Genomic DNA, 56,630 nt, shown 5'->3' on the forward strand with positions numbered 1-56,630 from the left:
GTCATCGATCGCTTTCCTTCGCGAAGAAGACCGCGGCTTTTCGCAGGACCTCGATCGTCCGGGCCTGCTCGGCGTTCTGCTTCCGCAGCCGCTTAAGCTCCTCACGTTCCACCGAGGTCAGCTCGCCGGGCCGGCCCCCGCCACGATCGGCTTTCGCCCGCTTGTGCCAGCCCCGCAGTGACTCCGGGCTGACCCCGAGCTCCCGGGCCACCTCGGTCACCGTCCGGCCCGTGGAGTCCACCAACGCGACCGCGTCCCGCTTGAACTCCGCCGTATATCGCTTCGTGTAGTTACTTCCCACCTGGCACTGCTTCCCCTGGGCTCATACGTCCCAGTGTCCAGGTGTCCACATCAACGGGGGAACTTCACATGGAGCGTTCACGAGCCCTCGGAACCGTGCACGAACAGGCCGCATAAGATCCCTGGATGGCAATCACCAGTTACCTCCTGCAAGGGCCGCGGGTAGTCATACGCCACGTCCGCTGCCAGGACTACGACGAGCTCACAGCGCTGGCCCAGGAGAGCGCCGAGATGCTTCGCCGCTGGCTGGGCGCCCGCGAGAACACAGTGGAAGCGTTCGAGAGCTACCTTGAGCGGTTCGAGCAGCCCACCCATGAGGGCTTCGTGATCTGCCTGCGCGACACCGGCACGATCGTCGGCGGCATCAACATCAACAACATCGTCAGGGGCACCCTCCAGAGCGGAACCCTGGGCTATACCTCCTACGCCTCTACGACCGGCCGTGGCTACATGACCGAAGGACTGAGGCTCGTGGTCCAGCTCGCCTTCGGCCCGCTGGAACTGCACCGGCTGGAGGCGAACATCCAACCGGACAACACCTCCTCGCTGAACCTCGTCAAACGCCTGGGCTTCCAGCGCGAGGGCTACTCGACTGCCTTCCAGTACATCAACGGCGAGTGGAGGGACCACGAGCGATGGGCCATCACTGCCGAGATGGCACGAACAGCAGCACAGCTCACGAAATGACCTTCGCGGGCACGATGAACTGAGACACAGCCTCAAGTCCGAACCCGGCGGGCACGATGAACTGAGACACCGGCCCCGATCCGTCTCACCGCACAATGCGTCATGCCTGCTCAGAGCACTGACCGAGAGCTAGACCCGTACTTCGCAGGTCACCCGATCGTGAAGATCGACAGGTCGGGTTCGATCACCCGGCGGGCGGGATCGATCCTGAGCCGCCGACGAAAGGCTGACCCGGTCGCTTCCCGACGCCGAGAGGCCGCTGCGGCGAACCTTTTCAGCGACCTGCGAAGTACGGGGCTAGTACTCCAGCAGGACTTTGCTGTCTGACCTGCGGGTTTCGCTGGGCGGCTGGAGTGTAGCGGGCTGCGGGGTGGTCAGGGGTGGCCTTCGGTACGCCGCCCCCCGATCGTGCGACAGCGCCGCAGGTAGTGGCAGCGGCGGGGCAGCTTCCCTACGTGATCACCGCACGTGTTGCCGAGCAGTGGAACCTGGAACTGGACGACCTCTTCGTGAACATCGGCCATCGCTTCGGCCGGGTGGAACTACGCCGCCGCATGCGCGACTACGTACGCGGCCTGCTCGCACCAGTGGCCCGTAAGAACAGCTGGCAGCTGGCCGAGCAGGCAGGCCACGCAACCCCCGATGGCCTGCAGCACCTGCTCGCCGGAGCGAAGTGGAACCCTGACGACATCCGCGACGACCTGCAGGAATACGTCGCTGACAAGCTCGGCGAGAACGATGGCGTCCTCATCATCGACGACACCGGGTTCATCAAAAAGGGCACCACCTCCGCCGGGGTCCAACGCCAATACTCCGGAACTGCCGGCCGCACCGAGAACTGCCAGATCGGCGTCTTCGCCGCCTATGCGACGGCCCGGGGCCGGGCCCTGGTCGACCGCGAGCTCTACCTGCCCAAGACCTGGACCGAGGACCGCGAACGCTGCCGTGCGGCCAAAGTCCCCGACGAGCGGGAGTTCGCTACCAAGGGCCAACTGGCCCGGCGCATCGTGCTGCGATCCCTCGCCTCGCCGCTGCCCATAGCCTGGGTCACCGCTGACGCCGCCTACGGACAGGAGAGCCGCTTCCGTCGGATGCTGGAACAGTCCGGCGTCGGCTACGTGCTGGCCGTGCCCAAGTCCCAGTTCACCGTGGGCTGCCCCCGCATCGACGGGCTGTTCGCCCAGGCCCCGGCCGAAGCATGGGAGAAGGTCTCGTGCGGAGACGGTGCGAAGGGACCGCGCGTCTATCACTGGGCGGCGGTCCGGCTGCCGGCCGTCGCCGAGTTCGACTACCAGGGCGAGATCCCCCACCGGATGCGGTGGGCGCTGGCCCGCCGCAGCATCCGCAAGCCCGACGAAATCGCCTACTACCTTGCTTACACCCCCTTGGCGACCACCGTTCAGGAGCTCGTGCGGATCGCCGGGACGCGCTGGGCGATCGAGGAGTGTTTCCAGGCCGCGAAGAACGAATGCGGCCTGGACCAGTACGAAGTCCGTCGCTATGTGGGCTGGTACCGGCACATCACCCTCGCCATGCTCGCGCACGCCTTCCTGGCTGCCTCGGCGCACCGGGTCCGGGAAAAGGGGGTGGCACCGGTGAGGCTGCCGGGGCAATCGAGTTCACAGTGGCGGAGGTTCGGCGACTCCTGGCAGCTTGTCGTCCCAGGCCCCCGCACCTTCGTGGCCGCCGAGGACGACACCACGCGCTGAGCTGGTCGAACTGGCGCCGACGACGCCAAGAAATCGCCCGCCGCTGCCACTACCTGCGGCGCTGTCGCACGATCGAGGAGCGGCTTACCGAAGGCCACCCCTGACCACCCCGCAGCCCGCTACACTCCAGCCGCCCAGCGAAACCCGCAGGTCAGACAGCAAAGTCCTGCTGGAGTACTAGGGCGCGTATCGAGTCGTGATCAATCTGCGGTTTTTGCCTTCGTGGCGGGGCCTGGACCGGTAGACCTTCTTGGGTGACGCAAGCGCAACTGACGGATGCGGAGTGGGAGTTCATCGGGCCGTACCTGCCGATCGGCGAGTACGGCCCGTACCCCGAGCGGCTGCGGCAGCAGTTCGAGGGCGTGATCTGGCGGTTTCGGACGGGCGGGCAGTGGCGGGAGATGCCGACGGAGTTCGGCGCCTGGTCGACCGTCCACAACCGCTTCCGGCAGTGGCGTGATGCCGGGGTCTTCGAGGCCCTGCTGGAGGGCCTGATCGCGGAAGCCGCGAAGCGCGGTGAGGTGGACCTGTCCCTGGTCAGCATCGACTCCACCACCGCCCGGGCCCACCACGACGCGGCCGGTATGCACCTCGACGAGGACGTCATCACCGGCCTGGAGAAGGCCGCCGCCGAGGAGGAGAAGGCCAGGTCAAAGGGGGCGGCCTCGAAGAACAAAACGGGCAGGAGGCCGAAAGCGATCCCGCGCGGGAAGAACGACGACGCATCCGGCGCCGGCACAAACTCCGGCTGAAGGCCGCCCTCCCGACGCTCCAGGGGCGGGCAGACCAGCAAGGTCCACCTCGCCGCCGACCGCAAGTGCCGCCCGCTGGCGTTCATCCTGACCGCGGGCCAGGCAGCGGACAGCCCGCAGTTCATCCCAGTCCTGAAGAAGGTGCGGGTGCGCGGGCCCGTCGGCCGCCCCCGCACCCGGCCGGACGCGGTCGCCGGGGACAAGACATCCCACGCGGATAAGCGTCAAGCCGCTGCGGTCGTTGGCCCGCTTGCGGGGTGTGGGAAGGCGATGGCTTCGTCGTAGGTGTGGCCGTTCTGGAGGCAGTGGAACAGCATGCCCATGAAGCGGTTGAAGAGGTTCCGCTGTGCGGCGACGTGACGGTCGCCAGCTGCTCGTCGGCGGTCGTAGTGGGCTCTGGCGCCTGGTGACCGGGTGAGAGAGACGAAGGCCCAAACGTAGCCGACGGCAGCCAGTCGCTGGTTCTTGACCTTCCGGCTCATGACCTTGCAGCTCTTGCCGCTGGCCCTGGTGACCGGGGCGCTTCCTGCGTAGGCCTTTAGGGATCCGGCGTTGGAGAACCGTGTCCGGTCGTCGCCGATCTCCGCCAGGACCCGGGCGCCGGTCAGTGAGGCGAGACCCGGAAAGCTCCGGATGACCGGTGCATCCGGATGCTCCTCGAAGGCCTGGGTGACGGCTTCCTCGAGTTGGTCGGCGTTGTCGCAGGCGGTGTTCAGCTGCCTGAGCAGAGCGGAAGTCTGGTGCCCGAGAGCCGCCTCGACCTGCGGGAGCTGGTGGAGGTAGTCGCGTTTGAAGACATCGTGGAGCCTTTCGGCTTCGGCCTGGATGCCGCGGACCCGGCCGGCGTGCTTGAGCAGTGACTGCAGGCGCCGCCGTGTCAGCTTCGCGGCCGTACTCGGCGTCGGAACCGCCGCCAGGATGGTGCGTGCTTCCCTCGAGCACAGGCCGTGTTTGTTCGGGGCGAAGGCGTCGAGGATCGCCGGGTAGAACTCTCTGAGCTGGGAGCGAAGCTTGTTGTGGGCCTGGCCACGGGCCCAGACGGCGTCTTGTTGGGCCCTGGCGAGTACGGCGATGGCCTGGACGAGCTCGGAGTCCGCAGGCAGCGGCCGGTGGGCGGCCATGTCGGTCCGCAGGATGTTGGCCAGGGCCGCGGCGTCAACGGCGTCTGACTTCTTGCGTGCCACGGAGTGGCGGTCCCGGTAGCGGGCAACGGCCAGCGGATTGATTGCGAAGACCGGCCGGCCGGTGGCCCGCAAGCAGGCGACAAGTAGTCCGCGTGATGTCTCGATCGCCACCGGGATCGGGGTGTCCTCGCTATCGCCGTGCTCAGCCAACAGGGCCATGAGCTGGGCAAACCCTGCGGCATTGTCACTGATCCGCACCTTGGCGAGTTGCTTTCCGCCCGCATCGACCAGTGCGATGTCATGGTGGTCTTCGGCCCAGTCCACGCCACAGAACACTGGCGTCGGTAATCCTGTGATCTCCATCTGCTTCCCCTTCGGCGTGACTTCTTTTCCCAGGCCAGAGCCTGTGCAGGGTGCGCGTGCTCCCTAATGGAAGTGCTCAAGGCACGTCATCCCACCAGCCGTTCGCAACCCCAGCGAGTCATACGGCCCTCGGTCCGCGTCAGAGCTGAAAGCTCAAGGCAGAGCTGAGAGGTGATCCGCACAACCGGCTCGGACTACGAATAGCAAACCGCCCGACGGCCGCAGATGGACCGGCCCGCAGCAACAGGACCGCTTCAGTGCCCATGCAGACAGAACTGAACCTGATCCCGAACGCTTCATGCCCACACTGCGGGGCGCGAGCCGGCCTCGTCTTGTCAACAAGGCTCTCAGGCCCGGGCATACTCAAAGGCTCGGCTCGCGCCCCCAGAACGTCAGCTCCCGCCGACCTTCGCTTCCCATTAGGCCTACTCGTCCCGCGGAAACCGCGCCCACCTGCGGAAACGCCGTATCAAGGCAGTCATCCCGGAGAAGAGGGACCAAGCCGCCAATCGGAAGAAGAAGGGCAACAAAGGCGGTAGGCCTGTCAGCCACGACGCCGACCTCTACAAGGAGCAGAACACCGTCGAGCGGCTGATCAACAAGCTGAAGGCCTGGCGAGGCATCGCCACGCGGTACGACAAGACGCCTGCGAGCTACCTCGCCGGCCTCCACCTTCGCGCCTCGATGATCTGGATCAAGGACCTCACCCGGACCACCTGTTGATCACAACCAAATAGCGCCCTAGGGGCAGAGCTGGGTCGGGGTCGGCGTGCACTCGGGGTCGCCAGGGTCACCAGGGTCACCAGGGTCACCAGGGTCGACAGGGCCCGTTCCGGGGTGGAAGTTGGACCACCACAGCGGGGTCGAGCCGTAGTACACCACCATGTTCCCGGAGTTCTGGATGGCCAGGTGGGCACCCCAGTGACGGTGGGTTCCGCTCGCCCACACCGGGCGCATGGCCGCGTTGTAGACCACCAGGTTGCCGTCCGCCTGCATGTAGAGCGTGTTGCCGATGCCGTAGGTGCCCGGGGCCATCCAGATCGCCGCGCCGTCGTGGTAAAGGACGACGTGGCCGTCGCTCTGCATGGCGAGTGTCGTCCGGCCGTCGGGCGAGTACCAGGCCTGGCCTCGAGTCAGCACGGCGGTGCCGCGGATGATCGTCTCGCCGGCGTCGGCGGTGCTCGTGGCAGCGGCGGGCGGGACTCCGCCGGAGGTGGCCGGACCGGCGTGGGCGGGCCCGGCCAGCAGGCCGACTGCCGCGAGCACCGCGCCGACGGCGACACCGGTGCGCGGGACGAACGAGCGCAAAGACTTCATGACGGGTTCTCTTCTCAAGTCGGATTCGTCTCGTGACGCGTGCTCGCCCGTGACCGTCTGGGCCGCAGCGGCGCGGTGACGGTCACGACGAACGGTCAGCCGAGGCCGTAGTGTTCCCCCTGCTACGCCCTTCCCACGACCTCGGCCGGCCCAGTGTCACCATGCGCGACGGCGGCGGACAACGCCCTTCGACGTCTCCCGAATCCGGACAGAGCTCCGCGCCACGCGCCGAGTCCCGGCCAGATCCGCGGCTCGGCACCACTGCCCCGCAAGGAGACGACTAGCGTGCTCCTGAGTCCTGACACCCCGTCCCATCGCCGTACCACCGGCGGGGGCCGGCCGCACAACGGCCCCGCCGAGTCGAACGAAGCCGACCCCTGGAGAAGAGACGGTGCTACGCGTCCACTTCGCCCCCGACGACCTCGCCCGCGTACGCATCGCCCGGTCCCCGGACCCGCTCGCCGAGACGATCCTGAGCCTGCCCGTGCTCCAAGGCGGCGGACCACGCGGTGTCGCGCTCGCGGGATGGCGCGAGCGCACCCGCAGGGGCCTTCGGCCCGCGATGCAGCCGTTGCTCGAACTGGCCCCCGCCGGGGCCGGGGAGTACGTACCAGAGGTGTTCACCCACGCCGCCACCGCCACCCTCGCGGACAGCCTCGACCACACCTGGTCGCTGCCACGCCACCAGTGGACGGCCGACTTCCTCGCCACCGAGCAGTTGCGACCGCATGCCCCACGCTGGATCCACGCACTCCACCACGGTGACCGGGAATGGGGCGATCTCGTCCGCAACGCCCTGCTCAAATACCACGCCATGGCCGTCGCCCCCTACTGGGCGCAGCTCCTGGCGACCGCGCACACCGATCGCACGCGGCGTGCGCTGGTCACGGTCGACTCGGGTGTCGACGGGCTCCTCGCCACCCTGCATCCCGAGGTGCGCTGGGCCTCGCCTGTGCTGTACGTCCCGTGTGAGACCGACGCGGACCTGCGGCTCGCGGGGCGCGGGCTCCTGCTCGTCCCGACGTTCTTCTGGCCGAAGCCCCTGGCCCTGCTCGACAACGCGGACCCCGGCCGGCCACTGGTATTGCGCTACCCCATCGCCCTCGACTTCGCCGACTACGGTTCGGTCTGGGCGCGACCCGCGCCGTCCGGCCCGGACGGCGCCCTCGCCGCCCTGCTGGGCACCACCCGAGCGCGCATCCTGCAGGCCATCGAGACCCCGGCGAGCACGGGCGAGTTGGCCCGTCACACCGGCACGTCCCCCGCGACCGCCAGCCACCACGCCACCGTGCTGCGTACCGCGGGTCTGCTGACGAAGGAGCGGGACGGAAGCAGGGTTCGCCACGCCCTCACGCCGCTGGGACGGGTGCTGTTGAGCGGAGCGGCAACCTAGCGGTGGCGGATGCAGAGGCGTTCCTGAGGTGACAGGTGACCAGGCCGCAGCTCCCCGGACTGCGACCTCGGGGAGCGTGCCGTCCGTGAACTCGCCGCCGAAGAACCGGATTTCGCTCGCCAAAGTCACTTTTCATATGTCAATCTCACTTCGCTCGTAAACCCTTCACGAGATTGGCCGTCACCATGCCCACGAAGCACCCCGCACGTCTGCTCGCCGCCGTGATCATCGCCGGGCTCGGCCTCACCGCCTGCTCGCAGACGAACTCCAACACTTCGGAGGGCAAGGGGGGTTCCCCGTCCGCTGCGGCGAGCAGCTCTGTGGCGGGCAGCAGCGCGAAGCCCACCCCCAGCGCCACGCCGAGCATCGTGGTCAACGGCAAGCAGAAGCCGGCGGATCTCCCCGCAGACCTCCCCCTGCCCCAGGGTGAGCTGACCTCGGTCACCGGCACCACCGGCGCCTACGTCCTCACCTACACCACCTCCGACACGGCCGCCGCGCTCGCCGCCTACGCCACCGCCCTCGAATCCGCTGGATACGAGGTGCAGACCTCCCCGGTGGGTGTCCAGGCCGTCAAGGCGAGCGTCAACGTGACGGCTACCAAGACCTCGGCCGCGCTGCAGGTCGCGCTCGTCGTGGAGTAGTCACCCCCCGGGACTACCAGCCCTCCAGCGGCGGTGAGATGCCGCTCGGTGGGCTGGCCCACGGGCGGGTCAGGGTGGGGCCAGACCGTGAAGGCGACCACCGCCGCGAATACGGCGGGTGCGGAACGAGGGCCCAGGTGCGTCCCGGGATGGCCGGATTTCGCCCCGGTGTGGGCCTGGTGGGCCCGGCAGCGGCCCCGTGATGGCCCTGCCCCACCTCGCCCCCATGCGCTGGTCCGCCGCGCACGCCGTGACGGACAACGACCGAGTCGGGGGAGTATCGGCGGACACCGCCTGCACACCTCACCCGGTCATTTGGAGCTGTGCCCGGATGCAGGCCTACCCTACGTACCCAGGCCACGTACATGAGGTGAACGGCTTCGGCCCGTCGTACACGCGGGGTCCTCCACACACACGGGGGACTCCGCGATGCCTACGACGGGCGCACCACGCCGGTGGGAAGAAGGTCAGCCGCTGCCCGAACCGTCTCGTGCAGATCGTCATGGACGTGCACACCGGGGCGGGCATGAAGCAGCTGCTCGACGACATCCAGCCGCCGCACATAGGCGGGGTCCGCGCCGACCGCGATCGCGGCTCCGCGCGCGACGTGGGCGCCCAGTTCGTACAGGACGATCGGCTGCACACTCGTCGGGGAGTCCGGGAACCAGAAGAGAATCACTCCCGCCCGGTGCAGCATCGTGAACTCCCAGGCGATCTGCGACGGCGCGAGCGCGGCATCTCCCACTGGGAAACGAGCACGGCGTGGACTGACGACCGTGACCGGGCACCCCAGCGCCTCCAGCTGCCGCACCGCTTCGGATTGCCAGTCCGGACAGCCCGTGATACCCCCGGCGAGAAACAGCGACGGGGTTCCATCCGGCTCGTAGTCGGCCGGCGCCTCGATATACCTCACGCCCCCACCGTAAGCCCGACCGGCCGACGGTTGGCCGGAGCCGCCGAGAAATCCCACGGTTCGACAACCAGCTTGCGCTGGTCATCCACCGGCTGTCCGACCTCCTCACCGCCGGAGACGCCGGATCCTGAGGCCGTGCCCTCGCCGAGGGACTCCTCGCCGACTGGTCGAAACCGACGCCCGGATGCCATGAAAAGCCCGTGAGTTCACGAAAGCTGAAGGATCCTCACTACCGGTACCACGCCTGGAGGCGAGGCAACGAGTCTACGTGGGGTCGTGGGTTCAGGAACCCGGGTCATCAGGGCCAAGCTCGGCGTCGAGGCGGATGAGCCAATCTGCATCAGCGAGCCCTGCTGCGACGAGCACGTCGCGCCAGTCCATCTTCGCCAGTTCGATGGCTTGGCGGAACTTATCGATGTCGCCCTCAGCGAGCACAATGATCGCGGCTCGGATGCGCTCGCTGCGCAGTTGCCGGGTGTCATAGCCGACGGCGTCTGGGAATGCGTCGAGGATCCGCAGGACCTCCGGCGCGGCACCCGGTTCGGGGAAGTCACGTCGGATGCGCCGTTCGAGTCGCGTGCTGCCGATCACGACACCGCCCTGCCCATCTCAGACCTTGCCGCTTCCGGCCAGGCGCATTCGCATTCGCATTCGCATCAGGATACGGCCCTGCATGTTCTTGCCCATGCCCGTGGAACCTCGCCCCCGGTAGTGGTCGGCCACCGGAGCCCATCGACAGAGAAGGCATGCGGGGTTGCATCCGCGTCACACAAGACGACTACCGGATCCCGCTCAGTCTCGAGGCCCAAACCCACAAGTTGATCACGACCGAATACGCGCCCTAGATCCAATGAGACAGGACAGGAGGCGGGGCTGCCGGGCCGGATCGTACGATGACCGCATGACCAGCACGATGCAGCCGTCGAACCGTCGCCCTGCCGGGCGCGGCTTCGTGCTGCTGCGGTTCACTCACCGTCCGCAGCGACGCGCGAGGTATTAGCCGTCCCCGGAGCCAGGACCAACTCGCCACAGGCACATCCGGTTCGGCTGGACAGGCTCGGACCGTAGACGGATCCGGTGCATCGTGAGGACGGCGTCGGCGAGAACTTCAAGGGCGGTCGTGAAGGAGGCGGCCGTGGCGTCGTCGCGGGCGGTGAGCGTGAGGGCGCGGCCCTGGGAGCAGTACACGCCGGGGGCGACCCGGATGCCGGGGTCGAATCCGGTCTGCTCCAGTAGCCATCCCGCGCTGGCGCGAAGGGTGCCGTTCGGGCTGCTGTGGACCGGGCCGCCGGCCGCGCGGATCGCTGTCGCCTGTGCGTGGGTGATGGGCGGGTTGAGGAAGACGGAACCGGCCTGGCGGGCGTCCGGCCCGCAGGTGGGCAGGCTGAGACCGCGGTTGTGCCGGTCGGCGAGGACGGCCTGGGCCGCTTCGGCGAGCGGTGGCCGGGCGCCGAGGCGTACGGCCAGCGCGTCGGCGAGGTGCTGGTAGCGGATGGGGGATGCGCACGTGTGCCGTGCCAGACGCAGGCCGACATTGAGGATCGTCAGCCGTCCGGGCTGGGTCTTGAACCTGCTGGTGCGGTAGCCGAAGTCGCAGTCGGCGGGACGCAGTTCGCGGGCGCGGCCGAGGTTCCAGTCGTAGACGGTGAGGCGGGTGAGGGTGTCGGATATCTGCTGTCCGTAGGCGCCGGTGTTCTGGACCGGTGCGGCTCCGGTGGTGCCCGGTATCCCGCCGAGGTACTCGATGCCGGACAGGCCCTCGGCGACGGTGAAGGCGACGAGCGAGCCGAGCGGCTCTCCCGCCTGGACGACGACCTCCACGAGGTCGCTGCCGAGCGGGCGCACGGTGACCCCGCGGGTGGCCATGCGGATCACGGTCCCGGGGTAGCCGGTGTCGTTGGCGAGGGTGTTGCTGCCGCCGCCGAGCACGAACGGCGCCGCGTCGCCGCCGACTGCGGTGTGGGTGAGGTCGGGCCAGGCGGCGGGGTCGGTGTGGGTGAGGAACCGGTCGGCGGGTCCGCCGAGGCGGAGGGTGGTGTGGTCGGCCAGCAGCTCACCCATGGGGTGCCTCTCTTTGTCAGGTGTCGGAGATGGTCTTGAGTGCGAGTTCCCGCAGTGGGGCGATCTTGGTGCGGGCGTTGCCGCCGTAGATGGCGTTGGTGCAGATCGCCAGGTAGCGGCCGGTCTCCGGCGCGAGGTAGAGGCTCGTGCCGGTGAACCCGTGGTGGTACGCGACGCGGCCGCCGGCGGCGAGGATCCAGGACAGTCCGCGGTCCAGGCCGGGCTCGATCGGGGCTTGGGGGACGAGGCTGACGTGCAGCCATTCGCCCAGGCCGTGGGTGTCGCCGTCCGCGTGCGCGGTCAGGAGCCGCTGGGCGTATACGGCGAGGTCGGCGGGGGTGGAGAAGACACCGGCGTGGCCGGCGATGCCGCCGAGCAGGCCGGCGTTGTCGTCGTGCGGGACGCCCCAGATCCGCGGGGCGCCGGGGATGCGCTGTTCGGTCGGGGCGACCTGCGGGGTGCGGCCGACGGGCCCGTACACCGTGGAGTCCATGCCGAGCGTCTTCCACAGGGCCTCGCCGAGCTGGTCGAGGGGGTGGCCGTGGATGTGGGCGAGGGCCAGGCCGAGCAGGATGTAGCCGCGGTTGATGTAGCGGTGCTGGCCGGGGGCGTCTTCCAGCGGTTCGCGGCACAGGAGTTCGTGCAGCGGCAGGTCGGCGCCGCGGTAGTGGTCGAGGCGGGTGGAGGCGCGCAGCCCGGAGGTGTGCGCGATCAGCTGGCGGACGGTGGCCTCGCCGCTGGGGTTCTCGCTGTTCATCGGGGGCAGGAAGTCGCGGATCGGGGCGTCGAGGTCGAGCAGCCCGGCGTCCAGGGCCTGCCCGATCAGGGGCCAGGTAGCGACGACCTTGGTCAGCGAGGCGATGTCGTACAGCGTGCCCGGCCCGGGTTCGCTCTCGCCGCACTCGGGGGCGACCTTGCCGGCAATGAGGAACCGGGGGTTGGCGCCGGTGGTGCCGTAGGCGATGACGCCGCCGGGGGCCGCGCCGTCGGCGACGACCTGGGCGAAGGTGTCCCGGAGGCGGGTGGTGTCATCGGCGGTGAACGGGACGGGCATCAGGGGCCTCCGGGGATGGTGGTGATCTCGGCTCCCAGCGTGGCCAGATTGGGCAGCAGGTGGCCGTAGCCGCGCCGGAGATGGAACATCCCTCGGATCGTAGAGGTGCCGTCGGCGGTGAGTGCGGCGATCAGCAGCGCGGTCACCGCGCGGATGTCCGCGGCCTCTACCTCGGCGCCGTGGAGCCGGGCCGACCCGCGGACGCGGAGGATCGAGCCGGTGGCGGCGATGTCGGCGCCGAAGGCACGCAGCCCCTGGACGTGGGTGTCACGGCGGGGGTAGACGCGCTCGCCGATCAACGAGGTGCCCTCGGCCCGGGTGAGCATCGCGGCCAACTGCGGAGCGGCGTCGGTCGGCAGGCCCGGATGCGGACCGGTCGCTGCCTCAATGGCCCGAAGCGGCCCCTGGAGCTGCGTCCGCACACCACCGCTCGTGTCGTCAGCCAAGATGATGCCGGCTTCGGCGAGGGCGCGGGCGAGACCGTCGGGGAAGTCGGCGGCGGCGATGTTGTCGAGGTGGACGCTGCCGCCGGTCGCGGCAGCGGCCATGACCATGGTGGCCGCCTCGATGCGGTCCCCGGCCACCGCGAACGTACCGCCGGCGATCCAGTCGCTGCCGGACACGTGCAAGCCCTCCTGGTCGAAGTGGACCAGGACGCCCCGTTCGGCCAGGAAGCGGGCGGTCTCGGTAACCTCCGGCTCGATCGACGGCTGGGTGATCAGGCTGCTTCCATGGGCGCGAGCAGCCAGCAGCATCGCCGTCACCGTCGCCCCGAGGCTCGGCCCGTACGGCGTGTTCACGTCCACGGTGAACGCTCTCAGCCCGCGGGTACCGCACCGAGCGCGGATGCCGGTGTCGTTCGCGATGACCTCGGCGCCGGCCGCGCGCATCGCCGCGAGGTGCCGGTCGATCAGGCGGGGGCAGAACGCGTCGCCGCCGGGATAGGGGAAGGCCACCTGCCCGGTGCGGGCCAGCACCGCCGCGGCCAGCACGGCGGTCGTACGGACCCGGCGGCCGAGCTCGGGATGGACGACCGGGCGGATGGTGCTCGGCGGGGCCACGGTGAAGCAGCCGTCTCTGGTGGCGACGTGGGCTGCGGTGTGACGCAGGATCTGCGCGCACACCCCGGTGTCGATGATGTCCGGCGCCCCGGTCAGGACGACCGGGACGTCGGCAAGCAGAGCCGCGGCGTACAGGTGCAGGGCGATGTTCTTGCTGCCCTGGACCGGGATCCGGCCGGACAGCGGGCGCCCGCCGGTGACCTGCACGAGTGCGGTGTCCATGGCGTCGCGTGTGGACGCGGTGGCCACGGCCGTCACCGGACCCGGGAGCCGGCGGGCAGGAAGCCGCCGATGTGGTCGCGCGGGTAGACCACAGTGCCCGGCCCGATCAGGGTGCCCGGTGAGAGAACGGTTCCGGCGGGCAGCGCCACCTCGTCGCCGATGACGGCGCCGAACTTCGTCTGGCCGGTGGGGATGCGCTGCCCGTCGAGGTTGACGGTGATCTCCTCGAGCGCCGGCTCCGCGACAGGGCCGCGGTCGCACCGAAGTCCGGTGGTGGAGCAGAACGAGCCGATGTTGACGCGCCGTCCGATCACCGAGTCGCCGATGAAGCAGGGGTGCTTCATGAAGACGTGCCCGGTCAGGAGGCTACGGGTGATCTCCGCGCCGAACCCGATCCGGCAGCCGGGGCCGATCACGCTGTGGTCGCGGACCAGCGCGCCAGCCGCGACGACGGCCCCCGCGCAGACCAGGACCGGACCGATCACCTGGGCTCCCGCCTCGATCCGGGCACCGGCCTGGACGATCACATCGCCCTGGAGCAGGGCCCCGTCCTCGACAACGCCCTGCCCCGCGCGGAGGCCCTCGCCCCCGTGGTCGAGGTCGGCGGCCATCGCGGCCTTGATGCCGAAGACGCTGGAGCAGCTGTTCAACAGGCCGGTGACGTACGGGCCGAGGCCCTCGGGGCGGAAGTAGTAGGCGGGGGTGAGGCGGGCGTCGGCGGCGCGCTCCGTTGACGGGATGGGATTCGCGGACTGCATCAGGACCTCCCGGAATCGGGGCGGCCCGTGGCTGCGGGCCGCTCGTTCTCGAAGGTCGCCGCTGCCGGCCCAGCGGCGGGAGGGGCGCTGTCCTGGCCTGCAAAGCCGTTTGCATCTCATGCAAACGACCTGTCTGCCGTGCAGTCCTAGGACTACGGTTGAAGCGGCGCAGCCTCGGCTATCGGCGGGAACGAGGTACAGATGCGGTTAACGGATCATGAGCGCCCCTTGGGGCTGATGTGAAGCCCGGGGAACTCGTACGGCAGACCCGGCAAGCGAAGGGCCTCACCCTCGCCGGACTGGGCAAGCTGACCGGATACTCCGGGGCCCAGGTCTCTCGGTACGAGCGGGGCATCTCACCGATGACGGACATCGGCGTACTGCGGTGCTTCGCCGACGCCCTCGAACTCCCACACCAGGCATTCGGACTGGCGCCGCCCGCACCCCGGCCGGAAGTTCGACATGGTCAGCCGATCGGCGCAACCAGCGCCTTCCCCCGGCTCCCTGCCAATAGGGTGGGTAGACCCGGGTGGGAGGACGGTGAAGATCCAGTGCACCGACGGAAGTTGCTCGCGGGCCTGGCGGCCACAGCCGCCGCCCCACTGCTCGGGAGCGGAACCGCGCAGGCCGACGAGGCCCTGCTCGGCGAGCTGCTCGTCGCCCGCCTCCGGGATGCGATGCTCGGACTGGGCACGGCCACGGCCGCGCCGTCGTCCGAGACGATCTCCACCGACTTCACCCGCGCGCTCGCCGACTTCGACGCCTGCCGCTACGCATCCCTCGCCGTCCGCCTGCCCCGCCTCATCCGCGCCGGCCACGCGCTTACCGCCAACGGCGACGACACGGAGCAGTACGCCCTCCTGGCCAAGAGCTACCTGCTGGCCACCCGCATGCTCGTGAAAATGGACGAGCAGCAGCTCGGCTGGATGGCCGCCGACCGCGCGCGGCAGCTCGGCGAGGCAGCGGGAGACATCCTCGCGGTCGCCGAATCCGCCCGCCAGCTGGCCGTGCTCGCCAGGAAGGCGGGATGGCATGACGAGGCGCTGTCGATCGCACTGTCCGCCGCTGATCACCCGGATCTGCGTGGCATCGGACGAGCCGGCGCCGCGGTACGCGGGCTCCTGGTGCAGAGTGCGTCGTACACCCTCGCGCGCCGAGGCGACCGGGACGGGATGCGCGAGCTGACCGACGAATCCGCCGCCATTGCCAAGGAACTCGGCGGAGCCACTCTGCTGCGCGACCACGGCGGCGGCTTCAGTCCCCTCACCGTGCAACTCCACAGAATCAGCGCCGAAAACCATGCGGGCGATCCCCGGGCCGCGCTCGATGCCGCTCGCGCGATCTCGCTGAAGGCGCTGCCCAGCGTCGAGCGCCGCTCCCGAGCCCTGGGCGACATCGCCGTCACCTACGACCGCCTCGGCCGCCGCAGCGACTGCGTCCGCACCCTCCTCGCGGCCGAGCGGTGCGCTCCACAGGAGACGCACGCCCGCCCGGCGACGAAGTCCCTGATCTCCAGCCTGCTGGTCTCCGGACCCACCTCGACGGAACTGCGCGGCCTCGCCGAACGCAGCGGCGTGCTCGCCTGATGTCTTGTGCCACCCAAGGTTGACGGTGTGACAACGAAGGCTGAGCCACCGGCTGGCGTATGGCGGCCATAGTCGTGGCCAGTACCGACAGGTCCGAGTGGCGGGCGCGGGTGGCGGGCGCGACTCTGCGAGGGCGCCACGGTTATGCGGTGCGGAGGCGTTCGAGGAGTTCACCAACGCCGGCCTCGCTGCGGTACGGGGAGAAGTCGGGTGCCATGTCTCGAACGAGGGCCACGCACCGGTCGGCGCCGATGCGCTCCGCGAGGTCGAGGGACTGAGCAGCGACTGCGGCGGCCTGCTCGATCTCGCCGGACTTGAGGAAGGAGCGTCCCTGGCTGAGGAGGAAGACCCCGCGGGTCTTGTCCCGGCTGACGGGGAGCAGGGCCAGCCCTTCGTCGATCCGGGCACGTGCTTCGGGGGCGTTGCCGAGGTCGAGGAGGCACTGCCCCGCGTCGACGGACAGGTCCGCCGGGCTCATCCACGAGCACCACGATGGCGGAGGGGTGCTGGCGTCGGTGGTGATGGCCGTCTCCGCCGCGGTCAGGTCCCGGTAGCACTCGGCGCGCGCGCCAGCGGCTGCGTAGGCTCGGGCCCGGCGAAGGTGCAGGAGGGAACGAGCGGTCGGGTGCGACGTGCGGGCGAGGGCATGGGTGAGGGGGTCCACGGCGGCCTGTGGGCGGCCGACCCAGATCGACTGGTACGCATAGTCGGCCAGGACCCCGGCGCCGGCGTCGCGGTCGTCGGCGGCGTGGGCGTTGGTGAGTGCGGCGTTCCAGTAGACGCCGGCCGCGTGGTGCTTGCCCTGGTCGAAGCGGTACCAGCCGCATGTGCTGGCCAGGCGGGCGGCGAGAGCGTGTAGCCGGAGTCCGAGGTGCTGGGGGTAGCGGCCGCCTTCGAGTAGGTCGGTGACCGTGTCGAGGTGGGCGTCCATCAGCTTGACGGTGTGCTGGCGACGTTCGGTCGGCAGCGAGGTGAGCGCGGCTGCGGTCGTCTCCAGCCAGTCCGCGCGCTCGGCGTCCACGGGGCGTCCGTCGAGGGAGCTCGTAAGCCGGTCCGGCTCGAGGCTTGCCCACTGGGCGGACAGCCCGGACAGCGCGACCGCGCTGAAGACCATGAAGTTGCGGCGTTCCATGGATGCTCTCTGTGCTTCTCGGAGGGCCCGGACGGTGAAAGCCGAGCCCAGGGGTAAGGGGTCCGCCCGGCCGGGAAGCCAGTGCGGCCACGGATAGATGTCGAAATCCACGAGTGGCACGCCGAAAGCCTCGGCGATGAGCAGCTGGGATTCGGCGCTGGGTGTCTTGCGCCAGTTTTCCCACCTGCTCACCGCCGTCTTATCGGCGCCGGTCCGCAGACCTTCCGGCCGGCTCGCGGCCGCCTTGCGCATTCGGGCGACCAGGTCGGTCTGGGACCAGCCACGCAGTTCCCGGGCGTAGGTCAGCGGATGGCCGATCAGTACGTCCACGTTCCCCGCCCTTCGTCGAAGCGTCCCACGGTATCGACAGCCCCGCCGGGACAACACCGGGACAACGCCCAACACCTGTTCGAGTGAGGCCTGTTGGCGCTGTACTCGTCAGCCCGGAACGAACCCGTACCGGGAGGGGCAGCTGTTCGGAGCCCCACATCCGCCTCCGCCTCGGCACGCGGGGCGGAGGCGCTCTCCATCCGACAGACCCGACCGGCTACCGCCGGCTTCGGAAGCACGGGAAAAGGGAGACACGCAATGGCACAGGCACAGGCACAGGACGAGCTGCTCATCGGCGTCGAGAGCCTCATCAAGATCCAGGATCGCTTCACCGCCGCCGCTGCCGAATCCGACTCCACCGGAACGTCTACGGGTGACGACGGCGAGAACCGCGACGGCCTCAACCTCCCGCAGGAGTAACACCTCTCGCAGGCGCACCGTCGCCCAGCGGGGGCCCGTCATCACCGGTGGGCCCCCGCCATCGCACCCGTGACTCAGGACCGGAGAAAGACGTGGACCACCGCTTCGTCACCGCACTGGAGAAGGCCTTGGGCTGGACCGGCGCGGCCCCGCTCGGCACAGGCTTCGCCCGCGGCACCATCGAAGACCTTGACCTGCTCGACCGCCTCCTCAACCCGCAGCGCCTGCTCGACCTCGTCATGCGCCGCAGCGTCAACACCCCCCAGTTCCGCATCTTCCAGAACGGCTCCGAGCTCCACCCCGGCCGGTACATCGAGCCCGCCGTTACCCGCCGGGGCCAGGCGATCCCCATGGCGGACATGCACCGCGTCGGCGCCCTGGTGCGGGAGGGCTGCACGATGGTCCTGGACGAGATCGACTTCTTCGACCCGACTATGGAAGCCACCTGCCGCGCCCTGCAGTGGTGGGCCCGCGAACTCGTCCAGGCCAACGCCTACCTCACCACCAATGACGCCAGCGGCTTCGACCTGCACTGGGACGATCACGACACCCTTATCGTCCAGCTCGCCGGACAGAAGACATGGGACGTACGCGGAGCCTCTCGCCCGGCTCCCATGTACCGGGACTCCGCTCCCAACACCGAGCCCAGCGAGGAGATCATCTGGCGGGGAACCCTGCGGACCGGCGACGTCATGCACATCCCGCGCGGCTTCTGGCACCAGGCCACCCGCGGCGACCAGGGCGAGGGCTACAGCCTCCACGCCACCTTTGGCATCGTGAAGCGCACCGGAGTGAACTGGCTGGCATGGCTCGCAGACCAGGCCCGCGCACAGGAACTCTTCCGCCACGACCTCGACCGCTGGGCCACCCCCGACCGCTGGGAGGAACAGCAGCGCGCCCTGGCCCAGGCCGTGGCCCGGATGGCTGGGGAGCTGAGCCCGCAGGACTTCCTCGACGCCCGAGAACGAGAGCGTCGCGCAGCCCGGCACCTCCCCGCCACCGGCTTGTTCGGCCGGCCCGAAGCCGTCGTGTGCGTGACGGACTTCGAGCCGGTGATCCAGCGAAACGACGCCACCGTGGACGTCCTGGCCGCTGGCAAGAAGATCACTTTCGCGGCGAAGGCGTACCCGGCCCTCGGCCTGCTGCTCAGCGGCCACCCCGTCCGGATCGCCGATGCCGCCGCGGCGACCGGCGTCGACGTCGCACAGCTCGCCGACATCCTGGTGAAGGAGGAGCTGTGCACGGAGCTGACCCCCGCCTTGTCCTCGGGCTACACCGGTCTGGTCACCGCCGCGACATCCTGACCGCGGCGCTCGACCTGGGAGTGGACGCACTCGACACAGCCGCCCCCTACCACGGGCACCGTTCACACCGGACGCTTGCTCAGATTGCCGGTGACCTGCTGCCGAAGTTCGCGATCTCCACCAAGATCGGCTATTTTCCGGGCCTCGGCCACTCCCTCGACCCGGTCCGCCTGCGCAGGGGAGTGGAGCTGGCTGTACGAGATCCTGGGCGGGAGCCGGACCTGGTGTTCCTGCACAACCCCGAACAGAGCCTGGCTGGCGCATCATCGCGCAGCCCGGCCGATCGCCTTGCCGCGGCATGCGCCGTTCTGGAGACGGCGGTGGAACAGGGGCTGTGCCGGACGTGGGGGGTGTCGTCGTGGGACCCCCGCTCCCTGGCCGCCGTCGATCTCAGGGGGCTGCCCCGCCCCGAGACCGTAATGGTGCGGGCCGGCCTACTCGTCGGCGTCGAAGTCCTCGATGCCGTCGAGGCGGTTCACGAAATGTGGAGCCCGGCGACTTCCTGGGGCATGAGCCCCTTCGGCGGAAGCACCACGTCGCCCGTGTGGGAGGTGTTCGACCCGCGCCCGTTCCTGCAAGGCCCTCGCGACGGGCACACCCGAGCGCAGGCAGCGTTCCGTATCGCCTTCCGTGTGCCCGTGGTGGACGGTGTAGCTGTCAGCACGGACAACCCTGTCCATCTGCGAGAACTGACCGAGGCGCTGCGCCTCAACGTAGACGAGCAGGCTGCCGACCGGTACCTCCGGTATCTGAGGCGTCAGCGTCACGGCTGAAGATCGTTCACGAGTCGTGCCGCTTCCCGGCGTGCCGGCATCAGCAGGGGATCGTCCTCGTACGCGTGAGGGCCCACGATCTTCGACAGGAAGAACAACGCCATCAGCTTGCCGTCCCGGCTCTCCATGTCGGCCCGCCGCTCGCGGTAGACCCGGTCGGCTAGGTCCGGGACGGCCAGCGCGTTCCCCCAAAGAGTCGCTGCGTCCAGCCCACGGGGGGCCATGCCCCAGTCCTCCCAGTCGATGAGGCAGAACTCCGGCCCCATCACGTTCGCCCACGTCAGATCCCCGTGGGCAGGAACCCATCGCCCGACGGTGGTGTCCGTGACTGCGGGGAACACCTCGCCCAGCTTCCTGGTGACGAGCTCCTGCGTGACCCGCTCCGAGTCCGGGGTGGCGATCCGGTACGTGTGCTGCGAGGAAAGGGCATTGAGCGAGCCGTTCAGCCCAGCCCACCAGGCCTCGGGCAGCCCCGGATCCTCCCGTACGAGGGCGCCCTTGCCGAGAGGCTGTGCGGCGACGAGCTCCAGTTCGTCGGCACGCCACATCACCGGCTCGTCTGCCTCCCGCCACGTCACGCCTTGGTACCACTGGGGCATCACGACCCCACGCAGCACGGCGGCGGCCTCGGTGCCGTTCCAGCCTTGCTGGCCGATCCGCTCGAAGCCCCGGCGCTCGATCCGTACCCAGGTCCCTTGCTCTGTACGGGCTCCGACAGAGCGGCGCTTACGCACGACGTCGTCCCGGTTCAGGCGGACGTTCAGGCCCCGCTCCACCCGGATCAGCACGCCCTCAACGGGGTGTCGGCGCAAGTCCACAGGGGCTGGCACGGAACCGACCATCAAACCTCCTCGGCAAGTCCACGACCGTAGCAAGGGTTCAGGCTCCCGCGGGGACTGCGGCGCGAGCGGAGGTGCGGTGGATGTGCGGCCAGCGCCGCGATCCTCCGCAGAGCTGGTGCTGGGGCGTCCGGCACGAGTGCTCCCCATCACTTCAAGGGCACTTCGGCGATCGGTTCCCACCTGATCAGCGCTCCGTCGTGCCACTGGGCGACCAAGTGGAGTCGGTCGACGGCCCGATGGCGGGCCGGTCGAAGGTGAGGAGGAACGGCTCCAGGTCCTTCACCGCGTGCTGGACGTCCTTGACGAGGGCGGTGGTGTCCACGGTGTCGCGACTCAGGCCGACGGCGTGTAGGAGCGTGCAGTGCATCCACTGCGCCGGCACGGCCCGTAGGCCCGGCGGGATGATCCGCGTGTACGGGGCGGCCAGTGCTTCCGCCTCCTGGCCTGTCGGCAGGATGTGCCAGTGGAGGTCCTGGCGCCCCGGTGGGAAGAAGGGGGCGACACGGTCGAAGAAGCTCTCCATCCGATCGTTCCTCGCAGTTGGGCCGGATTCCCGTGGACGCCTGCGGCGCACGCCGGGGCCCCGGCAGGATGAGGTCCATGTCTGACAACGCGAGTACCAGCCTTGATCTGGAGATGAGCCTGCTGCTCCCCTCCTCGGCACCGGACCCCTGGAGCGCTGCGGTCCACGAAGCGGCACGCCTTCTGGTCGGAGTCGACTACACGATTCGGCAAGGGAGTTGGGATCTGTGCGCACTGTCCCTCGCCGTGTACGCCCGAACCTACACCGGACGGCCCCCGCGGGAGGTGGACCTCAGCGACCTTCGCGAGGCGTTCTCCGGCCCCGCCGACCGTGAGCCGGGGATCATCAGGGAGATTGACGAGGCGCTCACGGCCACCGGGCAGGGCTACGACGCTCGCGCCCACAAGGGCATGCCGTTGTGGGACATCTTCCGAACGATCTGTGACCAGTACGGCGGTCGCATCGGAGCGAGCGCGCTGGCCGACGATATCGAGCCACCAGCACCCGGCCCCTCCCCGATGCGTGCCGCTGCCCAGCGCCTTGCCGAGGTCTTCGCCGAATACCCGTCGAAGGCCCGCGAGACGGCCACTGTCCCGGAGGTCGTCTCCGCTCCTCTCCTCTTGGAGTCCGAGCGGATCCAGATTGTGACGGGCAGCAGCACCAGGCGGCTCTCCTGCGTGCAGGGCGGCGAGATCATCGCAGTGCGGGTAGATGGCCCCGAGGCGATCCAGGTGTGCAACCAGGGGCACGAGTCGAAGGATTGGGAGCTGGACGCTGTCCGGGCTCGGCTGGCGTTCGCGCGCAACACCGGCGCCCTACCGTCCGCGACGGGCACGCACCAGCTTCAGGAGCTACTGATCGCCTCTACGACGCTGCCCAGGGACAGCGATCCGAGGCAGGTCAACGTGTTCCTCCGTCCTCAGGCAGAGCTCTTTGGGCGCGAAGACGTCCTCGACCAGCTGCGGCGCCTGGTGGACCGCCCCTGACGAGACCTCCGACGGAGACGACCTCCCGTAGGCGGTCGAAGTACGCCATGACTTGTTGATCGTCCTGCGGGAGCCACAGCGCGTGTGGCTTGATCCAGTCCTCGGCTGGGCCGTCTGCGTCACCCCACAGCCACTCTGGCCTCATGAATCGCCGCATCACAGCCCCTTGAACCTTGCGGACTTCTGGGCGAGTACCTCGGCGAGGAACCCGGGCGCCCGGGCCCCGAGCATCCGGTACAGCGTGACCATGCTGGTGATCGCGGTGTCCGCGACTTCCTCCTGGACCTGCAGCCAGGAACCCTGCGCCTTTCGCGGGTTCGTCCCCCAGGTGCCGACCACGGCCTGCGCGGATTCGCCGACCTCTTCGGTGAGCTTGAGGACCTGCAGCGTCCACTGCTGCTCCGGGGTCATCCCGCGCTCGGTGTCCAGGCCGGTGAACAGTTCGCCGAGCATGCCGATCGTGTCCCACACGGCCGGGTACGGCGGTTGCGGTGTGAGTGACTCCTGCACGGGGCCAGCCAGGGGACTGGTGTCCAGGCGGGTGTACCACTCGGTGGCCAGGATCCGGTGCCGGACGTCGTCCGGGACGCCGGACAGAAGAGCGGGCAGGGCACGCTGGCCTTCGACTTGGCTCCGGTGCGCGAGGATGGCCTCCCACTTCGTCGCCGCCACGGGTCCCAGGTCGACGCTCGCGGTGACCTGGTCGTCGGGGATGCTCCGGACCGTCTTGCCGACGCGCGCAAGAAGGGGGCCGAGGTCGCCGACGCCCGACTGCGGGTGCGTCGCCAGGTACAGGGCGCCTGGCGTCCAGGGTTCGCCTGCCTCGGGGTAGAGGTGGGGGAGACCGGCGGCGTGAACGGCGAGCTGGGTGACGCGGTGGGTGTGCAGGTGGTCGGGGTGGCCGGTCAGCTGGCCGTACTGGTCGTGGGTGATCACGATGTCCGGCCGCAGCTCACGCATGTGGCCGACGAGCAGCCCGACCACATCATCGAGGGGTGCGTCGCACAGGCGGGGCCGGCCGGGCGCGGACTCGGGAACGCGGGCGTCGGCGTAGCCGAGCATCCGGGGTTTCCCGGCCCCCAGGATCGCGAGGGCATCGGCGAGTTCGGCGGCCCGGTGCGTGTCGGCGGCCCAGGTGGCGGTGACGACGGCGGTCGCCGCGCCTGCGGCGGCGTGCTGTGCGAGGACGCCGCCAGCGAGGAGCACTTCGTCGTCGGGGTGTGCGAAGACTGCGAGGAGGGAGGGCTTTGGTTGTGTCACGGGTGTCTCCAGACAGAGGAGTCGGTGTGCGGGGACGTGGTGGTTGGCGGTTACGGGCTTGGTACCGAGCCCTTGTCGGTGGCTGCGGCGGGAGGGGCGGCGGACCTGGCGGTGGTGCGCTGCGCGGTCAGCAAGATCGCCGCGAGGGTGCCGGCCTCGGTGATCCGGCCGTCGCCGCACATCTCTACCGCTTCGTCCAAGGTGACCCAGCGCAGCTCCATGTCGGCCTCGCTCGGATCCCGGTGGTGCTCGCCGATGCTCAGGCCCCGGGCGAGGTACAGGTGCTCGCAGGTACGCGCGCCGGCAGGCATCCGCCACATCATCGTCAGCAGCTCGACCTCGGAGGCGCGGATCCCGGCTTCCTCAGCGAGTTCTCGGCGTGCGGCCGACAGGGGATCTTCGCCGGGCTGGCATCCGCCGCCGGGGCACATCAGCAGCCGTTGTCCGCAGACGTAGACGTTCTCCTCCACCAGGGCGATCCGGCCGCGGTCGTCAAGGGCCACGACGCGAACGCCGTCGGCGGAGTCGGTGTACTCGTACGTCCCCACGCTCTGGTCGGCGCGCCGGACCGAGTCCCGGCGCACCACCACCCGGACGCCCGTGTACTGGACAGTCGACGAGACCGTGGTCCAGCCATCGATCACGCCGACTCCTCCTTCCGGGTGTGCTGCCCCGGCTGGAGGCCCAAGGCTGCTCGGCGGGCGATCCCTCTGCCCGGCGGAGCGCAGTGGCCGCTCGGGGAACCGTTGTGGAACGTGTGCGAGGGCATGGCACTCCCAAGGTGGTGAGGGTGTTCTTGCGGTCGGTGTGTAGGTCCTGAAGGCCCCAGGCTCACGCGGGCCCCGGTGCCGCGGTCGGGCTAGGGCTGGCCGGACCGTTCGTAGGGCTGGAATTGGGCGGGCGTGTGGTCGAGGGGGAGGGCGGGGTCCCAGGCCGTCAGGCACTGGGCGCTCGGCACGAACAGCGGCCTGGGCAGTGCGTCGGCGGGCCAGAACCTCCAGGACCCCAGGGCTTCCTCACGCTGGTGGGGGGTGCCGGTCCAGCGGGTGACGAGGACGGGGACCGTGATCCGGACGACGTCGCCCACCCGGTCCAGGAGCGTGCCCAGCACTTGCACGCCATCGGGATTGGCCACGATGCCCGCCTCTTCGTGGAGTTCACGGACGGCGGCCTCGGCAAGGCTTTCGCCTGGCTCCACGGTGCCGCCGGCGAGCTCCCAGGCTCCGCGGCGGTGCAGCCCGAGCAGGATGCCTTGCGGGCCGTGGACGATCACGCCGACGCCCAGCGCGGCGGTCGGTGCAGGCGGAGCGCTGCTGCGCGGGCGGCTCGGTACCCGGTTGGGGCGACGGGCAGAGTACAGCCGGTAGGAGACGGTGCTGTCCGGCTGAGGGGAGTCGATCGCGGTGACCGACTCCATGATGAGGCCGCGCTCGCCGAGGAGGTCCTCCCACAGCTGCGGAGTCAGCGTCCACATGTTCACGGGATGGTCTTCGGTGGTGCCGGGCAGCCGCAGGATCTCGGGCCGCGCGGCCACCTGGGTAGCGGGGCCGACCCCGGCGGAGTTCGTGTGCAGCGCGGAGAAGAGCAGGCGTCCGCCGGGCCGAAGGGCGTTCGTGAGGGCGGGCAGGAGCCGGGCCGGGTCCAGGTACGGGACCGAGCAGACGGAGTAGATCAGGTCGTACGGATCGGCATCCCGCAAGTGGGTCACAGCGTCCGCGCACACCAGACGCAGGCCCGGGGTGTCCGGGTAGCGGGCGAGGGCGCGCTGGTGCTGTGCGGGGGAGGCGTCCACGGCGGTGACGTCGGCGCCCGCGGCGGCCAGGCGGGCGGCATGCCGTCCGAGACCGCTGCCGAGGTCGAGGACCCGAAGTCCCGATACCTCGCCCAGGACCTCGATTCCGGGCCCGGCGCCCTCGATTCCCCAGTTCCACTGCTCCAGTTCGGGCAGCTCGATCCCGCGGGCCATTTGGTGTGTCCCGTAGGTGTTCCAGATCGCGACGGTGTCCTTCTCCACGGTCGACAAGTCCTCCTTCAGGAAGCGGGGCAGGGGTTCAGGGGTGTAGGGCGAAGCAGCGGAGCACGTCGAGGTCGGCGGTCTGGACGCTGGACCAGCCGGAGGTGAGGAGTTCGGTGTCGGCGGGGCTGATCCCGAGGCTGTGGAGGGGGTCGGTGTCCTCACGGCGGCCTGCGATTTCGGTGACCACCCAAAAGATCCCTCCGGGTGCGAGGAGGTGGCGGACGCGGCTGAGGAAGGCCCCCTTGTCGTCCATCCACCGGTAGACCAGACGGCAGGTGATGAGCGCGTACGCGGGATCCGGCAGCGCCGTGAGGTCACCGGTGGCGATATCGGTGCACTGCCAGGCCGGCCCCGAGCCGGGCCGTGCGTCATGGGAGGCGGCGAGGTCGACGGCGCTGAGGGAGATGTCGATGCCGGTGGTGCGGTATCCGAGCTCGTGGTGGAGGTGGCGGGCCAGGGAGCCGTCGCCGCAACCGATGTCGAGGGCCGGGCGCCCGCGGCCAGCGCCGAGGCGCTCGTGCATCAGGCGCGCTTCGGTACCGTCCAGGTGCCGGTAACGCCGGCCCCCGGACCACAGCGCCTCCCAGTAGTCGGCGTTCACGATCGTCGTCACGATGCTCCTTCACGAGCGGGCGGCACGGCGGTCCGCGCGAGTGGGGAAGGCATCTCCCGCAGCGCGCGGACGGGGGAGAGGAGCAGGAGGACGACGGGGACGGTCTGGAGGACCGCGCCGACGGCGAGGGTGCCGCGTACGCCCAGGAGGAGGACCAGGGCGCCGGCGAACGCGGCGGCCACGGGTCGGGCTCCGGCGGTGAGCGTGGTGCTCGCGGCCTGCATGCGGCCCTGGAAGCGTGGCTCGCACAAGGTCTGTCTCAGGGACCGCTGGCTCGTCCCGGAGGCCGTTGCCCAGAACAACTGTGCGGCCAGCGCCGCTGCGAGGGCGATCTGCCAGGTGAGGCCGGGTCCGGCCAGCAGGAGGGGGATTTGCGCCAGCGGGCTGACAGCGAAGCCGATGATGATCGTCGGTCCGATGCCGATACGGGAGGCGATACGCGGGGCGAGGAGCGCCCCGGCCAGGCTGCCGGCCCCACCCACCCGCCCCACCCACCCCCATCATCACGCCGAACGCGCTCGGGGACACGCGCAAGCTGGTCAGCAGGAAGTACGCCCAGTACGTGTTCATAATCGCGAGACCGAAGCTCAGCGTGGACAGGGCAACGATCACCGTACGGATGGTGGGCTGCCCGGCCACGTAGCGCAGGCCCTCACCGATGTCCCGCGCGAGGCTGCCGCGGCCCTCGGCCGGTGCGGCGGCCGGCTCGGGGGTGCGGATGCGCCACACGAGAAACGCGGAGACGAGGTAGGACAGAACGTCGGCGAGGACCGAGCGGGCGGCGCCGACGCCGCCGACCAGAGCGGCGCCCACGTTGCTGCCCGCGCTGTCGGCCACCGACGAGGCTGCGCCCAGCCGCGAGTTCGCGTGCTGGAGCAGGTCGGCCTCGACGAGGACAGGCAGATAGCTGATGGACGCCGAACTGTGCACGATCTTGGCGATGCCGAGGACGACGGCGACCGCATACAGCTGGCCGATGCCGAGCACCCCGGCGAAGGCGGCGGCCGGAATGGTCACGAGGACTGCGGCAGCGGTGAGGTCCGCGGCGATCATCAGTGGGCGCTTGGCGTGCCGGTCCGAGAACGCGCCGGCCGGGAGCGCCACGATGGCGTTCGGGAGCTGACCGAGGAAGGCGAGCAGCGCGATCTGGGTGGTGGAGGCATCGAGATCGAGCACGGCCAGGGTGGGGAGGGCAACGGTGCTGACCGCCGAGCCCGACAGGCTCGCGCACTCGCTGCCGACGAGACGCCGCAGATCCGGGGAGACGCGCTTCCGCGCCATGGCCGGCTGGGTGGAGGTCGTCACCCTGCCTCACCACCCGGCAGCTGTGGGGCGATCACGTTCGCGTAGAGCTGGCCGGTGACGAAACGGGTCAGGACCTCATATGTGAACGGATGGCAGTCGGGCGGCGGCGCAGCAGGATCGACCCACACCAACTCGCTGTGCGTTTGCGGCTCGCGGTTGTACGGGGTGCCCTCCCACTCCCGCACCGTGAAGACGGCGCCGATCACCCGCTCGCCGTCCGCCGCGTGGAAGTGGGGCAGCTGGCAAAACCGCAGCCGGTCCGGGGCGAGGTGGATGCCGACTTCCTCGGCGAGCTCGCGCGCCGCACCCTCGTCGAGGAACTCGCCTTCTTCCAGGCGACCCCCGACCACGGTCAGCATCCCGGGGGAGTGCCACGACGTCTCCCGGTGCCGCACGGTCAGGACCCGGCCGTCGCCGGGGCGCTGGAGCAGGACCATGACGTTGCCGATGCTTCGGTGTACCGCGCTCACGGGCGGTCCTCCCTCATGAGGCGGTCCAGAGTCCGCCGGCCCCGGGCCGTGACGAGCTCGTCTCCGTTGTCCGGCCCCCAGGCCATGCAGTTGACCGCGTCCAGCGCGGTCAGGCAGCGCAGAGCCTGACGCTCGGCGTCGGTGAGCGACCGCCCGTACCCCCGCAAGAACGCCTTCTCGCGGTCCGGATGGTCGGCCCACTGGGTGGCCGTGAGGACGACGAAGTCCTGCACACGGGCCGCCGGCCGGGCCCGCTCGAAGTCGATGAGCGCCAGCACGCCCTCGGACACCATCCAGTTCCTGGGCTGGTTGTCACCATGGATGTAGCCGACGGGAACGGGGCCGACGCGACGAAGCCGGGCAGCGTGGTCCCGGATCAGCTGCCGCTCGTCCTCGGTCAGCCGGTCTCCGGCGCGAGCGAGGTACTTCTCCACTCCGTCTGCAGCGGCGTCCAGGGAGGCTTCGGCCGCGCCCCGATCGGCGCGGTCGAGTTCCCCGGCCTCGTGAAGCCGGGCACACAGCACTCCCGCCTGCTGGTGCACCGCCCGCCACTCGACGGCCTCCAGGCCGAGCTCCTTCGCCGGGGCGCCGGGGACCGCGGTGAGCAGCATGACCAGGCCCCGGGCCTGGCTGTCGACGAGCTGCGGTGCCCGGGTATGCCCCAAGGCAGGAACGACATGACGGTACGCCCGGCTCTCCCGCATGTAGAACTTCTCGCTGGGCGAGACCTTCACGTACCAGGAGACCCCGCCGATGCCCTCCCGCTCCCACACCCGGGAGCGGTCCCAGTCGTGCGAGGCGTCACGTACCGCCGCGACGGCCCCGATCCGTTCCTCCGCCCAGCGAAGCAGCAACGCGGGCAGGGGCTTCGACATCTGCTTCACGCTGCGCTTCCCTCCATGAACAGTGCGAGCACACGCCGGCCGCGCACCTCGGCCGCGTTGTAGAAATCAGGCACAGGCTTCTCCTCGGTGATGTGCGGCCCGCCGCCTCGCGCGCGGGCCGCAGGGGCAGGCGAAGTGGTCAGCGGTCCTGGGAGAGCGCGAGGAGCTCCGCGAAAATCCCACCGCCGTGGACAAGATCGTCAAAGCGGCCCTGCTCGGAGATCCGGCCGTCTTCCATCACGACGATGTGGTCCGCGATCTTCGTGTTCTCCAGGCGGTGGGTGACCATGATGGTGATCCGGTCGGCGGCGATCGCTTTGATCTGCTCGAAGATCAGGTGCTCACCGCGCGGGTCCATCTGGGAAGTCGGCTCGTCCAGGATCAGCAGCCCGGGCTTGCGGTACAGCGCCCGGGCGCACGCCTCGCGCTGCCACTGCCCGCCGGAGAACTCGACGCCACCCCAGATGTCGCGGGCCTGGAGGCTGTCCAGGCCGTCGGGGAGCTCTTCAATGGCTTCGCGCAGACCGACCGCGTCGATGGCCTCCCACACGGGGCCGTCGTCGTGGGTGCGGGGCTGGCCGAGGGTCACGTTCTCACGCACCCGCAGCGGCCACCTGGCGAAGTCCTGCGGGACCAGGCCGGTGCGCCGCCAGACGCTGCCCGGGTCGGTGGCGGCGAGGTCGCTTCCGTTCCAGGTGACCTTGCCCTTGTCGCTCAGGTAGATCCCTGTGAGCAGTCGCAACAGGGTCGACTTCCCCGAGCCGTTCGCTCCGACGATCGCGAGGATCTGCCCGCGTTCCAGGGTGAGGGAGACACCGTCCACCGCGGGGCGGTCCTTGCCCGGGTACTGGTAGACGACCTCGTCGAGCCGGATCTCCTCGACCGGGCCGGTGATCTCGTGCGGTCCGCGATGGGGAGTGCGGGCGGCGGCCTCGTCGAGGAAAGCCTGCATGTCGGTGAGGTAGAGGCTGGTGTGGAAGATCGCGGCGCCGTTGATGACGACCTGGGAGAGGGCGGCGAGCGCGGTCTGGACGGCGATGACGGCCGTGGCGGCGATGGCCGGTTCGATCCGGCCGGTCACCGCGAGCCAGGCGAGCGCTCCCCAGGTCGCCAGGAGGAACACGCCGCCGGCCAGCGCGGAAAGCAGGGAGATCCGCAGGGTTCGGGGCGCGGCGGCGAGGTTCCGCCGGTCGCACCGGTCGGACAGGGCCCGGTACCAGTAGACGAGGTAGTCGGTCATGCTGTTGGCGCGGACCTCGTCCCCGTATTGGGATGCGGTGGCCCACCAGCGCATCATCCCGCGCACGTTCCTGTCGGAGATGTTGGAGTAGTGGATCTCGTAGTCCACGCGGGCGGTCAGGACGGCGCCGATTCCGGCCGGGAGCACGGCGAGGAGCAGCAGGGGCAGCATCATCACGTTGAGCAGCGACAGGACGCTGCCGGCGGTGACCAGGCGGATCAGCGAGGACATGAAGCGCTGGGCGTCGGTGACCATCACGTGGGTGCGGACCACCCCCATCTCGGCCGCCTCCTGCCGGTCGGAGAAGCCGTCTCCGGCGTAGGCGGCGGCCTCGACCCGGCAGACCGCCTCGACCAGGGCGCTGTCCGTCTCCGAGGTCAGCCGGGGAGTGATCCGCCGCTCGGCGTAGGTGGCCACGGCCCCCGCGACACGGTTCATCGTGGCGGCGAGCGCGACCACGAGCAGCGCGGGCAACGCGCCTTGGAGACGGTCACCGGGACTTCCGGAGCCGAGTACGGGCCCCATGGCGCGGGCGGTGGCGGCCAGTAGCACCGCGGCGGATACGCCCGTGATGATCTGGCACCCGATCAGGAGCCGCACAGCCTGCCGGTCGGTCCGCCACGACAGGCGGCCGATCCGGGCCAGGACGGAAGGGAGCGTGGCGCACATCTTCCGGAAGGAGACCTCGGCGAGCGGATTGACGGAGTACTGCCCGCTGTAGGTGATCTCCGCCGGCGGAGGTGGAGGCGGTGTACCGGCTGGTTTGCTGTGGGCTTGGGATGTGGTCATCGGGTCCCCCTGGATCGCCGTTCGGATGCTGTCGGAAGCTCAACGACAGCCGCTGATTTTTCGAACACACGTTTTTCGGTCGGCCCCGAATTCCCGGGATACGGCGTGCGGCAGACGGTGGGGACTACACCGACCCGCCTCCCACAACCGCTGTGCCACGAAAGAAGGTTGGCCGAATCGCCGAGGGTCCCAAGCGCGGCACGGCAGCAGGCGCGTTGATGCGCGTTGGGCCGGGCGAGCTTGTAGAGTTCGAGGCTTCTCGTACGCCACGCACCCTTGTGGAGCTACCTGTGCACGTGCTCGGTGGCCGCCTTCGAGCGGCCGGTCTCGAGGGCATCTCCCATCGCGCCGAAGGGAGGGTGGGGACCCATGGCGATCACTGATTCCGACATCTCGAACGTGCTCACCGGCTACCTCGAACGCTACCCGCAGGACGCCGAACGGCTGGCCGAGCCGCTGCGAATCCTCGCCGAAGGCCAGGGGTTCGCCTCGCGGCGGACCTTCCCGCTGCACGTCACCGCCGGCGCGCTGTTGGTCCGCAATGGCACCGAGATCCTGCTGATCGAACACCTTGCGTACAAGATCATTTTGCAGCCGGGCGGGCATCTCGAACCGACCGATACCACGCTGCTCGGCGCCGCCCTCCGGGAGCTCTCCGAGGAGACCGGAATCGACCCCGAGCAGGTCGTCCCCGTCTCGGCGCACCCCGCCTATGTCGAGTTCGGCCGGGTCCCGGCCAGGCCTGCAAAGGATGAGCCGGACCACTACCACCTGGACATCGGCTACGCCTTCACGACGGCCGACGCCGAGGTCGGACGCATCCAGGAGTCCGAGGTGACCAGCGCCGCCTGGTACCCGCTGGATCTGGCAGGGCGCCTGGTCGGGCCGCGGATCGCGCGGGCGGCCACGGCGTCTACCGGGAGCAGGTAACCCCTTCGCAGGTGTTGGGGCAGAGACGTTCGGCGTCACGCCAGCTCCTCCTGATCCCCAAGGAGCTCGTTCGGTGGTCCGGACGGCGCCGGGCCTCTGCGCGCGGAGGAGCCGTCCTGGTCAGGCCGGATGGTTGGTGATGCGGAGCAACGTCGGGGGGTGGCGGCGGCCGTTGACCTGGAGTGCGAGGTGATAGCTGCCCGGGGCGAGGGCGGCGGTGCCGGTGGACCTCAGAGGGTGGGTCTTGGCCAGGTGCAGTGGGGTGCTCGCCTTGACGGTGGCCCGGATGAGGTGGGCGACCTTCTCCGCGGCCGGGGTGTCGGTGCGCGTCAGGACGTACATGACGTGCACCGGGGTGTCAGTAGGGGCGGTGAGGTCGGCTTCGAAGGCGAGGCCGTCGCCGAGCCGGAACTCGCTGTGCGGCAGACGGAGGGGGCTGACGCTGATCGCCGCTTGAGGGTCGTAGCCGGTCAGGGTGTAGGCGGGTGCCCAGCCGGCCTTGAGCCGGGCTTTGAGTGCCTCTCGGGTGATGAAGGCGAGTTCGGCGTCCGCGGCACGTCCTTCGGTGCGCCACCTGGTCAGGGTGGCGAGGACGAGTTCGGGGCGGGTGCGAGCGATGTCGCGCAGGTGGTTGGCGACCGACGTGGTCACGAAGCGGCTGCTGTCGGCGTACAGCACGTCGAGCAGCGGAAGAGCGGTGTCGACGGCCAGGCCGGTGCCGACGGACCAGGGCAGGTGAGGGCGGAGGGCTTCGCTGGCCAGGCGCCGCACCCGGTGGTCGGAGGCGGCGGCCCACGTGGCGGCGACCGCCAGAGTCGGCTGGGGGTAGGTGTTGAGGAAGGTGCGGACGGCGTCCTCGGCGGAGAAGTACGGGGTGAGGGTGGCGAGCGCGGCGAATGCCTGGTCGAGGTAGTCCGCGTGGAGCTGGTGGGCGGCGATGTAGGCGGAGTGCGGGGCGTAGATGTAGAGGCCGAAGTCGGTGTCCGCCCCAGCGGCCTCCGGGGTGGCCGGCAGGGAGCGCAGCAGGGTGTCGAGGGCGGCCAGCCCGGTGACGGGCAGATGCTGGTGCAGGCCCTCGGCGGTGTGGGCGATGCGTGCCTTGAGTTCCAGTCGGGGGAGGTCGGCGGTGACCTGGGCGGTGAAAGAGGTGGCGTCGAAGCCGGGGCAGGCTGCCTGCATCTCGCGCCCGATCCGGGCGATCCGGTCGGGGTTCAATGCCCGCTCTTTCATGGGCACTTGGGAACTCATTTGACCACCCTAGTGCCGGTTCGATCCGGAGGCGGGCGACTCGGCGGGGATTCCCCCGTCGGGGGTACCCAGGCAGCGTGTCGGCTGGTGGACGGCGGCGCGCACCAGCAGCCGCGGGTGGCGTGAGCTGTCGCAGGGGGAGGCGGTGTGCAGGACGGCGAGGTTGTCCCAGACGACCATGTCGCCCTGCTTCCAGCGGTGGGTGTAGAGGTAGTCGGGACCGGTGGTGTGGGCAAGAAGGTCAGCCAGCAGCATCCGGCCGTCGGCCTCAGACAGCCCCTCTACACGGGGGATGACCATGGAGCCGAGCAGGAGCGCGCGGGCGCCAGTGGCGGGGTGGACGGGGGCGAGCGGGTGGGTGACCTCGGGCAGCCGCGCGAGGGTGCCGACCTGCGTGGAGGAGTGGCCGCTGGCGGCGTCGGCCTGCCGGGTGGCGAGGTGCTGGACGGAGTGGACGGCGCTCAGGCCGTCGGCCCGGGCCCTACGGTCGTCCGGAAGGTCGGCGTAGGCGCGGGTGGCGTCGGCGAAGCGGGTCGCGCCGCCCTCGCCAGGGGTGATGACCGAGTACAGCAAGGTGGCGGCGGTCAGCTGCGGCTTGAAGGAGTTGTCAGCGTGCCACTCCTCCTCCTGGTCGCCGTCGTAGATGCCAATCGGCGTGCCGTCCTGGTGGATGTTGGAGACGACGGTGAGCCCGGGGAAGCCGGGGACGGTGTAGCGGCGCTCGGTGGCGGTGTCGACCTTGCCGAACAGGGAGGCGGCGGCCAGCAGGTCGGCGTGGTTGAGGTGCTGGTCGGGCAGGACCAGCACGCGGTGGCGATGCAAGGCGTCGGTGAGAGCGCGCGATGCGGCGGCGCCGGTCGTGCGGGCGAGGTCGGTCTCGACGCGAGCGCCGAATCCGCCGGGCAGCGGGGTGATCGCAAGGTCCATCGTGCCTCCGGGAACGAGGGGCGGGCGGCTAGAACTGGGGGGACTGGAGGAACGGGGTGATGTCGCGCAGCCCGGCGGATGCGGCGCACAGCCGTTCGATGCCGATGCCGAGGCCGGCGGTGTCCGCGGGCACGGTCCCGGCCTCGACGGCTTCCTGGGCGAGCTGCTGCTCGTCGTCGTAGAGCCCGACGGCCTTGGCGCGTTCGGTGAAAGCGTTCCGGTCCGTCTCGTCGGTGTAGCCGTGAACGAGCTCGATGCCGTCAACGATCAGTTCAAACCGCTCCAGGACGGCGGTGGAGCCAGGGGCCAGCCGGGCGCACGGCTCGTCGCCGCCGGTCGGGTAGTCGGTCAGGAACACAGCGCGGCCCACGGTGCCGGCCTCGAGTTCGAGGGCAATGTAGCGGCCGAGGACGTCGCGGAACGGCTCGCCCGCGTCGGCGCCGATCTGGGCGGCCATGCGCGGGTGCAGGCCGCCGATGGGCTCGGTGCGTAGGTCGATGCCGAACTCGGCGTGGACGTGGTCGGCGATCGAGAGCCGCTCGGGGGTGTAGGAGGGCAGGTGCGGGCCGACCAGGCGCCAGGCGAGTTCGGTCAGGTCCTCGAAGCCGAGGTGCGCGGCGTACAGGTCGAGCATCGTGAACTCGGCGGCGTGAAGGGCGTCCGGGGGCTCAGGCCGGAAGCAAGGGCCGATCTCGTACACCCGCGGGAGGTCGGTGCTCACGTTGACGCGCAGCGCCGGGCCGATCATCGCGCGCAGGTACCGGCCCTTGTGGAGGCCGACGGACGCGCGGCGGCCGGGCCCGAGGTCGGCGCGGCGGGCGACGGGGGTGACCAACTCGGTGAAGCCCTCGTCGTGCAGCAGGGCTCGCAGGCCGTGCAGCACGTGGGCCTTGGCGCGGATGGGACCGGAAAGCGCGGACATGCGTGTCCCCTCTCAACTCAGATACAGGCATGGCGAGTTCGCGACCGGGAGTGCTGCCTGGGCGGCGCGGTCCGCTCGGAGCGCCTCAACGTAGCCGGACGCCGCCGAGGCGCAGAAGACCGCGCGCACCGGTCGAGCGGTCCGGTGCGCGGCAGTGGCCGCGATTCCAGCGGCTCGCAAGGGCGTTTCACCAGGTCAGTGGCAGGATGGACGCAACGGACACGCAACGGACACGCAACGGACACGCAACGCCCCGGCGCGCCTGGCGCAACGTCACGACCCGTTGCAGTTGCCCTTGGTGCGGCCCTAGCGTGATGGCACGGCCACTCGGCGCGATGGCTTCACCAGCGCCCTCGGCGTAGCGCCCGGCCGGCTCTTTCGAGCCGCGCTCATCTCTGGCTCGACCATCCGATTCACCACGCGTGGCCGCGGCATGCCCGTGGCCCGAGAGGAGAGCACATGGACCAGGACCTCAAGCTCGGCATGCGCCCGGGCCAGGGCGTCAAGCTCGGCATGCGCCCCGGCGCGGGCACCGTCAAGCTCGGCATGCGCCCGGGCGAGGGCGTCAAGCTCGGCATGCGCCCGGGCGCCGCCGCCTGACCTCGATCGTCCTGATCGGCTGACGTGCTGCTGCCGGTGGGCGGGGCGCCCCGCCCACCGGCAGCGGTTCACGGAAGGCCAATGCCCAGTCCAGTGATGTCCCAAGGAGAGCAGATGGGCAGGACCAGCCGGTGGTCGGTACGCCGGCGCGAGAAGACACCGAGGCGCCCCCGGCACTCGACCGGCGCGTCCGGTCCGGTCCGGCAGGCGCTGGGGCCGGAGCTGATCGGCGAGCTGGAGAGCCTGTGCGGCGCTCCGAGTGTCGGGCTGCGGGACGTCGTGTGCGACGTCGGCGCGATCGTCATGGCGGCGCTCGTCGGCTCCCATTTCGGGCACGCCATCGGGCCGCTGCTCGCGGTGCTGTACATCGGGGTGCGCCAGCGGCACCTGTCGAACCTGGCGCACGAGTGCGTGCACGCGAAGCTGCTGGTCACGGCGCGCGGCAACCGTCGGGTGGGGTATCTGCTGACGGGGATGCTCGGCGAGGGGCTTCGGCCCTACCGGGTCACCCACGGGATGCGCAGCTGGGCACCGGAGCCGATCCGATGTTCCAGTCGTACCAGGCCGGGCGCCTTCACGCCGTCCGGGCGCCGATGAGGCGGACCGCCTTTGTGCTGCGGGTGATCGTCAAGGCCGCGCTGTGGCGGCTGCCGACGTCGGCGCTGCGGGTGCTGGTGACCCGTGGTCCGCGGGAGAGCCGGTGCGCGCCGGCCGCCCGCGCGGTGCTGTGGGCGGGCGTTGCCGCCGTGTGCTGGTCTTTCGGTGTTCTCGGCGACCTGCTGCTGTACTGGCTGGTCCCGCTGGTGTTCGTGCGGCCGGTGGTCACCTGGATCACCGATTTGGGCAACCACGCCGGGCTGATCGAGAACCGCGACGACGTGCTGCTGCAGACCCGCGGCTGGTCCTCGCACTGGCTCACCCGGCACCTGCTCGGCGGCCACCTCGACGACATGTTCCACCCGGTGCACCACTGGTGCCCCAAGATCCCCTGGCGGCGCCTGCCCGAGGCCACCGCCCTCCTCTCCGAGCGCCTGGAGCGCTGGGACGAGGTGCCGTGGTGCTCCGGCTACTTCTTCCGCCGCCGCTCCACCCCCGACGTGCCATGCGTGATCGAGGACGTCATCGCCCGCCTCACCTACCAGCCCGTGCCCCACCCGGTCGTGGCGTCCGAGCGCGCGGCTGCCTGACCGATCCCCTTCTTCCTGTCCACGACCGGCCCGCCGCAGTGCCGTCCGGGCGGCACCCCCTGTCCGCCCGGGCTGCGCCGGCACTCGCCGCCGAGGAGGCGGCCACCCATGACCCATTCCCAGCTCGTCCCGCCTGTCGCGGGCGTGCACAGCTTCGACGACTTCACCCGGTTGCGCGAGGTCGTCGTCGGCCGCGCCGACCACTACACCGAGCACGACGCCGACGACAGCTGGAGGCTGTTCTACTTCGAGAACGTCGCCCCCCACCTGGCCGACGGCCAGCGGCAACTGCCGGTCCCGCAGCAGATCGTCGACGAACTCAACGAGGACGTCGCCGCCTTCGCCGACGCCCTGGCCGGCTGCGGGGTGCACGTGCTGCGCCCCTCCGCCCCGGGCAAGGACATCCGGGTGTCCTCACCGTGGTGGAGCAGCGGCGCGACACCGCCGCTGAACGTCCGCGACAACGCGATCATCTTCGGGGAGACGATCGTGGAGACCGCACCGCACATCCGCGGCCGGATCTTCGAAAACGACCACCTCAAGCCCCACTTCACCCGCTACTTCGAGCAGGGCGCGAACTGGCTGTCCATGCCTCGCCCCGCGCTCGCCGCCGGCTCCCTCGACACCGCCTACTTCGTCCAGCAGGGCATCGACGTCACCGCGGCGACCGCCGGCGAGAACGCCCTGCCGATCGACGGCCTGGGCCTGGAGATGGTCTTCGATGGCGCGCAGTGCATCCGCCTGGGACGCGACGTGCTGGTCAACGTCGCCAACCACAACCACGAGCTCGCCTACCGGTGGCTGGCCCGTAACTTCCCCGGCCTGCGCCTGCACAGGCTGCCGGGGATCGCCGACAACCACATCGACTCCATCGTCAGCGTGCTGCGCCCGGGCCTGATGCTGCTGCGCTCCCCGCACTACCTGCAGTTCCTGCCGGAGGCGATGCGCGGCTGGGAGGCGATCTACCCGCCGCCGAGCACGGTCCCCGAGCCCGACTACGACGAGTTCGGGTTCGTGATCCCCACCGCGTCCCGGTACATCGACATCAACGTTCTGTCGGTCGACGAGAACACGGTGGTCGTCAACTCCCTCTACCCGGAACTGATCGAGGTGCTGGAGCAGCGCGGCTTCACCGTCGTCCGTGTTCAGCACCGGCACCGGCGCCTGTTCGGCGGCGGGCATCACTGCTTCACGCTCGACACCGTCCGCGACGGCGGCCTCGAGGACTACCTCTCCGCCTGACGCCCGGCCCACACCTGTTCCAGCCCGTCCGGCCGCACCGTACGGCCCGAACTGAAGGAGTATCCGGCCATGAGCAGCAGCACCGGAGCGTGGCCCCCGCCCCGCGCCTTCTGGACCGACACCCTGCCCGCGAAGACCGCTGGCATGACCTGCGCGTACCTGTTCAAGGGCGTCGTTCCCGCCTGGGCGGCGAACGCCGCCGCCGTCCTGGACGGCTTCGCCGCGATCCGCCGCGCCCGCGCCGCCGGGGTGGAGATCACCGCGAACGCCCGGGTGTACGTGGGCGAGGAGGAACGCCCGGACCTGGTGGACAAGGTGCTGGCCGCCGACGGCTGGCCGGAGGGCGGCTTTCCGGCGTGGATGCAGGAGCAGGTCGGCGCTGAGCGGTTCAGCCTGGTCCTCAACACCCTGGAGAGCGTCAGCCCGCCGCTGGCCGAGGGCCTGGGCGAGTTCGTCGGCGCGCTGATCGACGGGTGGGGTGTCCCGGCCGGCGGCGCCGAGCTGGTCGCCTTCGTCGGCAATTACAGCGGCACCGCGTTCGGCGTCCACGAGGGCTATGAGAACGCCTTCCTCACCCACTACGGGCCCGGGACCAAGGACTTCTACTGCTGGCCGGCCGAGGAGTACCGCAAGCTCACGGGCGGCAGCGATCCGCTGTACGGCGACTACACGTGGCTCCTGGAGCACGGCGAGCACTTCGCCTTGGAGCCCGGCGACGCGCTGTTCCTGCCTGAGCGCGTCTTCCACGTCGGCCGGCAGAGCGAGTTCTCCGTCTCCGTCGCCATCCCCCTCTACACCCTCCCCGACGCCGCGATCGCCCGGGCCTGGATCGCCCCCGACCTTCTCGGCACCGTGCTGGCCAGCGAGCCCGACACCGACGCCGGCAGCCCGTCCCTGATGCAGTCGCTCACCGCCGGCCCTGACGAGCTTGCGAGCCGCTTGAGCACGGTAACTGCCGCCGCGCTCACCGCCGCCGCCCAGCAGGCCCCGGCCGCCGCCCAGGCACACGCCCACCAGCGCTGGCACACCGTCCTCAGCAACGGCGGGTGGCAGCAGACCGAGAAGGACCTCGCCCGCGACGAAGCCGCCACGGCGTTCGCGGCCGCCGCACTCACGCCCGGCACGAGCGTCGCGGTCCGCGCCCCGTACCAGCTGATGGTCACCAACGATCAGGCGTTTCTCCGCGGCTGTGAGGCTCCGGCCGACCCCGCCGTCCTCCCCCCCGACCTGGTCGAGCGCCTCAACACCGGCCGGACCCTCCTGCCCGACGACCCGAAGGTGATCGCCGCGATCCGCACGCTCGGTGCGACCGGCGGCCTGACCGTCACCACCACGCCCGAGGAGACCGAGTGACCACCACCGCATCCGCGCCCACGCTCGACAGCGTGCGCGGCACCAGCCTCGTCGATGCGTACCTGAACGCGAACCCGGAGACGCGCGGCTACATCCACGCCACCCTCCAGGGCAACCGCGACAACGGCGACGACCTCGTCGACAAGCACCTCAAGCCCATGATCGACGCCATCTACCAGCAGATCCGCGCCCTGGTCGACCCCGACTCGCTCACCGAGACCCAGGCCCGCATGTACATCGCCGAACTCGCGGTCTTCGCCCGGCATAACGCCCAGTTCCTGCGCCTGGCCGCCGCGCAGGTCTACGGCTCCTGCCCCGCCCTCGGGCACGAGTTCGACCGCAACTTCCTGGAAGAGGGCGGCGAGCCCGGCAAGGTCCCCGCCCACTACATCCTCTACACCCGTGCGCTCCTCGCTGACCTCGGCCTGCTCGTCAACGGCCACGTCCCCGCCGACGAGACCGCCAAGCTGGTTCTCCAGCACCAGGTCCTGGTGAACTCCCACATGACCGGCCTCATCGCTGGCGGCTACTACGCCACCGAGGGAGTCGCCATCGCCGAGACCGAGATCCTGCGGGACATCACCGACCGGTACGGCGAGCTGACCATCGGGGCCAGCGGCGCGGCGCTGGAGAATCTGGATTACTACTACCGACTCCACCTCGATGAGGACCATGAGGCCGCGCAGGTCGGCGGCATGAGCGTGGAAGAGGCCCACGTCGAGGGCCTGGCCCGGTTCATCCGTCAGAGTGACGTCTTCCACCTGGAGCTGCCGCAGGCCCTGGAGGGCTTCCTGCAGATCTTCAAGGCGATGGCACACTGGTGGACCGAACTGGCCTACCGTGCAAGGGAATTGAACTGATGTCCGAGACTGCCGCCGTCACCGGCTCCGGCCCCGAGGCCCGCTCCGGCGGCTGCCTGTGCGGGAAGGTCCGCTTCACCGTCACAGGCCCGGTGGACGACCCGCACATCTGCGCCTGCAACCACTGCTCCACGCGCTCCGGCGCGCCGTTCCAGTGGTGGGTCGGGTTCCCGATGGCCGGGCTGGAGTGGACCGGCGCCGAGCCGACCTGGTTCGACACCCACCCCGGCAAGACCTCCCGCGGATTCTGCCCCGACTGCGGCACCCAGATCGCCGCCCGCGACCACGGCGACGACACGATCATCGGCATCCTCGCCCCCGCCCTCGATCACCACGACACCGACCAGGCCCTGGTCCCCACCAACCTGAACCGGCTCCCAGAGGCCGCACCCTGGCTCGCTCAGGCCGACTGACCCCGGACTCCTGCGGGGGCGGGCGCACCTGACAGCGCCCGCCCCCGCAGACACCCCGCCATGGGGCCGTGCCGGGACCGCCTCCACCCCGCCACCACCGCGCCCCGCACCGACACCCAGGAGGGCCCGTGCCCGCACGCACCCACGTCTCCACCGAGTACGGAACCCTCCGCCGCGTCGCCATGCGCCACGCCGGCAACTTCACCCGCCCCCTGGCAGGCCCCGACCTCCACCCGGTCCTCGCCCGCCAGCAGGCCACCAGCATCTGGGCCATCTACGACGACGCCGCCGTCCGCGCCCAGCAGGACCAGCTCATCTCCCTACTGCGCGAACGCGGGACCGACGTGGTCCTTCTCCCCCCGGCACCGGGCTGCTCCGCCCAGCACTACCCCCGCGACATCGCCTTCGCCGTCGACCACGTCCTGTTCCGGGCTCGGCTGAACTCCGCGCACCGCCTGCCCGAGAGCAACGCCCTCACCGACTCCGCACTCACCGTGCAACCCGCCGACCTCGCGCGTGGCACGATCGAGGGCGGCGACGTCCTGCTCCCCGACACGGGCCGCGTCCTCGTCGGCCTGAGCGAGGAGACCAGCCCCGACGGTGCGGCAGCCCTCCAGGAAGCCCTCACCCGACACGGCATCGACCGCGAGGTCGTCCCCGTCCACTTCGCGGTCAAGGGAATCGTCCACCTCGACGACCACCTCGCCGTAGTCGCGCCCGGCACCGCCCTCATCCACCGCGAGGTGTTCACCGCCGACCAAAACCGCTGGTTCGACGCCCACTTCGACGACCTCGTCCCGGTCACCGACGCCGAGGCCCGCGCGGTCCAGGTCAACGTCCTGGCCATCGCCCCCACGACGATCGTGGTCGCCGCCGGCAGCGAGCGGATCGCCGCCGCCCTGGCCGCCCGGGGGCTCGAAGTCCTGACCGTCGACTACGGCGAGGTCACCCGCATCCCCGGCTCCCTGCGCTGCACCACCCTGCCCCTGCTACGCACCTGACCCCCGCCCCCTTCCAGAGCTGCCCGCGCCCGGCTCGCCCATCCGGGCTGCCGGGCCGCTCGCGCACGCCCGCCAGCCCCTCGCCGCCGTCCCCGGAGGATCCCTGCGATGTCCAGCCCCCTCTCGCTCGTGCTCATCGCCGTCCCCGCCGTGGTGCTGGCCTGCCAGGGCGGCGGCTGGGCCGCCCGCCGCCTCGGCCAGCCGCCCGTCATCGGCGAGATAGCCGTGGGCATCCTCCTCGGCCCCTCCCTCCTCGGCTGGCTCGCCCCCGGCGTCCAGCACCTCCTGCTGCCACCCGCAGTCCTGCCCTACACCTCCGTACTCGGCAACCTCGCCCTTCTCGTCTTCCTCTTCCTCATCGACCTCGAACTCGACCTACGCTCCCTACGCGCAACCCGCCGCGCCGTCACCTCCGTCGCCGCCGGCAGCATCCTGCTGCCCCTCGCTCTCGGGACCCCACTCGCGCTGGCGATGTACCCGGCCCTCGCACCGCCCGGAGTGCAGCGCCTCCCGTTCGCCCTGTTCGTCGCCACGGCCCTGTCCATCACCGCCTTCCCCGTCCTCGCGCGGATCCTCACCGACAGGGGCCTGGCCACCACCCCTCTGGGCACCTTCGCGCTCGCGTGCGCCGCCGCCGACGACGCCCTTGCCTGGTGCCTGCTCATCGCCATCAGCTCCCTGGCCACCGCTGGCTCCCCGCTGGATGCGCTTACCGCCCTCGCCCTGGCCGCCGCACTCACCGCCGCGCTGGCGACGGCACGCCCCATCGTGAAGCGAATGCTGGAACGCGCCTCCCGCACCTCCGACGACCTGGTGACGGTGCTCCTGGTCGCCGGGCTGCTCCTGGCCGCGTGGGCCACCGACCGGATTGGCGTCCACCCCGCGATCGGCGCGTTCCTGGTCGGAGCGACCGTGCCGCGGGGGGTGCCGGCCGTCGAACGCAGCGCCGCCCGCCTCCAGGCGGTGGTTGTTCCGGTGCTGCTGCCGCTCTTCTTCGTCGACACCGGTCTGCACACCGACCTCGCTGCTCTCCCGGCCGGCCAGTGGGGCTGGGTCGCGCTCGTCCTGGCCGTCGCCGTGACGGGCAAGTGGGTCGGCGCAGCCGGGGCGGCCCGGCTCGCCGGCTGCGACTGGCGGTGGTCGGCGCTGCTGGGCACCCTGATGAACTGCCGCGGGATCACCGAAATCCTCGTCCTCGGCATCGGCCTCCAACTCGGCGTCATCTCCACGAACCTGTTCACGATCATGGTCCTCATGGCCGTCGTGACCACCGCCGCCACCGCGCCCCTGCTCGACCGCCTCACCCGCAACGCCCCCGACCTCACCACCCCGGCCGCCGCGGGCGTGCCGATCACCGCGCTACCCGAGGGCCCGGGGGCCGACCCGATGACCACCGTCCCCGCCGCACGGCCCGCTGCGGACAACGTCGAGACGGCGATCCGTACCCGGCGCAGCACCATCCGCCTCAACGCGCCCGCCCCCAGCCCGGACGAACTCCTCGACCTCCTGGCGGCCGCGGCCACCGCGCCCGACCACGGCCAGCTGCGTCCCTGGCGTCTGATCGCAATCTGCGGAGATGCCCGCGCCCGGCTCGGCGAAGCCGCCGCCGAGGCCGCCCCCACCGCCGACCTGGCCAAGAGGGTCACTGCCAAGCACCTGCGCGCGCCGCTGATGCTCGCCCTCGTCTTCCAGCCCCGCGACCACCCGACCATCCCGCGCTGGGAGCAACTGGCCGCGACGTCCGCGATGGCCACCACGTTCCTGCTGCTCCTTGGCGCCCGCGGCTGGGGCGGCGTCTGGTTCGGCGGGCCCTACCCGGACGCGCCGCAGGTCCGCAAGCACCTCGGGGTCGGCGACGGCGAGCAGCTGCTCGGCTACCTGTACGTCGGCACCCCCGTCCCCGGCGAGACGCCCCGGTCCCGCGCCTCTGCCGACGTCCGTTCCAAGCTCAGCTGGCTCGGTGATACCGACCGCTGACCCTCGCCCCGCCATCGATCCGACCGGTTCGCGCCGGGGTCCGGCCGGCCAGGGGTCAGAAGTCGTGGAGCGGGCCGCCAGCAGCGGCGTCGGCCAGGCGCCGCGCCAGGCGCCGGCTCTTGAGGTGCTGAGCGGCCGTCTTCGCCTTCGCCAGCGACTCCTCCCACTCCGCCAAGTCGCCGCGAAGCCGGGCCAGCTCCGCACTGGTGATCAGCAACTCCACGCTGTCGCGCGTTCGTTCCGGCGGCAGGCCCATCGCGACCTTCAGAGCCTGCGCGCCGTCCTCGGCCAGCCCGGCCATCGCTAGCGCCCACGCGGCCTGCCCCTCCAGCTCCGGACGGTCCAGCCACGCCAGCCACCTGGGGTCCGACCCGTTCCCGGCCCGGTCGAACGCGGTACGCGCCCGCTCCACCGCCGTCCGGCACTTCGCACTGTCACCGTTGTAGGCCCACGCCCTCGCCTCCGTCACCGCGACATATGCCCGCACCAGCGCGGGCGACCCGGTCGCCGCGACCACCGCGCTGCGGGCATGGGTGAGCACTTCTCGGCCGTCGCCCCTTACCGCCGCCAGCCGGGCCTGGTGAATACAGCCGCGCGCCAGCCGACCGCGATCCCCGATTGCCTGCGCCAGCCGCATCGCCTGCAGGTCGTAGCGCTGAGCCAGGCCCGGCAGCTGGTCGTCGTAGGCCATGCTCGCCAGGGCGAGCACTGCGTCGGCGACGCTGCCGTACAGCAGCCGGCCACGCCCGGCGTTGAACCCTCCTTCGAGCAGCGGCACAGCGTGGGCGGCGAGGAAGGCGGCGAAGACGGAGCGGAACTGCCCGCCTCCGTGCCGGGCGTCCGTCCTGCCGTACAGGTCGGTATGCGCCTCCAGGAGCTCGACGTCCGCCACGGTCACCCGCCGCTGTCCGCGCCCGGCGATCTCCGTGTCGGGCAGCATGACAAGCGCCTCGACCGCGGAGGGCGTCGCGGCGAACGGCATCCTCCGCACCGCTGCACTCCTGGGCACGGCGTCCATCTGCCACAGCCGCCGCAGCATCCGCACCGCGTGCCTCAGGTCGCCGTACTGGAGCGCCTGCTCGGCGACATCCATGTCCTCGGACGGCCACCCCAGGCTTTCAGGGGTCACCTGACGCTTACACGCCTGGGCCAGGACGAAGCACGCCGCAGCCGCCAGCTCCGGCCCCGGCTGCGCCCCTGCGCACCATCGCGACACCGTGCTCGTACTCACGGACCGAGGATGGCCGGTGGCTGCGCAGCGCTCGCGGATCCTCTTGGCGAAGCCCGACATCGACCACTGGAGCTCATCCAGCACGATCCGCTCGAGGTCATCGTTCCTTTGCGAGGCGCCGCGCATCGACGCCGCCGCGCTCACGCGACTGCCGCCCGGGTCTGGGTGCCTGTCAACTCAGGCACGCTGGCCCGGGCCAGCGCCAGCGACATCCCGCCACGGCTCCCCGGAGCCGCGCCCTGTCTCCTCGGTCGGGCGTTCGCTGTCGTGCGTCTGCGCCTCCCGGGAGGGCGAGGCGGCGGTGTCCTCGGTGTACGGAGGGCGATTCATGGGGTCCGATCTGTAGTTCGGCATGCGAGCTACGCGGGGGAAGCGGCTGGAGCGCCCACGGACGCACGGCGTTCCCTCCGGTGGCCGGGACGTCACTGCAGCCCTGAGCCAGTGGCGGGCATGGTGGCGAGGTGGCGTACGGGGGAGGCCCACAGGGCGAAGGCGGTAACCGCGAGGACGAGGGTGCCGACGAGCAGGGTGGCCCACACCCCGACCACGGCGGCAAGGGCGCCTGCGGCGAGGGCGGCGAGGGGCCGGCTGCCGGCGACGAGCCAGGTCGAGGTCTGCTGAGTACGGGCTTGGAGGGGCGGCGGACAGATCTGCTGGCGTACGGTCCGCACGGTGGCCGTCGCACAGGCGGCCGCCGCGAGCTGGAGCGTTCCGGCCGCAGACAAGACGGCCAGCCACCGTGGTCCCGGGCCCGCCAGGAGGAGCGGAACTTCCATCAGGGGGTAAACCGCGACACTGGCGATCAGCACCGTCCCGGGCCCGAACCGGCCGACCACACGGGGAGATACGAGCGCTCCGCCGAGGTATCCGGCCCCGGACATGCCCATGATTACACCGAGGCCGGTGGAACCGGTCTGGACGATGCTCAGCAGGTACCAGCCCGAGAACACTGCGATCACGCCTGCGCCGACGCCGGTCCCCCCAAGGGACAAAGCCAGAGGCCGCAGCACAGGATCGCGGGCGACGTACAACATCCCCTCCCACACCTCGGCGGCCAGCCTCGTACGCCGCTCCCGCACGGGAGGTGAGGGGTGGCGGGGTATCCGGCTCGTGCTCCACGCGGAGACCAGGTAGGAGACGCAGTCCAGTGCGAACGCCCGGGCGGCCCCGGTGAGGCCGACGACAGCGGTGCCCAGGTACGTGCCCGCGGTCGAGGCGGCGCCGAGGAATGCTTCCTGACGTGAGATGGCCTGATGGAGCAGGGCGGGAGCCACGAGCTGCGGCAGGATGGCGCTGGCCGCGGCCTGGTGGAGCACGGTGACGGTCCCCAGGAGTATCGCGACGACGTACAGCAGCGGCATGGACAACGTCCCGGCCGCCGCGGTGGCCGGGACGGCCGCCACCAGGCCGGCCGCCGCGAGGTCGGTGGCGATCAGGAGGGGCTTGGGCGGGTAGCGGTCGGCGAGCGCTCCGGCGGGCAAGGTCATCACGAAATTGGGGGCTTGCGCCAGCAGATACAGGTGTGCGACCTGCGCCGGGGTGGCTTGGAGGTGGAGGACTGCGAGTACAGGCAGAGCCACCGCGTGCACGCTAGTCCCGATCCGGCTTGCGGCGTCGCCCACCAGGTAGGTGCCGAACGTCTCTCCGCGCAGCGAGGATCTCAAGAGCGGCCCGCCGGGACCCGCGACCTTGGTGGGCGGATCGGTGACCAGGCGCCGCCCGTCGGGGCGCGGAAGAGGTGACATCCCGATTTTCCCGCTCACGCCTGGGCCCAGCCACGGGTGTGTGCACCGCCGCGGCCGCGCAGAGGGATTTCCGCATCGGTGAGGAACCGGTAGATCGTGCCGTAGGCACGCCCCGTTTCCTGCGTGATCTGCCTGATGGAACCCTGGCGTTCGTCGGTGAAGGAGCTGAAGTCGGTCTGGGACATGGCGACGAGTCCTGAGCTCTCACCTTGGGCGATCCGGTCGAGGGCGAGGCTCAGCGCGGGGCACAGGGCGAGATCGGTGGTCGGGCCGGTGGTGTCGACGAACGTCTGGCCGATGGTCCATCCCCGATCCTCGGCAGCCTTCGCGGCATACGCCGTCCGGGGGCCGGGGTCACGACCGGGCACGCCGAGTACGTAGATGTCCACGCACGGAGGTTCTTCGGCCGCCTGGGTCAGGGCCGTGAGCTGCGCGATGCGCTGGTCGCGCAGCGCCTTCGCGCCGGCCACCGGGGCGTGGATCTGTCGCACCACGACGCCGCGCCGGGGGGCCGCCTGCCTCATCGCCTGTTCCTGAAGTGCGCTGCGAGGCTCTCCCCGGTGTGAAACCCGGCTGTCCTCCGAACGGCCGCCCGCTCCTGGTACGCGGCCGGCGTTCACCAGCGGCAGTGCCGAGGCGAACAAGTACAGGGCGTAGAGGACTTCGGTCAGCGTGCCGGGCATCACAGGGACCTCCCCGCTGTGTCCTGGGATGTGAGTCGGAGAATCGAGTCGCACATCGCAACGTGGCTGAAGGCCTGTGGGAAGTTCCCGACCAGGCGCTGCCGGGCGGGGTCCCACTCTTCGGCCAGGAGCCCCAGGCCGTTGCTGAGGGCTAGCAGCTTCTCCAGGAGGGTACGGGCCTCGTCCGCGCGTCCGATCATGGCGAGCGCGTCGACGAGCCAGAACGAGCAGGCGAGGAACGCTCCTTCGTCGCCGTCCAGTCCGTCTACTCCCACCGCGGAGCCAGCCGTGGGGTAGCGCAGGAGGAAGCCGTCGGGGGTGGACAGCTCCCGCTGTACGGCCCGGATCGTGCCGATGACCCGCGGGTCGGTGGGAGGGAGGAATCCCGTCTGGGGCAGGAGGAGCAGCGAGGCGTCCAGTTCCGGCGATCCGTAGGACTGGGTGAACGTGCCCCGTACGGAGTCGAAGCCCTTCTCGCAGACCTGGGCGTGGATGGCGTCGCGTAACTCCCGCCAGCGGTCCAGGATGCCGGGCTCGACGGTGGCACCGCCGGACTCGACGAGTGTGATGGTGCGGTCCACGGCGGCCCAGGCCATGATCTTGGAGTGGACGAAGTGGCGGCGCGGGCCGCGAACCTCCCAGATACCCTCGTCCGGCTGGTCCCAGACCCTCTCCAGGTACTCGACCAGCTTCACCTGGAGGTGGGCCGCACTCTCGCCCGGACCCAAGCCGGCCTCCCTCGCCGCGTGCAGGGTCATGGCGACCTCGCCATACACGTCGAGCTGGAGCTGGTGGGCGGCCCCGTTCCCGACCCGGACCGGACGTGAACCCTCGTAGCCGGGCAGCCAGTCGAGCTCGATCTCGCCGAGCGACCGTTCGCCCGCGATGCCGTACATGATCTGCAGGTTCTCCGGGTCGCCGGCCACAGCGCGAACCAGCCAGGCGCACCAGGCGCGGGCCTCGTCACGGTACCCGGTGCGCAGCAGCGAGGACAGGGTGATCGCGGCGTCGCGCAGCCAGGTGTAGCGGTAGTCCCAGTTGCGGCTCCCGCCGATCTCTTCCGGCAAGGAGGTGGTGGGCGCGGCGACGATCCCGCCGGTGGGCGCGTACGTGAGGGCTTTGAGGGTGATCAAGGAGCGCAGGAGGGCATCGTGGTAGGGGCCGTTGTAGGTGCAGTTGGCGCTCCACTGTGACCAGTACTTCTCCGTCGTCTCCAGGACGCTAGCGACTTCGGGGACCGGGGGCGGCGCTTGGTGGGAGGGCTGCCAGCTGATCACGAAGGCGACGCGCTCGCCAGCGCGGACGGTGAAGTCCGCGTAGGTCGTCTCCTCCTGCCCGTACGTCGGAACGGTGGCATCGAGCCACAGGGAGTCAGGTCCGGCGACCGCGTGGAGGCGGCCGTCGGCCGTGGTGGTGACCCACGGGACGATGCGCCCGTACCCGAACCGCATCCGCAGGGTGCTGCGCATGGAGACCATGCCGGTGGTGCCCTCGACGACGCGGATGATCTGCGGGGCGCCGTCACGCGGCGGCATGAAGTCGGTGACGCGGACCTGCCCGGTGGGGGTGTCCCATTCGGACTCCAGGATCAGGGTGCCGGGCAGGTAGCGGCGCCGGGCGGCCGCCGGTGCCCGCCGGTGGCCCGGGTGGGCGGGACCGATGCACCAGAAGCCGTGTTCCTCGGTTCCCAGGAGGTGCGCGAAGACGGCGTCAGAGTCGAAGCGCGGCAGGCACAACGAGTCGATGGATCCGTCGCGGCTGACCAGCGCCGCGGTCTGCATGTCGCCGATCAGGGCGTAGTCCTCGATACGCGCAGGCATAGGGGGTGTCCTTTTGCGAGCGCCGACCGGCCCGGGAGGGCCGGGTCGACGTGGATGAGCGGTGGGATGGCGATGCGGCGGGGCCGCAAGCAGTCTTGCGGGCAGGGCGGCGCCCGGAGCGGGCGGAGGGCAGGTCAGCGAGGCATCTCGGAGGCGACGACGAACACCGCCAAGAACAACATGAACGTGGCGATCCGCCACCAGTTCAGCGTGGAGATACGCCGGTCGGCAGAGGCACGGGGCGGCGGCCGCCGCCCGTTACGCCGCGGCCGGCAGCGGGGCATCGGAGTGCTCGCGGAGCACCTCGACTGCGTCAAGGACGGTCTGGACGGTGTGGTCGGGCACCGCCGAGCCGGACGACCGCTCCCGGCCGCCGGAGACCCACACCGTGTGGAGCCCGGCCCGGCTGCCACCCGCCACGTCCGCGCCGAGATCATCACCGACCATGAAGCCGGAGCTCGCGCCCAGGGCATCGAGGGCGATGCGGTACAGGCCCCGGTCCGGCTTGCGAATCCCGTACTCCCCTGAAATCACGACGGTTTCGAAAAGTCCGTCGAGGCGCGCGGAGCGCAGCTTGAGACGCTGCGCGGACGGGTCGCCGTTGGTGATCACGCCCAGGCGCCATCCGTCCTCGCGCAGCGACCGGATCGCCGTGCAGACCTGTGGACGGTGGGGGACGAGCTCGGCGGCCCGATGCCGGTACTGGGCGTGGAGGCTGACGATGGATGTCTTGATCTTGTGCGTGTCCTTCAGGTCGGCGAAGAACTGGTCCCTCTGGCCGGCGCAGCGCACCTCGGCGTCCTCCACCTCCTTCAGCGTGATGCCGTAGCGGGCGGCGAACTCGACGGCCCACCGGCAGAAGCTCGTGCGGTGGTCGGTAAGAGTGGCGTCCAGGTCGAAGAAGGCGATCTTGTGCGATGGCATGGCGTGCGGCTCCAGGGGGCGGACATGAGGAGGCGTGGAGGCCGGGTCGTCGTCTCGGTGGCTCCGGATCGCGATGTCGGTGAGAACGGCGTGAAGGAGGAGGGGAGCGGTGTAAATCGGGCCGCGGCTCCAGCGGATCCATCCCGCAGCGGCATTCGGCTGGGGTGCGGGCGGCAGGGTGAGCGTGGAGCCAGCGCCGACGTAGCGAGCCGGCGCGGGCCAGGTCGGATCTCCGGACTCCTCGGGGAGAAAGAACCCCCAGTAGCCGTGGTGGGCGAAGACCGTGCCGACCGCGTGCACGCCCACGGCGTCCAAGCGGGCGACAGCTTCACGTGCGTGGCTCCGGTCGACGAGTACGACGTCGAAACCGTCCAGGCGTACCGGCCTGGGCCCGGCCAGAGTGAGTGTGTCCGCCAGGAGGGCGGCCCCACCGTCGGGGAACTTCATCGAGGACCCTCCGAAGGGGATGCGAGAGCCGGACGGCGTGGCCTGTTGCGCCATCCGACGGTGCTGATGGCAATGGGCGCTGCCGTGAAGCCGCGCAGGATGTGGCTCTGGGCGCGGGCGGGTGTTCCGGCCGGGGCCAGGGTGGTGCAGCCGTCGGCGAGCGCCCGCAGCAGCGCGCGGGCCTGCATGAGCGTGAGGTGGCTGCCCGGGCATCCATGTGTTCCGGCGCCGAGAGAGAGGTGCTTGTCGGCTCCGGGCCGCCGCAGGTTGTAGACGTCAGCAGTCAGCCCCCACCTGCGGGGGTCACGGCCGGCTGAGCCGATCAGCAGCCACACCCGCTCACCGGCCTGCAGCCGGACGCCGTCGAGGTCTACCGCCTCCATGACGAACCGGCCGAGTCCCTGGATCGGGGCATGGAGCCGCACTGCCTCGTGGAAGGCGGCCTCCGCACGCGCCCGGTCCTCGCGGGGCTGGGACCACTGCTCCGGGTGATGGGCGAGCTGGACGATCGTCCCGGCCAGCCCGAGGACCGTCGCGTCGATGCCGGCGGTCGCGTACGCGGCGGCGAGCGGTATCGCCTCGTGCTCGTCGAGCTTCCCGGCGTCGACGGCCTGGAAGATGGTGTCCATCCACGACCCGCCTTGCACGCGGCTGCGGCTAACGGCTTTGGCGAGGAACTCGATCATCACCCCTGCTGCCGGCGGTCCCAGCAGGTCGGGGACGGTGAAGGCCGCTGTCAGCGCGTTCAGCACGGGCACGCGGGTGCTGTCAGGAAGACCCATCAGGTTCATCACCGTGCTGGTGGCCATCTCCCGGGCCAGCACTACGGCGTCGAGCCCGCCGCTGGGGGTGTGCTCTGCGACCAGCCGCCGCGCGCTCTCCTCCAACTGTCCTTGCAGGCGGGCGACCGCTCTGGGAGCAAGCCGGTGCGCCAGGACCCGGCGAAGCCGTGCGTGCTGCTCACCGTCGAACGGCAGGATCGTCCCGGCCAGGGGGGTGAGGGCACGTTGGCCCTCCGCGCCGAAGACTCCGGAGGCGCCCAGGACGGAGCGCACCTCGCCGTAGCCGGGGATCGCCCACACGCCGTGGCGCTCGAGGTAGACCGCCGGCCCCATGCGGCGCATCGCCTCGTACACCGGGTACGGGTCCTCAAGGACCCGCCCGTCGAGGAAGTCGAGGGAGGAGGTCGGGGCGCTCGCAGGCATAGGGGTCTCCGGTGGCGTCGGCCAGAGGGGTGTGTGGCGGTGGAGGGAGGGCGGCCCCGGCTCGGGGAGCCGTGGTGTGTTGGGGCCGGTCCCGTGCGGCGGTGTCAGGCCAGCCGTAGGGGACCGGCGGTCGAGAGGGTGTGCGATGGTCACGCGATCTGGTCGGCGCACAGCAGCCGGGCCCGGTGCCGAAGCAGCCACGCGGTGACCGCGTCGACCGCTTGCTTCTGGTCAGCCGGCGGCGTTCCCGGGGGCGAGAGGTCGGCGGCGCAGCGGACCACGAGGAGCTGTACCCGCCCTTCCTCGATGTCGCCGCGCAGCCGCGCGAAGCCGGGCCGCTGCTCCAGGGGCCAGCCATCGGTGGCCACATCGTGCTGGCGGACTGCGACGTGCCGGCAGTACGGCGCGCTCGCGGCCTCCAGATGCTGGTGTTCGCCCCAGGGGGGGTGCTCGGTGTCCAAGTGGACGTATGTGGCTGCCACCGTGTGCCGGGCCAGGAATTCCTGGGTGATCCTCACGGTGTGCTCCAGCGCTCGGACGTACGCGGGTGCCGGGTCGAGGGGGTTGGTCGGTGTGATCTCTCCCAGCCACTGCCGTGCTCCGGCGACCGCGTGGTCCAGCTCGGGCGGAAGGATCGCCACGTCGATAGAGCGCAGCACCCCGTCCAGCTGGCGGCGCAGTTCCTCAGCCCGACAGACCCGGACGTGGGCCTCGCCGTCGGCCGGCCCGCCCGGGTGCAGTCGATAAGCCGGGTGCGTGGGCGTCCTCGCCGCGCACGCCACCTCCGCGACCGGCCGCGCGCCCCCCGCACCCCTCGCCTGCATCCGGCGTGGCTGGCGCTGGTGTGCCCCACTCACCGCTGGCTCCTGGCGTCGCGCTCCGCGAGACGTGCTCCGGCGTCAGCCCCGGCAGCGCCTCGAGCGGTTGGGGGGTCCGCCTGGGCGACGGAGCGGACTCCGTGGCTGAACGCGGCCAACCGATTCGCGCTGGCCCTGGCCGCGGTTTCATCGGTGGTCTGGCCGTGGTGCTGTGGTTCGTCCGGGGCGGGCGCTGGGAGAAGGAGGCGTGAGGGGAGGTGGAGGATGGCGCGGACAATGCCCGGCTGGTGCGGGTCCAGCCACACCTGGAAGCCGCTGCGGCGGGCGAGGGCACCGATTGCTGGCAGGCCCAGCTGCGTGCCCAGGGAGGTGAGCGGTACTCGGTGCTGTCCGGGCAGTACCGCGGCCGCCCGTTTGTATCCGGCCGGGTCTTGCATGGGGCCCACGCTGTCGACAACGACGTAGACGCCGCCCTGCACGGTCATGCACCACAGGGAGACAGGGCTGCCGGGAGTTGAGTGCCGGGTGCCGTTTTCCAAGAGCTCGGCCAGGGCGACAGCAATCGGCTCGGCCACCGGGCCCCGGACGAAGTCGCCGTTTCTGTTGGTGATCTTCACGCGCTGGTAGTCCTGGACCCGGGATGTCGCGCCGCCCAGCACGTCCATGAGCGGGGTGTCCGGGCGCCGGCTGTTCACCTCCTGGCCGGCCAGGACACCGATGATCTGCATCCGCTGGGCCAGCAGCGTGACCCCGTGGTCGACGTCGAAGGCGTGAGCGAGGACCTTCTCGTCTCCCACAGTGCCCAGCAGCTGCAGCATCGCGCTCTGCTGCCGAGCGGCCTGGGTCAGCATCGGCGCCAGGATCGCCTGAAGCTGTGTTCGCGCTGACGTCTCGGTCCGGGTCTCGACGGCGGTGACGAAGTCGGAACTCTGGCGTACCACTGCCTGGAGGGCCCTGCCGAACGCCGCGGTGGCCAGACGCGGATGGAGCAGGGGCCCGGCCTGCGCCAGGTCGCCCGAAGGCACGGCCGTCAGGGCCGGCAGTCGGACGGCGGCCAGGTGGCTGGCTTCCTGATCGCGGATCTCGATCTCCTTGGCGAGGCCGGTGTTCTGCTCCCGGCTCTGCTGGAGGGCTGCGTTGGCCCGGAGGGCGGCCCGCCGGAAATACCAGGCGGCCGTTGAGGTAGCAGCCACCCCGGCCGGCGCTACGGCCAGCATCACGTCGTTCAGGACCGGCATGTCAGCTCCTCACGGGCGAAGAAGGGTAAAGCGAAGGACGTGGGCCGCAGGCAGGAGGGAGTTGTCGCGATCACGGGCCGACCACCGCCTCTTCCTCGGGGTCTTCGTCCTGGGCATGGTGTGAACCCGGCAGGAGCTGCCCCATGGGCGGGATCCACGTTGTGCGCAGGGCGTCGGCCAGCAGCCGCGGGTCGAGCAGAGTTCCGGAGCCGTCGGGTGGGACCGACCAGAAGCGGGAGAGCTTCGCCGCCTGCCCCGGCATCGGGCAGCGCAGATGCTCTCCCAGGGCACCGGTCAGGAGGACTCCGCCGGGCACGTCCCGGCCATCGTGAAGGAACGAGTGCACCAGGAAGGCGCGGACGTGGCCCGCGTTCAGAACGGGACCCATCGGCGCTTCCTCGGCGGCGAGGTGCGCGCAGGCCCTGTCCGCAGCGGCCTCCGGAATCCGTACGACCGCCCACTGGCCGCCGATCGGGATGTCCGCAAGGGGCCCCCGCGACCACGGGTTGCGGGTTGTGGTGGGGCGTCGGAAGCCAGCTTGCTGGGCCAGCCACCGGGCCCCGGGCGTCAGCTGATGCGTCATCCGCCCACCGCGCTTTCGACGGAGACCACATCGCGGACGTCCGGCGTCTTGCTTTCCGCCGGCTGGCCGCCGCTATTCGGGAGGGGCCGGTGCGGCGGGTAGATACTTCCGTCCGGCCCCAGGCCACCGGAGTCCTCGAACGAAAGGACGCCGTTGCACAGGAGGCTGCACCCGACACCGGGGAAGTGAAGGAGAACCTGTGCCGCCGCTCGGTCCGCGGCCGCAGGCGGCGGGCACTCCGGCTGGTGTGTGCAGGCAAGACCCACCCTGCCTACCTCGACCAGAACCGCGCGAACCTCGAGCGCGAAGTGGCGTAGATGGACGCGGGACTTCATGAAGTCCCCTGAGGTCGCCGCCCAGGCGCGCTGACGTGCCTTCTCGAGCAGCACGGACAGGGAAGCGGGAGCCGCCGCGGCATCGAGGACCGGGCCGAGCTGCATGAGGTGGCCGCGCAGGAGCAGCACCAGATCGTGCACGGCCTGGTCGTCCTCCACGGCCTCGGCGTCCTCGTCGAGGACGAGCGCACAGGTCTCGCGGGTGGCTACGGCAACCGAACGGAGGGACGGCCTGTCCGTACTGTCACGACCAGGTCGTGCCTGCGGTACCTGCAGACGGCAGGACTTCCTCCGAGTCAGGTAGTTCATCGGGATTTCTCCTCGCCTGCCGACGTACGGTCAGTTCGCGTCACTCTGCGACCCATGTGGATGAGGCCGACGATTTCCTTGCACCCCATGGGTGTTGGAGGAATATCGTCTTCACGAGAGAACCGCGTCCGGGTCCCGGTTGGTATCCCGAGCGGCGCGCAGATCCGATGCACGTTATGCAAGATCGTTTCGGGGACAGGGGCGCACCATGGGGCGCACGCGCAACGTGCGGCTGGAAGCGGCGATCCAGGAGCTGGGCCTGCCACAGGCGCGCCTGGCGGCCAGATTCCGCTCTGTCGCAGAGGAGAACGGGGCCAGCGAGCTGGCCACGACGAACCAGTCCTCGATCACCCGCTGGATCTCCGGCACACGCCCGAGCGGTCGGGCTCCGGCTATCTTGGCCGCGACGCTCTCGCGGGGCCTTGGCCGCACCGTCACTCTCGCGGACATCGGCCTTGACGCCGGAGGGGGTGACGATCCGCGTCCGCCGCAGTGGAGCGCCGACACACTGACGACACTGGTGGATCTCGGGGGCACTGACTTGGACATGGACCGCCGGCGCGTGCTGGTCAACTCGGCCTACTCCGTAGCAGGCTTGGCCCTTCCCTCCGAGACGTGGTGGAAAGAGGCCGCTGAGCGTGCCCGCACCCGCACCCCGGTCTCTGTGCACACCGTCACCCCCCAGGACGTCGAAAGCGTCAAGGAAATGACGGTCTTCTTCTCCCGGCGGGACCAGCAGCGTGGCGGCCGCGGAGCCGGCCGTGCGGCGCTCGTCGCCTACCTGCGCACCGAGGTCGCCGCATACCTCGACGGACGCTTTCCGTCCGAAGAGGTCCGCCGCGCTATGACCTCGGCCGCTGGCGAGCTCGCTTACCTCGCTGGATGGACCGCCTTCGATGCGGGAGAACACCCGGTAGCCGTCGCCTGGTTCACCGTCGCCACCCAGTTGGCCGAGGAAGCCCAGGACGCGCCGCTCGCCGGACACGTCCTGCGGGCGATGGCCCACCAGGCCGTCGACCTCCACCATCCCCGCCACGCACTGGAACTGGCCGAAGGATCCATGATCGAGCGCCGCTACAAACTCGCCACGCCCCGCGAACGCGCACTCCTGGGCGTGGTACATGCCCGGGCTCTGGCCGCCAGCGGTCAGAAGAAGGAGGCCCTGGCCGCGCTGACCCGCGCGGGCACCGACCTGGCCGCCGCCGACCCCGGCATCGAGGAACCTGCCCGGGTGGCCTTTTTCGGTGAGGCATCTCTGGCGCACGAGAGCGCCTGCACCCTGCGGGACCTGGGCGACCTCAAGGGCGCCGAAGCCGCCTTCCGGCACAGCGTCCGCACCCGCGCACTCCCGTACGCCCGAACCCACGCCGTCACCCTGGGCTACCTCGGCGACGTCCAAGTCCGTCAGGGCTACCTCGACGCCGCATGCACGACCTGGAACCAGGCCAGATGCGGCGCGCCCTCTCCCCGGTCAAGGGCCGTGGAGGCAGCACCGCTGCCGACCTTGACCAGCGGGCCCGAGAAGTCCTCGCCCACGTAGTCTGACCCGGCCACGACGGCACTACGCCGCTGGAGCCCAGCTTCGGCCGGACCAAACAGGGGGACCTCGTGTCCGAGCAGCAGATCTTCACCTACACACCCGTCGCCACCATCATCGGCGGCCACACCACCCCCCTGGACGACTACCAGGGCGGCACCGAGGCCGTCATCCGCCTCAATGCTGGCTTTCCCGAAGAAGCCCTCCAAGGCATCACCGAGTTCTCCCATTTGGTGATCACCTGGCCCTTCACCCTGGCATCG

General features: G+C 70.6%; 53 protein-coding genes and 6 pseudogenes (1 of these 59 running past the window's edge). 24 read left to right on the forward strand and 35 right to left on the reverse strand.

Annotation, left to right across the window (positions count from 1 at the left end):
* Position 1: 1 nt before the first annotated feature.
* A complete protein-coding gene (locus AB0D48_RS15955; protein WP_362396080.1) occupies positions 2–301 on the reverse strand; it encodes a transposase in 300 nt (99 codons plus the stop codon).
* Between the two features lie 125 nt (positions 302–426).
* Here AB0D48_RS15955 and AB0D48_RS15960 point away from each other — a divergent pair, with 125 nt between their 5' ends.
* The 3 genes and pseudogenes from AB0D48_RS15960 to AB0D48_RS15970 all read left to right on the forward strand — a co-directional run.
* Entirely contained in the window at positions 427–987 is a 561-nt protein-coding gene (locus AB0D48_RS15960) for a GNAT family protein (protein WP_362396082.1), read from the forward strand.
* Positions 988–1,475: 488 nt separating this feature from the next.
* Positions 1,476–2,696 carry an IS701 family transposase gene (locus AB0D48_RS15965; RefSeq protein WP_362396517.1) on the forward strand — a complete coding sequence of 407 codons (1,221 nt, stop codon included), beginning with the start codon at positions 1,476–1,478 and terminating at the stop codon, positions 2,694–2,696.
* A 254-nt stretch (positions 2,697–2,950) separates the two neighbouring features.
* A pseudogene (locus tag AB0D48_RS15970) lies at positions 2,951–3,559 on the forward strand (transposase); the annotation flags it as partial.
* Between the two features lie 113 nt (positions 3,560–3,672).
* Here AB0D48_RS15970 and AB0D48_RS15975 read toward each other — a convergent pair.
* Positions 3,673–4,935 (reverse strand): IS110 family transposase, encoded by a 1,263-nt coding sequence (locus AB0D48_RS15975; RefSeq protein WP_362396085.1) that lies wholly within the window; start codon positions 4,933–4,935, stop codon positions 3,673–3,675.
* 423 nt (positions 4,936–5,358) lie between these two features.
* On the opposite strand from AB0D48_RS15975, the pseudogene AB0D48_RS15980 reads away from it, so the two are divergent.
* Positions 5,359–5,658: pseudogene (locus AB0D48_RS15980) on the forward strand (transposase); the annotation flags it as partial.
* Positions 5,659–5,676: 18 nt separating this feature from the next.
* Here AB0D48_RS15980 and AB0D48_RS15985 read toward each other — a convergent pair.
* Positions 5,677–6,252: a hypothetical protein gene (locus AB0D48_RS15985; protein WP_362396088.1), complete on the reverse strand. Its 576-nt coding sequence runs from the start codon at positions 6,250–6,252 to the stop codon at positions 5,677–5,679.
* Positions 6,253–6,643: 391 nt separating this feature from the next.
* On the opposite strand from AB0D48_RS15985, the gene AB0D48_RS15990 reads away from it, so the two are divergent.
* Positions 6,644–7,645: a winged helix-turn-helix domain-containing protein gene (locus AB0D48_RS15990; RefSeq protein WP_362396091.1), complete on the forward strand. Its 1,002-nt coding sequence runs from the start codon at positions 6,644–6,646 to the stop codon at positions 7,643–7,645.
* 185 nt (positions 7,646–7,830) lie between these two features.
* Positions 7,831–8,289: a hypothetical protein gene (locus tag AB0D48_RS15995; RefSeq protein ID WP_362396094.1), complete on the forward strand. Its 459-nt coding sequence runs from the start codon at positions 7,831–7,833 to the stop codon at positions 8,287–8,289.
* 433 nt (positions 8,290–8,722) lie between these two features.
* Here AB0D48_RS15995 and AB0D48_RS16000 read toward each other — a convergent pair whose 3' ends face one another.
* From AB0D48_RS16000 to AB0D48_RS16025, 6 genes are all read right to left on the reverse strand, one after another.
* Positions 8,723–9,202, reverse strand: a complete 480-nt coding sequence (locus tag AB0D48_RS16000) for a nucleoside 2-deoxyribosyltransferase domain-containing protein (RefSeq protein ID WP_362396097.1) — start codon at positions 9,200–9,202, stop codon at positions 8,723–8,725.
* Positions 9,203–9,484: 282 nt separating this feature from the next.
* Entirely contained in the window at positions 9,485–9,793 is a 309-nt protein-coding gene (locus tag AB0D48_RS16005; protein ID WP_362396099.1) for a hypothetical protein, read from the reverse strand.
* Between the two features lie 405 nt (positions 9,794–10,198).
* Positions 10,199–11,263, reverse strand: coding sequence for a UDP-N-acetylmuramate dehydrogenase (locus AB0D48_RS16010; RefSeq protein WP_362396102.1), 1,065 nt, complete (start codon positions 11,261–11,263; stop codon positions 10,199–10,201).
* Positions 11,264–11,279: 16 nt separating this feature from the next.
* A complete protein-coding gene (locus AB0D48_RS16015) occupies positions 11,280–12,317 on the reverse strand; it encodes a serine hydrolase domain-containing protein (protein ID WP_362396105.1) in 1,038 nt (345 codons plus the stop codon).
* Complete coding sequence (locus AB0D48_RS16020) at positions 12,317–13,600, reverse strand: UDP-N-acetylglucosamine 1-carboxyvinyltransferase (RefSeq protein WP_362396107.1); 1,284 nt, start codon at positions 13,598–13,600, stop codon at positions 12,317–12,319. Before AB0D48_RS16020 ends, AB0D48_RS16015 begins: the two co-directional genes overlap by 1 nt.
* 32 nt (positions 13,601–13,632) lie before the next feature.
* Positions 13,633–14,358, reverse strand: a complete 726-nt coding sequence (locus AB0D48_RS16025; protein WP_362396109.1) for a hypothetical protein — start codon at positions 14,356–14,358, stop codon at positions 13,633–13,635.
* Between the two features lie 239 nt (positions 14,359–14,597).
* Here AB0D48_RS16025 and AB0D48_RS16030 point away from each other — a divergent pair.
* Positions 14,598–14,759, forward strand: a pseudogene (locus AB0D48_RS16030) (helix-turn-helix transcriptional regulator); the annotation flags it as partial.
* A gap of 150 nt (positions 14,760–14,909) precedes the next feature.
* Entirely contained in the window at positions 14,910–15,944 is a 1,035-nt protein-coding gene (locus AB0D48_RS16035) for an XRE family transcriptional regulator (protein WP_362396520.1), read from the forward strand.
* A 142-nt stretch (positions 15,945–16,086) separates the two neighbouring features.
* Here AB0D48_RS16035 and AB0D48_RS16040 read toward each other — a convergent pair whose 3' ends face one another.
* Complete coding sequence (locus tag AB0D48_RS16040; protein WP_362396112.1) at positions 16,087–17,406, reverse strand: helix-turn-helix transcriptional regulator; 1,320 nt, start codon at positions 17,404–17,406, stop codon at positions 16,087–16,089.
* Between the two features lie 258 nt (positions 17,407–17,664).
* On the opposite strand from AB0D48_RS16040, the gene AB0D48_RS16045 reads away from it, so the two are divergent.
* The 3 genes from AB0D48_RS16045 (at position 17,665) to AB0D48_RS16055 (ending at position 19,903) form a co-directional block, all read left to right on the forward strand.
* Entirely contained in the window at positions 17,665–17,826 is a 162-nt protein-coding gene (locus AB0D48_RS16045; protein ID WP_362396114.1) for a hypothetical protein, read from the forward strand.
* A 92-nt stretch (positions 17,827–17,918) separates the two neighbouring features.
* Positions 17,919–19,130 carry a cupin domain-containing protein gene (locus tag AB0D48_RS16050; RefSeq protein WP_362396117.1) on the forward strand — a complete coding sequence of 404 codons (1,212 nt, stop codon included), beginning with the start codon at positions 17,919–17,921 and terminating at the stop codon, positions 19,128–19,130.
* Positions 19,131–19,150: 20 nt separating this feature from the next.
* Positions 19,151–19,903, forward strand: a complete 753-nt coding sequence (locus AB0D48_RS16055; RefSeq protein ID WP_362396120.1) for an aldo/keto reductase — start codon at positions 19,151–19,153, stop codon at positions 19,901–19,903.
* On the opposite strand, the gene AB0D48_RS16060 is transcribed toward AB0D48_RS16055, so the two are convergent.
* Positions 19,894–20,745, reverse strand: coding sequence for a phosphotransferase (locus AB0D48_RS16060; RefSeq protein ID WP_362396123.1), 852 nt, complete (start codon positions 20,743–20,745; stop codon positions 19,894–19,896). The two genes, AB0D48_RS16055 and AB0D48_RS16060, sit on opposite strands and share 10 nt — an antisense overlap.
* A gap of 184 nt (positions 20,746–20,929) precedes the next feature.
* Positions 20,930–21,268, reverse strand: a complete 339-nt coding sequence (locus tag AB0D48_RS16065; protein ID WP_362396126.1) for a hypothetical protein — start codon at positions 21,266–21,268, stop codon at positions 20,930–20,932.
* Between the two features lie 77 nt (positions 21,269–21,345).
* On the opposite strand from AB0D48_RS16065, the gene AB0D48_RS16070 reads away from it, so the two are divergent.
* Entirely contained in the window at positions 21,346–22,254 is a 909-nt protein-coding gene (locus AB0D48_RS16070; RefSeq protein ID WP_362396128.1) for a hypothetical protein, read from the forward strand.
* A gap of 534 nt (positions 22,255–22,788) precedes the next feature.
* Here the strand turns inward: AB0D48_RS16070 and AB0D48_RS16075 are convergent.
* The 9 genes and pseudogenes from AB0D48_RS16075 to AB0D48_RS16115 form a co-directional block, all read right to left on the reverse strand.
* Positions 22,789–23,514 (reverse strand): annotated as a pseudogene (locus tag AB0D48_RS16075) (PIG-L family deacetylase); the annotation flags it as partial.
* A 50-nt stretch (positions 23,515–23,564) separates the two neighbouring features.
* The gene (locus AB0D48_RS16080; RefSeq protein WP_362396130.1) at positions 23,565–24,158 is read right to left on the reverse strand and encodes an NUDIX hydrolase; all 594 of its coding nucleotides are present in this window, start codon (positions 24,156–24,158) and stop codon (positions 23,565–23,567) included.
* 215 nt (positions 24,159–24,373) lie between these two features.
* Positions 24,374–25,528, reverse strand: a complete 1,155-nt coding sequence (locus AB0D48_RS16085; RefSeq protein ID WP_362396133.1) for a bifunctional class I SAM-dependent methyltransferase/NUDIX hydrolase — start codon at positions 25,526–25,528, stop codon at positions 24,374–24,376.
* Positions 25,529–25,565: 37 nt separating this feature from the next.
* Positions 25,566–26,144 carry a class I SAM-dependent methyltransferase gene (locus AB0D48_RS16090; protein WP_362396136.1) on the reverse strand — a complete coding sequence of 193 codons (579 nt, stop codon included), beginning with the start codon at positions 26,142–26,144 and terminating at the stop codon, positions 25,566–25,568.
* Positions 26,141–26,635: a hypothetical protein gene (locus tag AB0D48_RS16095; protein WP_362396544.1), complete on the reverse strand. Its 495-nt coding sequence runs from the start codon at positions 26,633–26,635 to the stop codon at positions 26,141–26,143. Before AB0D48_RS16095 ends, AB0D48_RS16090 begins: the two co-directional genes overlap by 4 nt.
* A gap of 46 nt (positions 26,636–26,681) precedes the next feature.
* A pseudogene (locus tag AB0D48_RS16100) lies at positions 26,682–27,425 on the reverse strand (MFS transporter); the annotation flags it as partial.
* Positions 27,426–27,445: 20 nt separating this feature from the next.
* A complete protein-coding gene (locus AB0D48_RS16105) occupies positions 27,446–27,919 on the reverse strand; it encodes an NUDIX domain-containing protein (protein WP_362396139.1) in 474 nt (157 codons plus the stop codon).
* The gene (locus AB0D48_RS16110; protein ID WP_362396523.1) at positions 27,916–28,794 is read right to left on the reverse strand and encodes a phosphotransferase; all 879 of its coding nucleotides are present in this window, start codon (positions 28,792–28,794) and stop codon (positions 27,916–27,918) included. Before AB0D48_RS16110 ends, AB0D48_RS16105 begins: the two co-directional genes overlap by 4 nt.
* 148 nt (positions 28,795–28,942) lie before the next feature.
* Positions 28,943–30,832: an ABC transporter ATP-binding protein gene (locus AB0D48_RS16115; protein WP_362396142.1), complete on the reverse strand. Its 1,890-nt coding sequence runs from the start codon at positions 30,830–30,832 to the stop codon at positions 28,943–28,945.
* A 369-nt stretch (positions 30,833–31,201) separates the two neighbouring features.
* On the opposite strand from AB0D48_RS16115, the gene AB0D48_RS16120 reads away from it, so the two are divergent.
* Positions 31,202–31,762, forward strand: coding sequence for an NUDIX domain-containing protein (locus AB0D48_RS16120; RefSeq protein WP_362396145.1), 561 nt, complete (start codon positions 31,202–31,204; stop codon positions 31,760–31,762).
* Between the two features lie 120 nt (positions 31,763–31,882).
* On the opposite strand, the gene AB0D48_RS16125 is transcribed toward AB0D48_RS16120, so the two are convergent.
* From AB0D48_RS16125 to AB0D48_RS16135, 3 genes are read right to left on the reverse strand one after another with little or no spacing between them, the layout of a single operon-like run.
* Complete coding sequence (locus tag AB0D48_RS16125) at positions 31,883–33,010, reverse strand: hypothetical protein (protein WP_362396148.1); 1,128 nt, start codon at positions 33,008–33,010, stop codon at positions 31,883–31,885.
* Positions 33,011–33,019: 9 nt separating this feature from the next.
* Positions 33,020–33,937, reverse strand: coding sequence for a TauD/TfdA family dioxygenase (locus AB0D48_RS16130; RefSeq protein ID WP_362396151.1), 918 nt, complete (start codon positions 33,935–33,937; stop codon positions 33,020–33,022).
* Between the two features lie 28 nt (positions 33,938–33,965).
* Entirely contained in the window at positions 33,966–34,859 is an 894-nt protein-coding gene (locus tag AB0D48_RS16135; RefSeq protein ID WP_362396154.1) for an amino acid--tRNA ligase-related protein, read from the reverse strand.
* 459 nt (positions 34,860–35,318) lie between these two features.
* On the opposite strand from AB0D48_RS16135, the gene AB0D48_RS16140 reads away from it, so the two are divergent.
* The 9 genes from AB0D48_RS16140 (at position 35,319) to AB0D48_RS16180 (ending at position 43,492) form a co-directional block, all read left to right on the forward strand.
* Positions 35,319–35,459, forward strand: a complete 141-nt coding sequence (locus AB0D48_RS16140; protein WP_362396157.1) for a hypothetical protein — start codon at positions 35,319–35,321, stop codon at positions 35,457–35,459.
* Between the two features lie 114 nt (positions 35,460–35,573).
* Entirely contained in the window at positions 35,574–36,056 is a 483-nt protein-coding gene (locus tag AB0D48_RS16145; RefSeq protein WP_362396160.1) for a hypothetical protein, read from the forward strand.
* The gene (locus tag AB0D48_RS16150; RefSeq protein ID WP_362396163.1) at positions 36,005–36,646 is read left to right on the forward strand and encodes a fatty acid desaturase; all 642 of its coding nucleotides are present in this window, start codon (positions 36,005–36,007) and stop codon (positions 36,644–36,646) included. The genes AB0D48_RS16145 and AB0D48_RS16150 overlap by 52 nt, the downstream gene beginning before the upstream one ends.
* A gap of 108 nt (positions 36,647–36,754) precedes the next feature.
* A complete protein-coding gene (locus AB0D48_RS16155) occupies positions 36,755–37,888 on the forward strand; it encodes an inosamine-phosphate amidinotransferase 1 (RefSeq protein WP_362396166.1) in 1,134 nt (377 codons plus the stop codon).
* A 69-nt stretch (positions 37,889–37,957) separates the two neighbouring features.
* A complete protein-coding gene (locus AB0D48_RS16160) occupies positions 37,958–39,241 on the forward strand; it encodes a hypothetical protein (RefSeq protein ID WP_362396169.1) in 1,284 nt (427 codons plus the stop codon).
* A complete protein-coding gene (locus AB0D48_RS16165; protein WP_362396172.1) occupies positions 39,238–40,101 on the forward strand; it encodes a DUF3865 domain-containing protein in 864 nt (287 codons plus the stop codon). Before AB0D48_RS16160 ends, AB0D48_RS16165 begins: the two co-directional genes overlap by 4 nt.
* Positions 40,101–40,514: a GFA family protein gene (locus tag AB0D48_RS16170; RefSeq protein ID WP_362396175.1), complete on the forward strand. Its 414-nt coding sequence runs from the start codon at positions 40,101–40,103 to the stop codon at positions 40,512–40,514. The genes AB0D48_RS16165 and AB0D48_RS16170 overlap by 1 nt, the downstream gene beginning before the upstream one ends.
* Positions 40,515–40,642: 128 nt before the next feature.
* Positions 40,643–41,515, forward strand: coding sequence for an arginine deiminase family protein (locus AB0D48_RS16175; RefSeq protein ID WP_362396178.1), 873 nt, complete (start codon positions 40,643–40,645; stop codon positions 41,513–41,515).
* A gap of 108 nt (positions 41,516–41,623) precedes the next feature.
* Entirely contained in the window at positions 41,624–43,492 is a 1,869-nt protein-coding gene (locus AB0D48_RS16180) for a cation:proton antiporter (protein ID WP_362396181.1), read from the forward strand.
* Positions 43,493–43,547: 55 nt separating this feature from the next.
* Here AB0D48_RS16180 and AB0D48_RS16185 read toward each other — a convergent pair whose 3' ends face one another.
* The 11 genes and pseudogenes from AB0D48_RS16185 to AB0D48_RS16235 form a co-directional block, all read right to left on the reverse strand.
* Positions 43,548–44,723: a transcriptional regulator gene (locus AB0D48_RS16185; RefSeq protein WP_362396184.1), complete on the reverse strand. Its 1,176-nt coding sequence runs from the start codon at positions 44,721–44,723 to the stop codon at positions 43,548–43,550.
* Positions 44,724–45,145: 422 nt separating this feature from the next.
* On the reverse strand, positions 45,146–46,468 hold the full coding sequence (locus tag AB0D48_RS16190; RefSeq protein WP_362396187.1) for an MFS transporter: 1,323 nt from the start codon (positions 46,466–46,468) through the stop codon (positions 45,146–45,148).
* A 14-nt stretch (positions 46,469–46,482) separates the two neighbouring features.
* Entirely contained in the window at positions 46,483–47,151 is a 669-nt protein-coding gene (locus AB0D48_RS16195; protein WP_362396190.1) for a helix-turn-helix domain-containing protein, read from the reverse strand.
* Positions 47,151–48,971 carry a glycoside hydrolase family 15 protein gene (locus AB0D48_RS16200; RefSeq protein ID WP_362396193.1) on the reverse strand — a complete coding sequence of 607 codons (1,821 nt, stop codon included), beginning with the start codon at positions 48,969–48,971 and terminating at the stop codon, positions 47,151–47,153. The genes AB0D48_RS16195 and AB0D48_RS16200 overlap by 1 nt, the downstream gene beginning before the upstream one ends.
* 258 nt (positions 48,972–49,229) lie before the next feature.
* Positions 49,230–50,342, reverse strand: a complete 1,113-nt coding sequence (locus AB0D48_RS16205) for an HAD family hydrolase (protein ID WP_362396196.1) — start codon at positions 50,340–50,342, stop codon at positions 49,230–49,232.
* A complete protein-coding gene (locus AB0D48_RS16210; protein ID WP_362396199.1) occupies positions 50,339–51,547 on the reverse strand; it encodes a cytochrome P450 in 1,209 nt (402 codons plus the stop codon). Before AB0D48_RS16210 ends, AB0D48_RS16205 begins: the two co-directional genes overlap by 4 nt.
* A 149-nt stretch (positions 51,548–51,696) precedes the next feature.
* Positions 51,697–52,404, reverse strand: a complete 708-nt coding sequence (locus tag AB0D48_RS16215) for a hypothetical protein (protein WP_362396202.1) — start codon at positions 52,402–52,404, stop codon at positions 51,697–51,699.
* Complete coding sequence (locus tag AB0D48_RS16220; protein WP_362396205.1) at positions 52,401–53,603, reverse strand: hypothetical protein; 1,203 nt, start codon at positions 53,601–53,603, stop codon at positions 52,401–52,403. The genes AB0D48_RS16215 and AB0D48_RS16220 overlap by 4 nt, the downstream gene beginning before the upstream one ends.
* Before the next feature lie 70 nt (positions 53,604–53,673).
* Positions 53,674–54,186, reverse strand: a complete 513-nt coding sequence (locus AB0D48_RS16225) for a hypothetical protein (RefSeq protein ID WP_362396208.1) — start codon at positions 54,184–54,186, stop codon at positions 53,674–53,676.
* A complete protein-coding gene (locus AB0D48_RS16230) occupies positions 54,183–54,452 on the reverse strand; it encodes a DUF5999 family protein (protein ID WP_362396526.1) in 270 nt (89 codons plus the stop codon). The genes AB0D48_RS16225 and AB0D48_RS16230 overlap by 4 nt, the downstream gene beginning before the upstream one ends.
* A gap of 27 nt (positions 54,453–54,479) precedes the next feature.
* Positions 54,480–54,830: pseudogene (locus tag AB0D48_RS16235) on the reverse strand (DUF6415 family natural product biosynthesis protein); the annotation flags it as partial.
* Positions 54,831–55,038: 208 nt separating this feature from the next.
* On the opposite strand from AB0D48_RS16235, the gene AB0D48_RS16240 reads away from it, so the two are divergent.
* Both AB0D48_RS16240 and AB0D48_RS16245 read left to right on the forward strand, forming a co-directional pair.
* On the forward strand, positions 55,039–56,370 hold the full coding sequence (locus tag AB0D48_RS16240) for a Tat pathway signal protein (protein ID WP_362396211.1): 1,332 nt from the start codon (positions 55,039–55,041) through the stop codon (positions 56,368–56,370).
* Positions 56,371–56,438: 68 nt separating this feature from the next.
* On the forward strand, positions 56,439–56,630 hold the start of the coding sequence (locus AB0D48_RS16245; protein ID WP_362396214.1) for a TrmO family methyltransferase. 303 nt of this gene lie beyond the right edge of the window; only the first 192 of its 495 coding nucleotides appear in the window; the start codon lies at positions 56,439–56,441; its stop codon lies off the right edge, out of view.

Origin of the sequence: Streptomyces sp. NPDC048269 (assembly GCF_040652395.1) — a bacterium.
In the GTDB taxonomy this organism is placed as follows: domain Bacteria; phylum Actinomycetota; class Actinomycetes; order Streptomycetales; family Streptomycetaceae; genus Streptomyces.

Coding starts and splice junctions, on each gene's coding strand:
- AB0D48_RS15960 (WP_362396082.1), top strand. CDS start 427: ATGGCAATCACCAGTTACCTCCTGCAAGGGCCGCGGGTAGTCATACGC.
- AB0D48_RS15975 (WP_362396085.1), bottom strand. CDS start 4,935: ATGGAGATCACAGGATTACCGACGCCAGTGTTCTGTGGCGTGGACTGG.
- AB0D48_RS15985 (WP_362396088.1), bottom strand. CDS start 6,252: ATGAAGTCTTTGCGCTCGTTCGTCCCGCGCACCGGTGTCGCCGTCGGC.
- AB0D48_RS15995 (WP_362396094.1), top strand. CDS start 7,831: ATGCCCACGAAGCACCCCGCACGTCTGCTCGCCGCCGTGATCATCGCC.
- AB0D48_RS16010 (WP_362396102.1), bottom strand. CDS start 11,263: ATGGGTGAGCTGCTGGCCGACCACACCACCCTCCGCCTCGGCGGACCC.
- AB0D48_RS16015 (WP_362396105.1), bottom strand. CDS start 12,317: ATGCCCGTCCCGTTCACCGCCGATGACACCACCCGCCTCCGGGACACC.
- AB0D48_RS16020 (WP_362396107.1), bottom strand. CDS start 13,600: ATGGACACCGCACTCGTGCAGGTCACCGGCGGGCGCCCGCTGTCCGGC.
- AB0D48_RS16025 (WP_362396109.1), bottom strand. CDS start 14,358: ATGCAGTCCGCGAATCCCATCCCGTCAACGGAGCGCGCCGCCGACGCC.
- AB0D48_RS16045 (WP_362396114.1), top strand. CDS start 17,665: ATGGCACAGGCACAGGCACAGGACGAGCTGCTCATCGGCGTCGAGAGC.
- AB0D48_RS16060 (WP_362396123.1), bottom strand. CDS start 20,745: ATGGTCGGTTCCGTGCCAGCCCCTGTGGACTTGCGCCGACACCCCGTT.
- AB0D48_RS16065 (WP_362396126.1), bottom strand. CDS start 21,268: ATGGAGAGCTTCTTCGACCGTGTCGCCCCCTTCTTCCCACCGGGGCGC.
- AB0D48_RS16070 (WP_362396128.1), top strand. CDS start 21,346: ATGTCTGACAACGCGAGTACCAGCCTTGATCTGGAGATGAGCCTGCTG.
- AB0D48_RS16110 (WP_362396523.1), bottom strand. CDS start 28,794: ATGTCGAAGCCCCTGCCCGCGTTGCTGCTTCGCTGGGCGGAGGAACGG.
- AB0D48_RS16115 (WP_362396142.1), bottom strand. CDS start 30,832: ATGACCACATCCCAAGCCCACAGCAAACCAGCCGGTACACCGCCTCCA.
- AB0D48_RS16120 (WP_362396145.1), top strand. CDS start 31,202: ATGGCGATCACTGATTCCGACATCTCGAACGTGCTCACCGGCTACCTC.
- AB0D48_RS16125 (WP_362396148.1), bottom strand. CDS start 33,010: ATGAGTTCCCAAGTGCCCATGAAAGAGCGGGCATTGAACCCCGACCGG.
- AB0D48_RS16130 (WP_362396151.1), bottom strand. CDS start 33,937: ATGGACCTTGCGATCACCCCGCTGCCCGGCGGATTCGGCGCTCGCGTC.
- AB0D48_RS16135 (WP_362396154.1), bottom strand. CDS start 34,859: ATGTCCGCGCTTTCCGGTCCCATCCGCGCCAAGGCCCACGTGCTGCAC.
- AB0D48_RS16140 (WP_362396157.1), top strand. CDS start 35,319: ATGGACCAGGACCTCAAGCTCGGCATGCGCCCGGGCCAGGGCGTCAAG.
- AB0D48_RS16145 (WP_362396160.1), top strand. CDS start 35,574: ATGGGCAGGACCAGCCGGTGGTCGGTACGCCGGCGCGAGAAGACACCG.
- AB0D48_RS16150 (WP_362396163.1), top strand. CDS start 36,005: ATGTTCCAGTCGTACCAGGCCGGGCGCCTTCACGCCGTCCGGGCGCCG.
- AB0D48_RS16155 (WP_362396166.1), top strand. CDS start 36,755: ATGACCCATTCCCAGCTCGTCCCGCCTGTCGCGGGCGTGCACAGCTTC.
- AB0D48_RS16160 (WP_362396169.1), top strand. CDS start 37,958: ATGAGCAGCAGCACCGGAGCGTGGCCCCCGCCCCGCGCCTTCTGGACC.
- AB0D48_RS16170 (WP_362396175.1), top strand. CDS start 40,101: ATGTCCGAGACTGCCGCCGTCACCGGCTCCGGCCCCGAGGCCCGCTCC.
- AB0D48_RS16180 (WP_362396181.1), top strand. CDS start 41,624: ATGTCCAGCCCCCTCTCGCTCGTGCTCATCGCCGTCCCCGCCGTGGTG.
- AB0D48_RS16190 (WP_362396187.1), bottom strand. CDS start 46,468: ATGTCACCTCTTCCGCGCCCCGACGGGCGGCGCCTGGTCACCGATCCG.
- AB0D48_RS16195 (WP_362396190.1), bottom strand. CDS start 47,151: ATGCCCGGCACGCTGACCGAAGTCCTCTACGCCCTGTACTTGTTCGCC.
- AB0D48_RS16200 (WP_362396193.1), bottom strand. CDS start 48,971: ATGCCTGCGCGTATCGAGGACTACGCCCTGATCGGCGACATGCAGACC.
- AB0D48_RS16205 (WP_362396196.1), bottom strand. CDS start 50,342: ATGAAGTTCCCCGACGGTGGGGCCGCCCTCCTGGCGGACACACTCACT.
- AB0D48_RS16210 (WP_362396199.1), bottom strand. CDS start 51,547: ATGCCTGCGAGCGCCCCGACCTCCTCCCTCGACTTCCTCGACGGGCGG.
- AB0D48_RS16220 (WP_362396205.1), bottom strand. CDS start 53,603: ATGCCGGTCCTGAACGACGTGATGCTGGCCGTAGCGCCGGCCGGGGTG.
- AB0D48_RS16225 (WP_362396208.1), bottom strand. CDS start 54,186: ATGACGCATCAGCTGACGCCCGGGGCCCGGTGGCTGGCCCAGCAAGCT.
- AB0D48_RS16240 (WP_362396211.1), top strand. CDS start 55,039: ATGGGGCGCACGCGCAACGTGCGGCTGGAAGCGGCGATCCAGGAGCTG.